General features: G+C 35.2%; 54 protein-coding genes and 1 pseudogene (2 of these 55 only partly in view). 19 read left to right on the top strand and 36 right to left on the bottom strand.

Features of this window, described 5'->3' with window-relative positions; genetic code table 11:
* Both serA and GQR59_RS04555 read left to right on the top strand, forming a co-directional pair.
* Positions 1-416, top strand: the final stretch of a protein-coding gene (gene serA / locus GQR59_RS04560) for a phosphoglycerate dehydrogenase (protein WP_160060886.1). The gene continues 814 nt to the left of window position 1, outside the view; the window shows 416 of its 1,230 coding nt (coding positions 815-1,230); its start codon lies off the left edge, out of view; the stop codon is at positions 414-416.
* Positions 417-772: 356 nt separating this feature from the next.
* Positions 773-2,851 (top strand): methyl-accepting chemotaxis protein, encoded by a 2,079-nt coding sequence (locus tag GQR59_RS04555; RefSeq protein WP_328600586.1) that lies wholly within the window; start codon positions 773-775, stop codon positions 2,849-2,851.
* A gap of 190 nt (positions 2,852-3,041) precedes the next feature.
* Here GQR59_RS04555 and GQR59_RS04550 read toward each other — a convergent pair whose 3' ends face one another.
* Complete coding sequence (locus GQR59_RS04550) at positions 3,042-3,920, bottom strand: LysR family transcriptional regulator (protein WP_160060885.1); 879 nt, start codon at positions 3,918-3,920, stop codon at positions 3,042-3,044.
* A 198-nt stretch (positions 3,921-4,118) separates the two neighbouring features.
* On the opposite strand from GQR59_RS04550, the gene GQR59_RS04545 reads away from it, so the two are divergent.
* Complete coding sequence (locus GQR59_RS04545) at positions 4,119-5,321, top strand: MFS transporter (protein WP_160060884.1); 1,203 nt, start codon at positions 4,119-4,121, stop codon at positions 5,319-5,321.
* 110 nt (positions 5,322-5,431) lie between these two features.
* Here the strand turns inward: GQR59_RS04545 and GQR59_RS04540 are convergent.
* A pseudogene (locus GQR59_RS04540) lies at positions 5,432-6,459 on the bottom strand (IS630 family transposase).
* Positions 6,460-6,793: 334 nt separating this feature from the next.
* Positions 6,794-7,222, bottom strand: coding sequence for an organic hydroperoxide resistance protein (locus GQR59_RS04535; RefSeq protein ID WP_160060883.1), 429 nt, complete (start codon positions 7,220-7,222; stop codon positions 6,794-6,796).
* A gap of 168 nt (positions 7,223-7,390) precedes the next feature.
* Between GQR59_RS04535 and GQR59_RS04530 the strand changes: the two genes are divergently transcribed.
* The gene (locus tag GQR59_RS04530) at positions 7,391-7,837 is read left to right on the top strand and encodes a MarR family winged helix-turn-helix transcriptional regulator (protein WP_160060882.1); all 447 of its coding nucleotides are present in this window, start codon (positions 7,391-7,393) and stop codon (positions 7,835-7,837) included.
* A gap of 61 nt (positions 7,838-7,898) precedes the next feature.
* Here the strand turns inward: GQR59_RS04530 and GQR59_RS04525 are convergent, their stop codons facing one another.
* From GQR59_RS04525 to GQR59_RS04505, 5 genes are all read right to left on the bottom strand, one after another.
* A complete protein-coding gene (locus GQR59_RS04525) occupies positions 7,899-8,234 on the bottom strand; it encodes an antibiotic biosynthesis monooxygenase family protein (protein WP_160060881.1) in 336 nt (111 codons plus the stop codon).
* A 44-nt stretch (positions 8,235-8,278) separates the two neighbouring features.
* Positions 8,279-8,572 carry a SelT/SelW/SelH family protein gene (locus GQR59_RS04520; RefSeq protein WP_201288015.1) on the bottom strand — a complete coding sequence of 98 codons (294 nt, stop codon included), beginning with the start codon at positions 8,570-8,572 and terminating at the stop codon, positions 8,279-8,281.
* Positions 8,573-8,645: 73 nt separating this feature from the next.
* Positions 8,646-9,110, bottom strand: a complete 465-nt coding sequence (locus GQR59_RS04515; RefSeq protein ID WP_160060880.1) for a GNAT family N-acetyltransferase — start codon at positions 9,108-9,110, stop codon at positions 8,646-8,648.
* A gap of 30 nt (positions 9,111-9,140) precedes the next feature.
* Positions 9,141-9,785: a DUF1294 domain-containing protein gene (locus tag GQR59_RS04510; RefSeq protein WP_160060879.1), complete on the bottom strand. Its 645-nt coding sequence runs from the start codon at positions 9,783-9,785 to the stop codon at positions 9,141-9,143.
* Between the two features lie 760 nt (positions 9,786-10,545).
* Positions 10,546-12,126, bottom strand: a complete 1,581-nt coding sequence (locus GQR59_RS04505; protein ID WP_160060878.1) for a putative bifunctional diguanylate cyclase/phosphodiesterase — start codon at positions 12,124-12,126, stop codon at positions 10,546-10,548.
* Positions 12,127-13,047: 921 nt separating this feature from the next.
* Between GQR59_RS04505 and GQR59_RS04500 the strand changes: the two genes are divergently transcribed.
* The 4 genes from GQR59_RS04500 (at position 13,048) to GQR59_RS04485 (ending at position 19,394) form a co-directional block, all read left to right on the top strand.
* A complete protein-coding gene (locus GQR59_RS04500) occupies positions 13,048-14,670 on the top strand; it encodes a methyl-accepting chemotaxis protein (protein WP_160060877.1) in 1,623 nt (540 codons plus the stop codon).
* A gap of 743 nt (positions 14,671-15,413) precedes the next feature.
* A complete protein-coding gene (locus GQR59_RS04495; protein ID WP_160060876.1) occupies positions 15,414-17,189 on the top strand; it encodes a CHASE domain-containing protein in 1,776 nt (591 codons plus the stop codon).
* A gap of 45 nt (positions 17,190-17,234) precedes the next feature.
* Positions 17,235-17,657 (top strand): response regulator, encoded by a 423-nt coding sequence (locus tag GQR59_RS04490; RefSeq protein ID WP_236546651.1) that lies wholly within the window; start codon positions 17,235-17,237, stop codon positions 17,655-17,657.
* Positions 17,658-17,702: 45 nt separating this feature from the next.
* Positions 17,703-19,394 carry a putative bifunctional diguanylate cyclase/phosphodiesterase gene (locus GQR59_RS04485; RefSeq protein WP_160060875.1) on the top strand — a complete coding sequence of 564 codons (1,692 nt, stop codon included), beginning with the start codon at positions 17,703-17,705 and terminating at the stop codon, positions 19,392-19,394.
* Positions 19,395-19,843: 449 nt separating this feature from the next.
* Here the strand turns inward: GQR59_RS04485 and GQR59_RS04480 are convergent, their stop codons facing one another.
* The 5 genes from GQR59_RS04480 to GQR59_RS04460 form a co-directional block, all read right to left on the bottom strand.
* Positions 19,844-20,791: a metal-dependent hydrolase gene (locus GQR59_RS04480; protein ID WP_160060874.1), complete on the bottom strand. Its 948-nt coding sequence runs from the start codon at positions 20,789-20,791 to the stop codon at positions 19,844-19,846.
* A gap of 348 nt (positions 20,792-21,139) precedes the next feature.
* Positions 21,140-21,823 (bottom strand): SDR family NAD(P)-dependent oxidoreductase, encoded by a 684-nt coding sequence (locus GQR59_RS04475; protein ID WP_160060873.1) that lies wholly within the window; start codon positions 21,821-21,823, stop codon positions 21,140-21,142.
* Between the two features lie 619 nt (positions 21,824-22,442).
* Complete coding sequence (locus GQR59_RS04470; RefSeq protein ID WP_160060872.1) at positions 22,443-22,868, bottom strand: hypothetical protein; 426 nt, start codon at positions 22,866-22,868, stop codon at positions 22,443-22,445.
* Positions 22,869-23,334: 466 nt separating this feature from the next.
* The gene (locus GQR59_RS04465) at positions 23,335-23,745 is read right to left on the bottom strand and encodes a GFA family protein (protein WP_160060871.1); all 411 of its coding nucleotides are present in this window, start codon (positions 23,743-23,745) and stop codon (positions 23,335-23,337) included.
* Between the two features lie 99 nt (positions 23,746-23,844).
* On the bottom strand, positions 23,845-25,245 hold the full coding sequence (locus tag GQR59_RS04460; RefSeq protein WP_160060870.1) for an SLC13 family permease: 1,401 nt from the start codon (positions 25,243-25,245) through the stop codon (positions 23,845-23,847).
* A gap of 165 nt (positions 25,246-25,410) precedes the next feature.
* Here GQR59_RS04460 and GQR59_RS04455 point away from each other — a divergent pair, with 165 nt between their 5' ends.
* Entirely contained in the window at positions 25,411-26,211 is an 801-nt protein-coding gene (locus GQR59_RS04455) for an AraC family transcriptional regulator (RefSeq protein ID WP_160060869.1), read from the top strand.
* Positions 26,212-26,477: 266 nt separating this feature from the next.
* On the opposite strand, the gene GQR59_RS04450 is transcribed toward GQR59_RS04455, so the two are convergent.
* The 4 genes from GQR59_RS04450 to GQR59_RS04435 all read right to left on the bottom strand — a co-directional run bounded on the left by GQR59_RS04450 (position 26,478) and on the right by GQR59_RS04435 (position 29,727).
* A complete protein-coding gene (locus tag GQR59_RS04450) occupies positions 26,478-26,819 on the bottom strand; it encodes a rhodanese-like domain-containing protein (protein WP_160060868.1) in 342 nt (113 codons plus the stop codon).
* 394 nt (positions 26,820-27,213) lie between these two features.
* A complete protein-coding gene (locus GQR59_RS04445; protein WP_160060867.1) occupies positions 27,214-27,621 on the bottom strand; it encodes an ATP-binding protein in 408 nt (135 codons plus the stop codon).
* Between the two features lie 285 nt (positions 27,622-27,906).
* A complete protein-coding gene (gene nfsA / locus GQR59_RS04440) occupies positions 27,907-28,629 on the bottom strand; it encodes an oxygen-insensitive NADPH nitroreductase (RefSeq protein WP_160060866.1) in 723 nt (240 codons plus the stop codon).
* A 555-nt stretch (positions 28,630-29,184) separates the two neighbouring features.
* On the bottom strand, positions 29,185-29,727 hold the full coding sequence (locus GQR59_RS04435; RefSeq protein WP_160060865.1) for a carboxymuconolactone decarboxylase family protein: 543 nt from the start codon (positions 29,725-29,727) through the stop codon (positions 29,185-29,187).
* 653 nt (positions 29,728-30,380) lie between these two features.
* On the opposite strand from GQR59_RS04435, the gene mrcB reads away from it, so the two are divergent.
* The 3 genes from mrcB to GQR59_RS04420 all read left to right on the top strand — a co-directional run bounded on the left by mrcB (position 30,381) and on the right by GQR59_RS04420 (position 35,322).
* Positions 30,381-32,651, top strand: coding sequence for a penicillin-binding protein 1B (gene mrcB / locus GQR59_RS04430; RefSeq protein ID WP_236546650.1), 2,271 nt, complete (start codon positions 30,381-30,383; stop codon positions 32,649-32,651).
* Between the two features lie 73 nt (positions 32,652-32,724).
* On the top strand, positions 32,725-33,147 hold the full coding sequence (locus GQR59_RS04425; protein WP_160060864.1) for a tetratricopeptide repeat protein: 423 nt from the start codon (positions 32,725-32,727) through the stop codon (positions 33,145-33,147).
* Between the two features lie 792 nt (positions 33,148-33,939).
* Positions 33,940-35,322, top strand: coding sequence for an NAD-dependent succinate-semialdehyde dehydrogenase (locus GQR59_RS04420; protein WP_160060863.1), 1,383 nt, complete (start codon positions 33,940-33,942; stop codon positions 35,320-35,322).
* A gap of 1,358 nt (positions 35,323-36,680) precedes the next feature.
* Here the strand turns inward: GQR59_RS04420 and GQR59_RS04415 are convergent.
* Positions 36,681-37,718 carry a type II asparaginase gene (locus GQR59_RS04415; protein WP_160060862.1) on the bottom strand — a complete coding sequence of 346 codons (1,038 nt, stop codon included), beginning with the start codon at positions 37,716-37,718 and terminating at the stop codon, positions 36,681-36,683.
* Between the two features lie 1,151 nt (positions 37,719-38,869).
* Between GQR59_RS04415 and GQR59_RS04410 the strand changes: the two genes are divergently transcribed.
* From GQR59_RS04410 to GQR59_RS04395, 4 genes are all read left to right on the top strand, one after another.
* Positions 38,870-39,559 carry a DUF2982 domain-containing protein gene (locus tag GQR59_RS04410; protein WP_160060861.1) on the top strand — a complete coding sequence of 230 codons (690 nt, stop codon included), beginning with the start codon at positions 38,870-38,872 and terminating at the stop codon, positions 39,557-39,559.
* A gap of 215 nt (positions 39,560-39,774) precedes the next feature.
* Positions 39,775-40,302, top strand: a complete 528-nt coding sequence (locus GQR59_RS04405) for a Crp/Fnr family transcriptional regulator (RefSeq protein WP_236546649.1) — start codon at positions 39,775-39,777, stop codon at positions 40,300-40,302.
* The gene (locus GQR59_RS18970) at positions 40,238-40,375 is read left to right on the top strand and encodes a helix-turn-helix domain-containing protein (protein WP_442966187.1); all 138 of its coding nucleotides are present in this window, start codon (positions 40,238-40,240) and stop codon (positions 40,373-40,375) included. Before GQR59_RS04405 ends, GQR59_RS18970 begins: the two co-directional genes overlap by 65 nt.
* 70 nt (positions 40,376-40,445) lie before the next feature.
* Positions 40,446-40,637, top strand: a complete 192-nt coding sequence (locus GQR59_RS04395; RefSeq protein ID WP_160060859.1) for a YgaP family membrane protein — start codon at positions 40,446-40,448, stop codon at positions 40,635-40,637.
* A gap of 375 nt (positions 40,638-41,012) precedes the next feature.
* Here the strand turns inward: GQR59_RS04395 and GQR59_RS04390 are convergent, their stop codons facing one another.
* The 6 genes from GQR59_RS04390 to GQR59_RS04370 all read right to left on the bottom strand — a co-directional run bounded on the left by GQR59_RS04390 (position 41,013) and on the right by GQR59_RS04370 (position 44,560).
* Positions 41,013-41,210 carry a tautomerase family protein gene (locus GQR59_RS04390; protein ID WP_160060858.1) on the bottom strand — a complete coding sequence of 66 codons (198 nt, stop codon included), beginning with the start codon at positions 41,208-41,210 and terminating at the stop codon, positions 41,013-41,015.
* A gap of 114 nt (positions 41,211-41,324) precedes the next feature.
* On the bottom strand, positions 41,325-41,897 hold the full coding sequence (locus GQR59_RS04385; RefSeq protein ID WP_160060857.1) for an NAD(P)H-dependent oxidoreductase: 573 nt from the start codon (positions 41,895-41,897) through the stop codon (positions 41,325-41,327).
* A 46-nt stretch (positions 41,898-41,943) separates the two neighbouring features.
* Positions 41,944-42,303 (bottom strand): MerR family transcriptional regulator, encoded by a 360-nt coding sequence (locus GQR59_RS04380; RefSeq protein WP_160060856.1) that lies wholly within the window; start codon positions 42,301-42,303, stop codon positions 41,944-41,946.
* 305 nt (positions 42,304-42,608) lie between these two features.
* Positions 42,609-43,220 (bottom strand): LysE family translocator, encoded by a 612-nt coding sequence (locus tag GQR59_RS04375; protein WP_160060855.1) that lies wholly within the window; start codon positions 43,218-43,220, stop codon positions 42,609-42,611.
* A 176-nt stretch (positions 43,221-43,396) separates the two neighbouring features.
* On the bottom strand, positions 43,397-43,528 hold the full coding sequence (locus GQR59_RS18810) for a hypothetical protein (protein WP_268892962.1): 132 nt from the start codon (positions 43,526-43,528) through the stop codon (positions 43,397-43,399).
* A gap of 120 nt (positions 43,529-43,648) precedes the next feature.
* Complete coding sequence (locus tag GQR59_RS04370; RefSeq protein ID WP_160060854.1) at positions 43,649-44,560, bottom strand: hypothetical protein; 912 nt, start codon at positions 44,558-44,560, stop codon at positions 43,649-43,651.
* Between the two features lie 707 nt (positions 44,561-45,267).
* Between GQR59_RS04370 and GQR59_RS04365 the strand changes: the two genes are divergently transcribed.
* Positions 45,268-45,636: a ribosome recycling factor family protein gene (locus tag GQR59_RS04365; RefSeq protein ID WP_236546648.1), complete on the top strand. Its 369-nt coding sequence runs from the start codon at positions 45,268-45,270 to the stop codon at positions 45,634-45,636.
* A 159-nt stretch (positions 45,637-45,795) separates the two neighbouring features.
* Here GQR59_RS04365 and GQR59_RS04360 read toward each other — a convergent pair whose 3' ends face one another.
* The 8 genes from GQR59_RS04360 to pnp form a co-directional block, all read right to left on the bottom strand.
* Complete coding sequence (locus tag GQR59_RS04360) at positions 45,796-46,230, bottom strand: nuclear transport factor 2 family protein (protein WP_160060852.1); 435 nt, start codon at positions 46,228-46,230, stop codon at positions 45,796-45,798.
* 266 nt (positions 46,231-46,496) lie between these two features.
* Positions 46,497-46,901, bottom strand: a complete 405-nt coding sequence (locus GQR59_RS04355) for a hypothetical protein (protein ID WP_236546647.1) — start codon at positions 46,899-46,901, stop codon at positions 46,497-46,499.
* A gap of 352 nt (positions 46,902-47,253) precedes the next feature.
* The gene (locus GQR59_RS04350; RefSeq protein WP_160060850.1) at positions 47,254-47,778 is read right to left on the bottom strand and encodes a PEP-CTERM sorting domain-containing protein; all 525 of its coding nucleotides are present in this window, start codon (positions 47,776-47,778) and stop codon (positions 47,254-47,256) included.
* Between the two features lie 256 nt (positions 47,779-48,034).
* The gene (locus GQR59_RS04345) at positions 48,035-48,424 is read right to left on the bottom strand and encodes a hypothetical protein (protein ID WP_160060849.1); all 390 of its coding nucleotides are present in this window, start codon (positions 48,422-48,424) and stop codon (positions 48,035-48,037) included.
* Complete coding sequence (yidD, locus tag GQR59_RS04340) at positions 48,424-48,672, bottom strand: membrane protein insertion efficiency factor YidD (protein WP_236546646.1); 249 nt, start codon at positions 48,670-48,672, stop codon at positions 48,424-48,426. The genes GQR59_RS04345 and yidD overlap by 1 nt, the downstream gene beginning before the upstream one ends.
* The gene (locus GQR59_RS04335; RefSeq protein WP_160060848.1) at positions 48,641-48,856 is read right to left on the bottom strand and encodes a DUF4177 domain-containing protein; all 216 of its coding nucleotides are present in this window, start codon (positions 48,854-48,856) and stop codon (positions 48,641-48,643) included. The genes yidD and GQR59_RS04335 overlap by 32 nt, the downstream gene beginning before the upstream one ends.
* A 1,139-nt stretch (positions 48,857-49,995) precedes the next feature.
* Entirely contained in the window at positions 49,996-50,796 is an 801-nt protein-coding gene (locus GQR59_RS04330; protein WP_160060847.1) for an SHOCT domain-containing protein, read from the bottom strand.
* Positions 50,797-51,455: 659 nt separating this feature from the next.
* Positions 51,456-53,564 (bottom strand): polyribonucleotide nucleotidyltransferase, encoded by a 2,109-nt coding sequence (pnp, locus tag GQR59_RS04325; protein ID WP_160060846.1) that lies wholly within the window; start codon positions 53,562-53,564, stop codon positions 51,456-51,458.
* Between the two features lie 264 nt (positions 53,565-53,828).
* Here pnp and GQR59_RS04320 point away from each other — a divergent pair, with 264 nt between their 5' ends.
* Positions 53,829-54,515 carry a glutathione S-transferase gene (locus GQR59_RS04320; protein ID WP_160060845.1) on the top strand — a complete coding sequence of 229 codons (687 nt, stop codon included), beginning with the start codon at positions 53,829-53,831 and terminating at the stop codon, positions 54,513-54,515.
* A 79-nt stretch (positions 54,516-54,594) separates the two neighbouring features.
* On the opposite strand, the gene GQR59_RS04315 is transcribed toward GQR59_RS04320, so the two are convergent.
* Positions 54,595-55,242: a TenA family protein gene (locus GQR59_RS04315; protein WP_160060844.1), complete on the bottom strand. Its 648-nt coding sequence runs from the start codon at positions 55,240-55,242 to the stop codon at positions 54,595-54,597.
* Between the two features lie 156 nt (positions 55,243-55,398).
* Here GQR59_RS04315 and GQR59_RS04310 point away from each other — a divergent pair, with 156 nt between their 5' ends.
* Positions 55,399-55,860, top strand: coding sequence for a VOC family protein (locus GQR59_RS04310; RefSeq protein WP_236546645.1), 462 nt, complete (start codon positions 55,399-55,401; stop codon positions 55,858-55,860).
* Positions 55,861-55,937: 77 nt separating this feature from the next.
* Here GQR59_RS04310 and GQR59_RS04305 read toward each other — a convergent pair whose 3' ends face one another.
* The 3 genes in view from GQR59_RS04305 to GQR59_RS04295 are tightly spaced (at most 12 nt apart) and all read right to left on the bottom strand, a layout consistent with a single transcriptional unit that may run on beyond the window.
* Positions 55,938-56,741, bottom strand: a complete 804-nt coding sequence (locus GQR59_RS04305) for an ABC transporter ATP-binding protein (RefSeq protein WP_160060843.1) — start codon at positions 56,739-56,741, stop codon at positions 55,938-55,940.
* A complete protein-coding gene (locus tag GQR59_RS04300) occupies positions 56,738-57,643 on the bottom strand; it encodes an ABC transporter permease (RefSeq protein WP_160060842.1) in 906 nt (301 codons plus the stop codon). Before GQR59_RS04300 ends, GQR59_RS04305 begins: the two co-directional genes overlap by 4 nt.
* A gap of 12 nt (positions 57,644-57,655) precedes the next feature.
* Positions 57,656-57,671, bottom strand: partial view of an ABC transporter substrate-binding protein gene (locus tag GQR59_RS04295; protein WP_160060841.1) — the end only. It continues 944 nt past the right edge of the window; only the last 16 of its 960 coding nucleotides appear in the window; its start codon lies beyond the right edge, outside the window; its stop codon occupies positions 57,656-57,658.

The following is a 57,671-nucleotide window of genomic DNA, read 5'->3' as shown; positions in this document are numbered from 1 at the left end:
CAAACAATGAAGAATTTGAATCTCCATTACGTGAATTTGATAATGTTATCCTTACTCCACATGTTGGTGGTAGTACACAAGAAGCACAAGAAAATATCGGTTATGAAGTTGCTGGTAAATTAGTTAAGTACTCTGATAACGGTTCAACACTGTCTTCTAAAAACTTTCCTGAAGTATCTTTACCACTTCATAAAAATGCAAGTCGTCTATTACACATTCACCGTAACCAACCGGGTATCTTAACTAAGATTAACTTGGCATTTGCTGATAACAATATCAATATTGCAGCACAATACTTACAAACTAATGAAAATATTGGTTACGTTGTTATTGATGTAAACAGTGAAGATGCAGATACTGCATTAGATAAGCTAAAAGAAATCGAAGGGACAATTCGAGCACGTTTATTAAACTAATCGTATTATTCGATATATCCAAAAATAACAAAGGGACTCATTGAGCCCTTTTGTTATTTTTATATCTCTATTTACTTTCCATGCAATATCTTAAATTTGGCATAAAAATATTAGCTAAGCTAATAAATATTAATTTTTTCAAAAGCATCATCTTAAAAACAGTACTTTATATTAAGAATATTCAGTTTACCCTTTAATAAATCTCTTCGTTTTAAACACCACACCTTATATTTAGATAATAATTAACGGTTTATTTGATGAATAACAATAAAATTGCAATAAATTCCTGAACAAATTGAACTTATTACCTATAATTGAATAGTTGTAAATAAAATAACTCATTATGGGAAATACTTGTGCCAATAAAATTTACTATCAAAACTAAACTCGTTACTACGTTATGTGTGCCATTGATCCTTATGGCTGCTTTTTTTCTCTACTCATTAATTGAAACAGAGAATTATGTACTTGAAAAGGAAAAAGAAAACGTTAGTTTACAATTAGGGAAAGTACTTGATCAGGAACTTAAAGGACAAGTAGACACTCTTTCTTTTGCTATTGCTGATTATTATGAACAATCTAAAATACAGAATATAGAAAAAAGCTTAACTAAAGAAATGTTAGAATTCAGAACAATGATTGAAGGCATTTATAAAAATAGTCACTCAGAAATTGAAGCAGAAATTAGTATTTATGCCTTTCTAAATCAATATCATTGGAATGATGGACGCTATCTATTTGCCTATAATGCCTCTTCTTATGTCAGTGTCGCCTACGGAAGTGACTTAAGTAATATAGGAAGTAGTGGTTTTAATAACGTCAGCCCTGATGGTAAATACTATGTACAAAATATCATTGCTGCAGCTAAGAAAGATGATATAGGATTCAGCCAATACACCTACTTAAATCCAAATACCAATATAATAGAAGATAAAATAACCGCTTCATTTTATTTCAAACCTTTAAACATAGTCATTGCCAGCGGTGAATATATTAGCACGCTTAGAATGAATAATATTAAAAATGCTTTGCATGCAGTAACCATCGCTAAATATGGTGAAAATGGGTATTTTTGGATTCAAGATAAAAATGGGAAAATCATTGCTCACCCTAAAAAAGAGATTGTTGGGACGGTAGTAGATAGTTCAAAATTGGTAGCAAACAGCATTAAAGGTCAAACAGAAACCAGTGTAAAAATAATCTTTGAAAATCCAGTTACTAAAGAATATGAAAATAAAATTGCTTATGCTCGAAATATATTCTCTGACTGGGGCTGGACAATCGTAACAGGTGCTTATGAGAGTGATATTATTGCTGTTCAAGAAAGCTTAACCAGCGTGACTGAAGATATTTTTGGGGAACAAGTTTATTCAATGGTCACTACTTCGGCAATATTAATTATTTTGTCATTTGTTATCGTTATTTGGATCATTAGCGCTATTGTTAAAAGTTTACTGACGTTAAAAGAGAGAATCGATACATTATCAACAGGTGAAGCTGATTTAACATCACGTATCGCCATAGTTTATGATGATGAGCTAGGTGATATCAGTCGTTCAGTGAATAACTTCATTATTTATTTACAATCTATGATGCTTGATATTTCACAAGCTTCAGTACATATCACAAAAAGTACTGAACAGCTTAATGATCAATCAATTAAAGTAAATAGTGCCTTGCTAACACACGCCAGTGAAACAGATCAGGTAGTGAGCGCTATTACAGAAATGAGTAGTACTTCTGAAACTGTGGCTCAAAATGCAGCAGATACCTCAATCAATACACAAAAAGCAAATGATGAAGCAATCTTATCTAAAGCCATTGTGACAGAAGCATCAAACAGTGTTATTGCACTCGTTGATGAGGTTGACTCCGCTTCAACCAGCATTAACACAATGAATGATAATACACAGGAAATTATCAAAGCATTGAGTGTGATTGGTGAAATAGCAGACCAAACTAACTTATTAGCGTTAAATGCCGCAATAGAAGCTGCACGAGCAGGTGAACAAGGCCGAGGTTTTGCAGTCGTTGCAGATGAAGTTCGTTCGTTAGCAGCACGTACTCAAACAAGCACAGCTGAAATAAACAAAATACTATCTACATTAAGTAACGATGCTGAAAATGCAGTAACAGCAATGGACGTGACAAGATCAAGTTGTCAGCGTACTGCCGAAAACACAGCTCGAGTGACAGATAGCTTAGATAATATGACTAATTTTATTATTCATATTAATGATCTGAACACACAAATAGCAACGGCATCAGAAGAACAAAGTGCAGTGACAGAAGAAGTTAATCGCAACATGACTAATATCAGTGAGATGGTAAAAGAACTAACAAGAAGTGGTCAAGAGACACTTGATAGTACTGAAAATCTAGCATCAGCAAACTCACAATTAGATTCGTTAGTTAAGAAATTCAAACTAGAATAATCTTAATAAGAGTTGTTTAAATAAGAATAGTCGACATAAAAATAAAGAGGTTAATCTATGTTTAGGTTAGCCTCTTTTTATTGGAATACTTGAAACTTTATCCTAGCTAGTTTTATCTATTATTAACACTGCTGCTATATATAAGCATATTTAATTATCAACATGTTTACTTGATCAATACAAACATAGCCTAATTATTTTTAACTTCTTCAAGAACAAAATCTCGAAATACTTGATTAGCACGAGACATATAACTATCTCTGCGCCAAGCTAAACTAAGATCGATACAAAAAGGTTCAACAAAAGGACGTGTAACAATTTCATCGTCGTCTTGAATACTAACTTTCCACATAGGTGAAATAGCATAACCTTTACGAATAATAGATTTAATTAATGGCAATAAATTACTGGTGAAGGCAATCTTTGGACTTTCTTTTTCTTTTTGGCTAATTTTTTCAATCAATGAATGATGGTAATAACCTTTTCCAAACAATATTAGTTCATATTTTAAAAAATCGGCATATTCGATCTGCTCAAACTCAGCAAGAGGATGGTCAGCTGCCATACAAACAACCATCTCTTCTCGGATTAATTTTCCACTATCAAATTCAGGTGGTAAATCATGATCTGCAACGACCCCTAGCTCTAAGTCACCATCCAATAACTTCTTTCTAATACGTCGAGTACCTGTATCTATAATATTCATCCCCAACGCTGGATGTTGATGTTTAAAAGCCATAATTAAAGGGGGAAAGAAGTATGAACCAAGCATAGGAGGAACACCAATCTCAACCTCTCCTTGATCAAGCCCTTCGATAGCCTGCATGGACAGCTTTGCATCCTTAGCTTGTTGCAGTATCTGCTTAGCATGCAGTAAAAACTGATGTCCCGCTTCGGTCAAACTTACCCCTCTTTCACGACGGTGTAGTAGCGGCATATTTAATTCACTTTCAAGCTTTTTAATACTGGCACTGATCGCTGGTTGTGCTAAAAACAAATGCCGAGCGGCTGCAGAGATACTGCCTGTTTCAACAATTGTCACAAAATGTTGTAGTTGTCTAAATTCCATTTACGTCCCCAAAATTCACTGATACCACTATATAAATTCACTGATACCAATATATAAATTCACTGATACCAATATATAAATTCACTGCAAACCAACCCATAAATTATATTTATATATAGCATAAAAACAACATAATATATTTATTGATGATAGGCGGTTATCATCGCCATATCCAGTACCTTTTAAACATCAGAAGAAATGAAAAAATTAACACATTACAACCGTTTAGTACTTTCAGTTTGCCTTTGCTCAGTGGTCACTTTCTCTAACATCTATTGGTTACAACCACTATTACCAACGCTTCAACATGAATTTAATATCAGCTTATTAGCCGCTAATCTGACGATGTCAGCCCCTTTACTAGGTATGGGATTAGGATTGTTAATTTTTGCTAGTCTGTCTGACTCAATAGGTAGACGCCCTATTCTCTTAAAAGGCATGATTGCAGGTTTGTGTGTCTCTTTGTTATTGCCATTAGTTGAGAATTATTCTTTATTCTTATCATTACGCTTTATACAGGGTGCTTTATTATCTGTATGCCCTGCTGTAGCTATTCCTTTATTGGGCGAAGAGTTGAGAAAGAGTTGGTTACCTGCTGCTGTAGGCTTTTATATTGCCTCAAATACCATAGGTGGCATCAGTAGCAGATTAGTTGGTGGTGCTTCTGTTGACCTATTAGGAAGTTGGCAAGCAACTGGATATGCTATTGCAGCATTTACTGCCATTTTATTTATGGCAGTCTACTTTATTATCCCTAAACAACGTCACTTCACAGCACAACAATTTAAACTAAAACCAAGTTTAAATATGTTTTCTAAGCATTTACAACGTCCTCAATTATTATTGTTATATATTGTTATTGGATTAGCATTCGGATGCTTTGTAAACTTATTTAGTTACTTAATGAGTGTGCTCGAAGAAGCGCCATACCAATTACCAAGTGCACTGCGTAGTTTAGTTTTCATCACCTTTTTAGGGGGGACCATGAGTGCTTCATTAGCAGGTAAATTCTCTAAAAAGCATGGTCAATTAGCAGGAGTTGCGACAGGTGTATGTATTATGTTGTTAGCTAATTTCCTATTAAGCAATCACAACCTATCAGTAATGATCATTGGCATGATCATGATGGCCTTTGGTTTCTTCTTTTGTCACGCCCAAGCCAGTACCTTGGTTAGCCGTACAGCCAAAAAAGGCAAAGGCAGCGCTCAAGCACTATATAGTTTATTTTATTATACAGGGGCAAGTTTAGGTGTTTTCTTCATTGCTCCATTCTATGAACGTTGGGGGTGGCAAGGTGTACTCACAAGTACCAGTATCGCATTAATTATTTGTCTAGCATTATTGGCTCTGTACCAAGTTAAATATACCGTACAGCAAAAACAAGTATCTTCTTCTATTTAACCTGAAGCCCAAATAAATTATACCAATCTGGATAAATAAATGGTCTATTTAGGCGTTAGGGAAAATGGATGATAGCAAGGCGTTGATTGCAGTAATACCATTCCGCCTAATTAGTTGATCAGATTCATCCAATCCCTAGTGCACATTTTTATTACTCTTTGACTATCACTTACAAAGTCATTCCATGCATAACAAACCGCATCCACAATTGATTCATAACCATTAAAACAACGATTAGCTAAATGATGTTGACGCAACCAGCTCCACACTTGTTCTATCGGATTTAGTTCTGGAGAGTACGGAGGAAGCTTAATTACGCTAACATTATTAAAGTCTGTCGCAAGATCTTCTGTATGCCAACCAGCCCCATCCATAATAATGACTGCATGCCGATCTTCGGCGGTACTCATGGATATTTGTTTCAGGTGAGCATACATAATGTCTTTATTTACATAAGGCATTACCATCGCTTGTGATTGCCCATTAGTGACACAAACGGAGCCAAATAAATATGCATATTCAAACTGTTGCTGTTTCACAGCTAATGGTCTGCTACCTGTTTTAGCCCATAGCTTTGTTGTTGTATTTTGTTGTCCAAAACGTGCTTCATCTTGTAACCAGATATCGACTCTATCTAATGAGATATGGCCAGGGATCTTAAGGATCATTTTTATTTGGAATTTTTTTAAAATCTTCTTGAACTTCAAGGGACTGTTTTGGGTGCTTAGAGCGAGAGGTTATCCATGAAAAACCTAAACGGTGAAGTAATTTGTAGACACTTGAAAGGTGGTATTGATGGCCAAAATTATCAAGCAATAAACAACTGGATATCAGTGCCTACTAATCGGCCACCCTTATCATTTTTTGTATATTCATTAATATATTGAATTAGTTGAAGTGATTGGATTTCAGATAATCGTAAGGGACGTCCAGTTGTCTTTTTATCAATTAATCCAACCAATCCATTTTGATGATATTGAGATATCCATTTATTAACACTAGTACGGCTCACTTTAAGAAATTTAGCTATATCGGTACGAGAGCTGCCTTCTTGAAAGTGCGCTAGAGCAGAATAACGCAGTCTCATACGAACACTTTTATGTGTTTTGGCCAATTCAGAAAAATCATGTTTTTTCATACGTCACCAAGAGAATATAATCAGTTAATAATTAAATACATTAGATCACATAATTAGGCGGAATGGTATAACTAGTTATTCTCATTACAAAATCAACCACGAAGCTAGGATTCATTTTAACAAGCATAAATGACTAGATAATTACTTAGATTGGTATTAGCTTATATTCACTGAATTCTTATCTTTATTTCAAATAAAAAAGGCCTGTAATAGAGATCTATTACAGGCCTTAAATTTTGTAACTTTAGTTATTTTAAATGCGAGTAATACTTAGTATTTAACAAACATATTAAAAATAACCTAGTAATTAGAAACTAGTAATTAGAACTAGCAACTAAAGAATAATAAGTTCTTTAGCAATATTGCCACGTGTTGCATTTGAGTATGGGCAAACTAAATCAGCTTTTTCTACTAACGCTTCTGCTTCCGCTTTATCCATATCACCTAGTGAGATAGAAAGCTTAACTGCGATCCCAAAACCACCTTCGATAGGACCAATAGAAACTTCAGAGTTAATGAACAAATCGCTTGGAAGTGCTATTTTCTCAACACCTGCAACATGTTTAAGTGCACCAATGAAACATGCCGCATAACCAGCACCAAATAATTGCTCAGGGTTTGTGCCTTGTCCATCATCACCACCTAAGTTTTTAGGTGTAGAGAGTTTAACATCTAAACGACCATCATCAGATTTAGCGATACCTTCACGGCCACCCGTTGCTGTTGCTTTAGCTGTGTAAGCGACTTCTTGTAATACATTCATAGTGAACTCCAAAATTTGTATTGAATAACGAATTTATTTTGCATGCAAAATAATAATAACGAAGATAAATAACAATTGCAAATACTTTGCATGCAAATTAAATTTATAGTTATAATAGTTACTATAATAATAAATTTAATAGAAAATAAAAAATTGAAGGAAATTGCCATGTCATTTGAACAGCTAAAACTAAAGCATCAGCTGTGTCATCGTTTATATATGGCATCAAATAGTATTGCCCGTGCCTATCGAGAACCATTAACAGAAATTAATTTAACTTACCCACAATATGTGGTGATGATGGCATTGTGGGATCAAGATAAAATAACCATTGCCGAGCTTATTGAAACAACCGCAATTGATGGTAGTGCAATGACTCAAATATTAAAGAAAATGGCTGACAAGTCACTATTAGCAGTCATTAAAGATGAAAAAGATCAACGAAAACGCCTTATTCAATTAACAAGAACAGGTCAAGATCTGAAATTACAAGCAGTAGATATACCCGGTAAAATACGTTGTAAATTTAATAGTATCGATTCAAATCAAGCCTTACAATTAATGCAATCCTTAGATTTAGTCATTCATGATTTAAACAAAAAAGAAGATGAGTAAATGAGTCACTCATTAAATAAACATGCTAAATGGTATTTCCAATAAAAAATGTTAGCTATCATTAATGAGACTCATCAATTAATTGACCGTAATCCCGCTCTACCTTTGAAATACGTATTTTAAAAGTATCATACCAAGATTGTCGTCCCATTTTTTGGGCCTCTATATGCTCAGTATTAGCTTTCCATTGTTTTATTGAATCTAAATTAGCCCAATAAGAAACCGTTATACCGATACATTCTCTCGCTGACTCAATACCTAAAAATCCTGTTTGTTGCTGAGCAAGTTCTACCATTCTATCGGCGGCTTCATGGTAACCATCATCTCCTTCTGTACGGGTAGAAGTAAAAATAACTGCATAATAAGGTGGTTTAGGTGTATTAGCGATAACTGACATAATAGATCCAATAAATTCTATAACTTGATTGTTGAGCTCAGCTTTTATTGAGTGAGGCTTTTAGCTGTTTTACGATCGATACACCCAAGATCTTTATCTGGTGCAATAATATTTCTAACTAATTGCTTTAACTCTGTAATTTCTGGAAAGCCACCCATTTCCTTACGCGACCAAATAAGCGTGCCATTTGCAAAAATTTCGAATATTCCACCTTCACCTGGTAATAATGAAACTTCATCTAACTCATCTTCAAAAGTACTTAATAACTCTTGGGCCATCCACGATGATCGCATTAACCAACGGCATTTTTTGCAATATTTAATATCTATTTTATTCATAATATGAATCTCTCTAAGCGTTTCTTTTACGCATTAATAGTAGTCAAAATTGGGAGCAAGAATTGCTATTAGGCTACACCTTAACTAAATCTAATGACATAAATTTACTATTGGAATCTTCTTCATAATCAGAAAAAGGAGCACAAAAACTAAATCCATGTTTTAAATACAAGCTATGGGCAGGTAAAAAATAATCCATTGATCCTGTTTCAAGGCTTAATCGACTGAATCCAGATAGTTTTGCTTGCTCAATAATATGAATTAACAACTTAGAAGCAACCCCCTGTTTTTTGTAAAGGCTTGAGGTTCTCATCGACTTTATTTCAGCATGTTGTTGATCAAGTTTTTTGAAAGCACCACATCCAGCCAATACTTGCTCATCCCAAATGCTCCAAAAATAAACAGAAGGATCTTTTAACGCCTCTAAATTGAGTGCATGTACACTTTCAGGCGGAGAAGTTGCTTTCATATCATCAAGATGCTCTTGAAGAAGAGAGAAGATCTCCTTACCTGATAAATCATCTAATTTAATCTTCAATACAGTTATTCCTGCTTAATTGAACTCGTACTAAAAGTTTAACAACGGTAGTACAACAATATGTAAAAAATGAGACCCACTTTCAGTGTGTAGCCAAAAGAACCCCATTAAATTCAAAAATACAGTTGTTCTAAACCCTATTTGAAATTCTTTCTTTATCGACTTATGGCGTAATCGTTGTTGGGCCCAAAAAGCACCAGGCCAGCCCCCCGCTAAAGCAAAAAGATGTAATGTGCTTTCTTTCGTTCTCCAGTTTCCACTTTGAGCAGAAGACTTATCAATAGCATAAGCAATATAAGTGATAATACTCATTACAGCGTAAAGGCCAATAAAAATACTAGGCAGTTTCCCCATTGTTACAGAGGCCAATAGTGCAAAACAAAAAATAATAGTGAACAGATGGCGAACAACATTGTAACTACTCGCTTTGTTATAGTTCTCTTTACGTTTATTTGCTTCTCTCGCCTCACTGGAAAATTGAACCTTAACCGCTTTGAACCGATTGTTAGCTTCTTTTACTAATTCATAAATAATCACATCGCCATTAATCGGCCTTTTCGAACCATACTTAAATGATTTAATATGCACAAAAGCCCGCTGTCCACCACCATTAGGCTCAACAAAACCAAAACCTTTATCATCATTCCAATTTAATATTTTACCTTGTAACTTCATATTTCCTCTAATACCAATGGAATTAAATAAGTGATCAGAGATTGCGCAGGAAAAATTAACACTAATAAGGCGTGAGTTGTAGGAGATAGTTGTTCTCACTTCAAAACTCACAACGCAGTTAGGGGTGATTTTAACCAGCAAGAATGATCACCTTATTAATTCTTTTGGTATAAATAGCTGATGACTAAAAACTTACCAACTTAAATCTCTAACAAACAATAACTTAAGGTAAAAAGTCAAATGCATTTATTTGAATTTTTAATTTATTTAATGAAATATATGGTTTAAATATTTCATAGAAAAAGTACTTAACCTCAAGGGTAACGTGACACCTTTTAGACAATACTTTCAAAAACCATCATAGTTTATATTTATATGACATTAAATAGATTGTGATGTAAATTGTTATAAATTTACTCAATGAAACAGTTAATTAGATAGATAATATCAATAAAGTTAAGTGCTCAATCAATCCAATAATCAATAATCAATAATCAATAATCAATATCAATAATCAATAATCAATAATCAATAATCAATACAATATATTGGTTTTGCAATGGAATGCATTTTAAAGTATTTTTTTAGTAGGCATTTGTTAGTAGAAATTGATTTAGTAGGAATAATGATAAAAGTATTATAATGGAAGATGGAATAGGTAAATAAGTTAATTACTCAATAAAAATAGTGATCAAAAGTATTATTTAAATTGACCATCATGATCAGTAAGCCATTAATAAAATTAAATATTTTTTCGTTTTTAACTTGCTTTGTAGTTTAAATATTTACGCTTAATTTCCTCTATCGAAATCGGTTTGCTGTAATAAAATCCTTGTAAATAATCACAGTCTAAATTTATTAACTCTTGTTCAGTTTCTCTGTTTTCTATTCCTTCAGCAATAACCTCACACTCTAATTGTTTAGCCAGAAAGATGATTGATTTTACAATCGCATAATCGGCCTTTTGACTTAGCATGCCATCAACAAAAGAACGATCAATTTTAATTTGTTTAATAGAAAGTTCTCTTAATAAAGAGAGTGAAGAAAATCCGGTACCAAAATCATCAATACTAAATTGAAACCCCATTGCATTTAATGCCATGATCATCTCTTTAGATCCCTGAATATTGGTCATCATAGCGCTTTCTGTTATTTCAAAAACAATCACATCGCTGATTGAGGTATCTTCTTTAAACAATGCTGCCACATAATCATAAAACTCATGACTTTTTAAATCTTGTGCAGACAAATTGATATGTAACGCACCTGTAAAGCCTGCAGCTTGTAAAACTTTTAAATTTTTAATCGCTTCAATCACAACCCATTTAGTCACAGATAGAATCAAACTACTTCGCTCCGCTATCATGATAAAATCATCCGGAGAAAGAAAACTGCCATCTGGCTGAGGCCAACGAATCAAGACTTCTAAACCATGCTGTTGATTCGTCTTAGTGCAGATCAATGGCTGATAAAATAATAAAAACTCATCCTGCTCAATCGCCCCTTTTATTTTATTTGTCATTAATAAAATTTCGCCTTCTTTCTGGCTTAATTCTGCATCATAAAAAACTAAATTTTTATTAGTTCTTTTAGCTTCATACATTGCTAAGTCTGCATGTTTGACTAACTCATACATGTCTAGACTATCTTGAGGATAATGACTGACTCCAATACTCAAATTCACATTAATCAGTTGCTTATCTATTTTTAGAGGGGCTTGTACCGACTTCGTGATGAGATTAATACACCGTTGTAACCCCTTTTTACTTTGATAAGTAGAAAGTATGGCAAACTCATCACCAGCAAGCCGGAACAGCGAACCATGATCACTAAGATTAAATTTTAATGCATGTGCAGTGGCAATTAATAATTGATCTCCACAATAATGACCAAAAGAATCGTTAACTTGTTTAAAGTCGTTTAAATCAATAAATAACACTGAACAAGGAGTTGATTGGCTAATAATATGAGAAAGAGATTTAAAGAACATCTTTCGATTAGGTAAACCGGTTAAAATATCATGTTCCGCTTGATAGCGCTGTACTTCCACAGCTTCTTCAGTACTTAATAAACTGCTATAGCTGAGCTTAATAACTAGGTAAACAAATCCACCACCACCGAATAGAATACAAGCAACCGTTGAAACCAGGATTGGGTCTAATTGAAAATAAAGAAAATAATAAAGAATTCCTAAATAACCAATAATAAATAGAATAATAAAGTAAAAAAGCAGGTACCAAGCTGAGCTATCACTCTTTTGGCAAATTTTTAACGTAGTCATTAAACTGGCCAGTAATAGCACAGTACCAACAATAATAATCGCAATAAAAAACTCGTTCACATAGTCCCCTTAAGGTATTACAGCTTAAACTTAAAAAAGGGTAGAGATTCTTTTATCAACACTAAAATATAATTTACTTTGAAACTTTTATTTAAATAATCAAAGTTAATGCAAAAATAAAGAGGCGACAGGTAAAATACTCTTTCAAAAATAAATTATCAATATACACCCTACTATTGGTTATAAATAAAAAATGTGATGTAGACAAGATTGAGGAAAAACGTTAACAAGTAATGGCGATGTAACGAATACATTTATAATAAAGTATTAGTTATAAATGAAAAAAGTGTTAATTCTGCTCCATTAAAATACAAGTGGCAGCATAAAAGGTAGGAATATATTTTTCTTCACCTCGTCATTAAAAAAGGTAAAAATAAATAACTGCAACATTAAAACTAAAAAAACTAAAATATCAATCACTTAGAATATATTAAGTTTATCTATGGTATATATCTGTTCCCCGTCACAATGTGCAAAATTCAGCAAGTAATAAAGTGAATAGACTCTAGCCAGCAAAAGAAATATCTAACGAGTTAAATCGACACTTCTAACAACAAATATATTTTTTCACTGCTTACCCTCTAGATCGTTAGGTTGAAAACTAACTCTATCTATGTTGCAACCTTTGATAAAAACTACCTATTGCCATCATATTGTACGTTGATTTGAAGTTTAAGTTAACGACTGAACAAAGTACCTTGAACAGTAATGGGTATAAAAAGCCCTCTAAAAGATAGAATAACAGTTATTACAGAGTCTAATTATTTAGTAAGCCTTTGGTTATTCATAATATTTATATAAATACTAGTTGTCCCTCACTTACAAAATAACTCATATTAAGTATTATCTTCACTTTTAAATGGTAAGCTAAGTGCCATACTTGTTTTTTATTACAGTTAACTCACATCAAAAGGATGCTTTATGCTTAATAACATATCACTAAGAAAACGCTTAGCAGGCGCTTTTTCCATTCTTATTATCATTTTAATTATTATGAGTATTTTTGCAGTCAAACAAATGTATTCTCTATCAAACTTTACCCAACTACTTTATAAACATCCATTTTCTGTCAGTGTTGCAATCGTTAAGATTGAGGGTGCAGTAACTAGTATGCATCGCTCAATGAAAGATGTTGCGTTAGCCAGTTCAATAGATCAAATTAATAAAGCAGCAGCTAACGTTGATGTAATTGAGAAACAAACATTTAAATATTTCGATGTATTAAATGAACGTTTTTTAGGTAATAAATCTGAAATAAAAATCATTCGAGAAAATTTTATTAATTGGAGGCCGATTCGTAACGAAGTAATTGCCTTAATGAAAGAAGGTAAACGCATTGAAGCTGTTAAAATAACGAAAGAAAAAGGCGCAAATCATATCCAAGATTTAAACCAGCGGCTTTTAAAACTTGAAAACTTTGCAGCCAACAAAGCGAGTGAGTTTACTAAAAACTCATTAGCACAAGGTGAGTCAGCAGTTTTAAACCTTATCATACTGGTATCTATCGGTATTATTTTAGCCATCTTATTAAGTTGGAGAATTACACTTTCTATTTTACGTCCTATTGGTGGCGAACCGAAAGATATCGAAGTATTAACTCATCAAATTGCTGAAGGTGATTTAAGTATAAAATTTCAAAATACAGGTAAAGAAACAGGGATTTATTTAGCCATGCGATTAATGGTTGAAAAACTGAAAGTGATGATGAAACAAATATCCGATTCCGCCGTTTCTCAAACAGCTGCTTCAGAAGGGCTCGCATTAATCTCAGTTCAAACTAAAAACAATATTGCAGAACAAAATCATGCAACAGAACAAGTTGCAACAGCAATTAATCAAATGCATGCAACTTCTGAGGAAGTTGCGAGGAATACAAGTGTCGCCGCAGATGCAACTGAAGCTGCTCGTTTACTTGTTGATCAAGGAACACTAAAAGCAGAACAATCTTCTAATGATGTACAAGGTTTAGCCAAAGATCTAGACAAAACGACTATTATCATTACCGAACTTGCAGAAAGTACAGAAGATATTGCAGGCATCCTTGCTGTTATTAAAGGTATTTCAGATCAAACCAACCTACTTGCATTAAACGCAGCTATCGAAGCAGCTCGAGCAGGAGAATTTGGTAGAGGGTTCTCCGTAGTAGCTGATGAAGTCAGAGCGTTAGCTTCAAATACTCAAAAGTCGACTGCTGAAATTGAAGCTAAAATAAGCAAAGTGCAAGAAAGTGCCAAAGCCTCAGTAGAATCTATGAAAATTGGACGTGAACAGGCCGATACTATCGTAACGCAGACCGTAGATGTTCAACAGGCACTAGCGGATATCAAAAATGCGGTATATCAAATTATTGATATGAACTCACAAATCGCTAGTGCAGCTGAAGAACAAAGCTCTGTTGCTGCCGAAGTTGGAAAGCAAGTTATTGAAATAAAAGAATTGTCCCATAACACAGGAGTTGGAGCGGAGGAAGTTAGAATAGCAACTGAAGAACTAGCTCAATTTGCAACACAACTTAACGAGCACGTTACACTATTCAAAATGTAAGATTTAAGCTTCAAATTTATAATATTAATTACTTTTTAGTCTCGATGAAGACTAAAAAGTAATCTTCGCTCTACAACCCAACAATAGGGCCTCTAATCAAGCCAGTCTTAACAGTACAGTCAAAATTTTTTGAAAAGAAAACCGCACCATTACAACTAAAATAGAAGTTAATAATTAAAAAGTAACAAATACCCACTACTTTCGATGGAAGTTTCTTATATTTATATTGTTTATGCCTTCGATAGATTGTATCAAGATAAAAAAGCTTAACGATCATATAAATTTAATTAATTAGGTCTAACAAAGTAAATTTTAATGAAAAGCCAACCGAAACCACAAAAAGATCAACTTAAACAAATAATTAATCAAAAAATAGTGTTAAATAGCTCATTATAGGTGGTTATTTTTAATACCTTAAGCTAACATTATTTATAATGCTCTATACATAGCAACAGAGAGTAAGATTTTTATTCTCATTAATAGTATATAAAAAGTAAAATAAAATATAAAAAATAAAATAACTTATACTCAAGTAACGATAAAGAACAATGATAAAGAACAATGATAAAGAACAATGATAAAAACGTTGATATTTTAGATTATTATGCTGTCTTTCTATTAAAAAACACAATATAAAAACCACCAGCAACCTCTTTTATTTCATCAAATTAACTAGCATCACGCACTAAACGCTTTATGCCTTATATCAATAGCGATTAACAAAATCACTCTAGGGACCCCTTATGGATGATGGGTTACAAAATAACGAAAAAAGAGAAAAATTAGTCCGTGCAGGGAAAATGCATTCAATCCATTGGCTAATCGTATTGCTTTCTGTGGTATTAACTTTCAGTGCTTGGTACTACTCTCAATTCCAACAATCACAAAAGCTTGAAATTCAATTTGAGCGCGAAGCTGAAAAAGTAGTTAACTTAGTCAAACAACGAATGACACTTTATGAAAATGTCCTGTGGGGAGGCGTTGCTTATATTGATGCTGTCGATTCAGATATCACTTCTCAACAATGGTCAACCTACTCAAAGAGTTTACAAATAGATATCAACTACCCAGGTATTAACGGCTTTGGCATTATTCATAACGTGCAACCTGACGAGTTCGATAACTATTTACAAAAACAATATCAACAAAGACCTGATTATAAAGTGCACCCAACTCATACCAATCCTGAATATTGGCCAATCACCTTTGTTGAACCTCTTGCTTCAAACAAACAAGCCATTGGCCTTGATATTGCTTTTGAAAGCAATCGCTACTCATCAATTAAAAAAGCAAGAGACTCAGGAGAGGCATTGTTAACAGCGCCCATTATTCTGGTACAAGATGATAAACAAACGCCTGGCTTCCTTTTTTACACTCCATTTTATAAAGATGGGCTCAAACCTGACAGCATAGAGGAACGCCGTAGATTAATTAAAGGTGTTACTTATGCCCCTTTTATTATGGAAAAATTAATGAAAGGTACTCTGGCTGAAACAAATAGATATGTAAGCATTAAAATATGGGATGGAACAGATTTACTGTTTGACGATCATTTAAATGATGAAGCCATAAAGGTAGATGAGAGCCCGCTTCTTTCCAAAAAAGTGGAAACTACATTATACGGACGTACTTGGACATTCTCAATTCAATCAAATATAAGTTTTAGACAAGATACAACGTTAAATCAGTCTTCAATCATCCTCATTGGCGGTTTAATAATTGATGCATTTTTACTCGTGTTATTTTTGCTTTTATCAAAAGCAAATAGACAAGCATTAAAATATGCTGATCAAATGACAATTGAATTAAAAAATAAAACCAAACACTTAGAAAAATCGAATATTGATTTAGAGAAATCTAATAATGATTTAGAACAGTTCTCCTACGTCGCATCACACGATCTCAAATCACCACTGAATGCCATCGAACAATTAGGTAGTTGGATAGAAGAAGATTGCCAAGATATATTACCCGAGGAATCTAAAGAACATTTAGCCTTATTACGCCAACGAAGCAAGCGCATGCTCAAATTATTAGATGACCTATTAGATTACTCCCGTTTAAATCTAACGACGGTTGCTAATGATAAAGTCAATTTAGAAGAGAAAGCAAAAGACATCCTTTCATTGCTGGAAAGTAACGATAACTTTAGTTGTACTGCTCCAAATATTGACATAAATATTCCACAACTACCCTTTGAAATAGTGTTAAGAAATTTAATTTCTAATTCGATAAAACATCACGATAAACCAACGGGTCAAATCACTATCCACTATGCAATAAAAAACAACTTTCATGAAGTATCGCTAGAAGATGATGGCCCGGGGATCCCTGAAGCATTTCATGATAAAGCCATGGAAATGTTTCAAACATTACAATCACGGGACAAAGTAGAAGGAAGTGGCATGGGACTTGCTATGATTAAACGAATCGTTGTTCATTATCATGGAAGTGTCAATATTATATCAGATGGGAAACGTGGCACGAAAATAAATATCTTATGGCCACTGAATTCATAGCAAAAAGAAAAACTGGAAAATCGTAACCAATAAAGGCTGATTAATGTGAAAAATGCAAATGAAATTACTTTGTTACTCGTAGAGGATGACGATATTGATGCAATGACAATCAAGCGTAGCTTCAAAAAACAAAATATTACTAACCCTTTAGTGCGCGTTTACGATGGTCTTGAAGCATTAACCTTATTAAAAGAAAACAAAGTTACACAACCATTAGTCATTATTCTCGATTTACAAATGCCAAGAATGGGCGGCATAGAATTTTTAAAAGTATTACGGGCAGATCCGAAACTATCAGACTTAGTGGTTTTCGTATTGACCACATCAAAAGCAAAGACAGATATCACGTCAAGTTACGGTAAACATATTGCAGGGTATTTTGTCAAAGGAGAGACCGGAGATAGATTCTCAGGTCTTGTTAACATGCTAGAAAACTATTTTGAAATAGTACACTTAAATGAAGAATAAAATGATCAGTACTTCAACGTTAAGATTTAAGGATATGAGCACTATATGAACATACTCATTGTTGATGACGATAAAATCGATAGAGAAATGATCGTAAGAGCATTAACCCGCAGTAATATTTTATGCAACATTACACAAGTTGATATGGTGGATCGGGCACTTGAAGTATTAGCGCACACAGCATTTGACGTCGTATTACTCGATTATAACTTACCTCAACGTAACGGTATCGAACTCTTAATTGAGTTAAAGGACATGCCAGCTAAAGAGAATACTGTTGTTATCATGACAAGCACCTCGAAAGAAGATGACTTAGCCACTAGTAGTATTAACGCAGGGGCACAAGACTTCTTGGTTAAAACAGAGATCAACGCCTTTAGACTACAAAGAGCAATAGCCAACGCACAAGTACGTGCTTCTTTAGAGCAAGAACTACTTCGTAGCCATCAACGTACTAAAGAGCTTGCAGAACGAGATAACCTAACCGGTTTAGCTAATCGTTATTATTTTGACGAGTCTTTATGCCATGAAATAAAAAAACAACAAAGAGACAAAAGTAAACTTGCTCTATTACTGATCGATTTAGACTATTTTAAATTTGTGAATGATAACTATGGCCATGATATAGGTGATCAGTTATTGATTGCGGTCACCAAACGCATTACCAGTTGTTTACGTGGTAGCGAGCTATTTGCGCGTTTAGGCGGAGATGAGTTTGCCATCACACTGACTAATTTAGAATCTGCTTTCGGAGCAAGCACCGTTGCCAAACGCATCATAGAATCATTACAAAAACCTTTTGAAATTGGACATCATGTCATCACTTCCGGAGCGAGTATTGGTATTTCACTATGCCCAAGTGATAGTACTGATGTTAAAGAACTATTTAAATACGCAGATATTGCAATGTATCGATCTAAAAGTGATGGTCGTAACCAGTTTTGTTTTTTTGAAGCTAAAATGCAAGAAACGTTTTTAGAAAATTTCTTAATCGAAAATCAATTGCGAAGTGCGCTAACAAATGATGAATTTTACTTACTCTATCAACCTGTTATTAGTACATTAAACGGAAAAATAACAGGTGTTGAAGCATTAATACGTTTTGAAATTGAAGATATTACTCAACGGCCTGATATATTTATTCCTATTGCAGAAAAATCTAGATTAATTATAGAAATTGGACGTTGGGTTATAGCAGAAGCAATTAAACAGTTGAGTTATTGGCAGAAAATACAAGGTTCAACATTGACCATGTCGATCAACTTATCCTCAATCCAATTAAGCGACGAAGGGTTAATTGAGTCTATAGAATCAACCTTAATAAAACACGGGGTTAATGCCTCGCACATTGAATTTGAGTTAACTGAAACGGCTTTATTGGTCGAACAAGAAAATACAACGAAGATGATTCAAAGTATTAGTGATTTAGGATGTAAAATTTCACTAGATGATTTTGGAACAGGATTCTCCTCTATTTCGCATTTACATCGATTTCCAATTAACACCGTTAAAGTTGATAAAAGCTTAATGCCGAGTGCCTTGCCCAAAGAAAATACCAAACCTTTTTTAGCTGGATTAGTAGTAATGATTCAGTCATTGGAATTAGATATTATTGCCGAAGGTATTGAAACCGAAATCGATCTCAACCTATGTATTGAGTTAGGTGTTAATAAAATGCAAGGTTATTACTTTGATAAACCACTCACAGTACATGAACTAGAAAGTCGTTATTTATAAAAAGACTTAGCAAATTTAACTTAATGAATAGAAATACTGGGAGGGTAATATAATTTCCCCTCTTTATTATCGTCAATTTAGCTAAGAACGTAGTTAACGAATGCATGATATTATCTTTTATAAATCGTTAAAGTCATCCTTTCAATATTGATGACTCTCAAATTTATTTTTATGATATTACTGCTATTTCCTGCCTACTTTATCGCAGCTTTATTATACCGATTACATTAAATATGTTATCTAAATTTTGCGCTGGAAAAACAGTTCAATTCAAGGCGTAAATTGATCCTTTCGAAGATTAACTTCGTTAATCGTCTATCGGAGAATTAACCAAAAGATGTTAATTCTTTAATGGCTGTTCCCTTTACGAAATTTATAACGAGGAAGTGGGCTGTTTTAACAAGTAAAATAGATAAGCTATTTATTGTGATTGGTATTAACAGGAATATTCATAAACGTATCGGTGATATCACTTTCCACCCCTCACTTTCTTTTTCTGCTAATGCAAATTTAAAAGCATAATCTAACTGCCCTGTTTTCATTCTCAGGTCTGTTGCGACCAATTGCCCTTCTACCTCTTCTAAGCGAATGAATCCATGAGTAAACCAATCTAAAGACTTTAATGCAGGCGGATAAACATTAAGCTGGCCATAACCTAAATCTTGTTTTATCGATAACGCAGAATCACTTGCAAGTATATTGACCTTCACATTGTAATAAACCCCATTATCGATCACGATAGCGCCCCACCAATTAAAATTCGGATAAAGCGGGGAAATGAATATTTTATCCTTCGCTATATTATTTTCTTGCAAGACGATCTCTACTCTTTTTTGTACCTGATTTTGCAAAAACAACCCCAACAACAAATAACCACTACTCAGTATTAAGCCGATATGGTTAATGCGTCTCGCTTTACCTTTCTTTTCATTATCGCCATTTCGCCATAGGTATACGCAGCCAATTAACAAAGGCAATGTATACAAAGGGTCAACCGCAAAAATTGAAGCAATTGAAATAGGGTGACTGGCTAACGGCCAAAATAACTGAGTACCGTAACTAGTAAATGCATCAAGCATCGGGTGAGTCACTAAGGGTAAACAACACAACCAAAATAAACGTTGATTAGAAATAATCACTTTTGTAAATTTTCTTTTAAAGCTGAGTTTTAAAAAGGCAAAGCAGATGAATGCGAAGGGAAACAAAACAAATAAAGAATGAGAAAAACTACGATGCTCAGTAAAACGAGTAACGGCATCGGTTGCAGGTAATAAAACATCTAAATCAGGTAACGTGGCAAGTACTGCCCCAATAACGAGTGTACTTCGTCCCAGTTGTTTATGCCCAATAGCCGCAGCAATACTACTACCTAATACAATTTGACTGACTGAATCCATCAATATCCTTTAACCACATATATAAATATAAAAGTGAATATAAAAAAAAGGTTAACTCTACTTTTATTCAAAGTGTCTATTAAACACTCAGAATAGGACGAATACTTATTGTCTATTATTTGCTATTGATTCGAGGTAATAAAATAAATGTATCTACCTTTCTAAAACAACCAAAAAAGACAAGCAACTCACGGCAATTAACCGCTTAGAAGACCGTCTATTACTGATAAAAATTTCAATATAACGATGACCTCTCCTCTTTTGCTTTACACACAAAAAAAGCAAACCGAAGTTTGCTTTATAAAATGCGCTAACTAACTTTAATTCATACTACGATTAAACTTTCTATCAAAAGCTTCCATCAAATGGACGTAAATCACATTCATGTGTCCATGTCGATTTAGGTTGTTGGCAAAGCCCCAAATATACGTCAGCAATATCTTCTGGCTTCATCATTTTGCTAGGGTCGAGACTATGCAATGAACGGCTATTATCCGTATCAATAATGCCATCCAATATGCTATGAACAACATGTACACCTTGTGATTGAAATTCACGTGCTAGTGATTGTGTTAATCCCCTCAACGCAAACTTAGCTGAAGAGAAAGCAGAAAACTTAGCACTACCGCGTAAACTAGCCGTTGCCCCCGAAACAATAAACGTACCACCACCATTATCAACCATTGGTTGCATCAGTGATTTAGCTAATACGAAAGCAGATAAAGCCATACTACGCCAACAAGTTTCAAAATCATCGGCAGTCGTCTCAGCTAAAGGCTTAATAACTAACTGTGCAGTATTATGAATAACCACTTTAGGCGCGCCATATTCTTTTATTAGCGATGCGATTACCGTATTCGTTGCTTTCTCATTGGTTAAATCAACAACACGAATATCAAAATCTGTTGTTGAGGGTAACGAACGATTTAAGCCAACCACCTTATAACCACCACGCTCAAAGTGACTTAATAATGTATTACCTAAACCGGGGCCTGCGCCAGCAACAATTGCAAGAGGGAGAGATTGAGTCATACAAAACCTTATAGATAAATTATGATTTGTTCACTTTAACTATCTACTAAAAGATAGTCCAATAAATATTATTACTATGCATAAATAAAGGTTAGAAAAGACAGCGTTAATATTGAAAAAATAAAGATAAGCAGATAAAGCTGCTTTATAGGAGAACATTGAATAAGACGAATTAAGGTATTAATACCAATCACACTAATTAGCTAATTTATTTTACTTGTTAAAATAAATTATTTCTTCGTTATAAGTTTCGTAAAGGAAATAACCATTAAAGAGTTAACATTTTTTGGTTAATTATCCGACAGATGATTAATGACATTAATTTTCGAAAGACTCAACTTATACCTTAAATTAAGCCATTTTTTCTGCGCAAAATTTAGATCACCTTATTTAAGGTAATCGGTATAACACTTAACTTATAGACATGCGTAAAAATTAATAGTGGAAACTGAAATTGGTGAGGTTGAAAAGATTGAATGCTATTAAATAACGAGAGAGAAGAACTGTCTATCTTTTAACAAGCTAAGTAGCATGACGAAAAGATAAATGTTAATTATCAAATGAAGCTTAAGTATTTAATTAACTTTACCTAAACTTCAAATTAACTAAGTATTTTCTATTAATACTGGTATTTTTGCTCTATTTTTCTTTTCTCTAAAAGGTATTTAGTGCTATCAATTTGCTTACTAACTAATAAGTCTTCCAAAGCAACTAACTCTTTGTTTTTTTCTTTTCTTAAATAACTCTTAGTTGTATCGTAGTTGATTGACTTAGAGCCACTATAACCACTTACAGGATCCCATAAGACAGAAATAGGCCAAAATAATAAATTTACTACTCCATAGCCAGGCTCTCTAGCATAAAAAGAACCAAACCCTGGTAAAATACCTAATACAGCACCTACCATTGGTGTTTTTTCTTCGATTAAAACACCTTCGTTTTCAAAAGCTTTATATTCCCTTTCTTGCATCGAATTTAACCCGCCTGCACATCCAGATGTTATTAAAACAGCAAGAGCCAATACGGCAAATTTTACAAACTTCATTACATATTCCTTTAAATTTACATCATCGAAGATTAACGACTAGTTCTTTATATTATTTAGATGAATAACTCATACTCTTTAAGTCTTAATGTTTTAAAATACATCAAAGATTACTGCATAAAAACCATTGAGCATTAATTTTAAAATTAATATACAAAAACCTTTATGCACAACGAGTTAACAGAAAAAAAAGCCAATATTTATTTAATAAAACAACAAAAAATAAAGCATTACTTAATTTGCGCACACCATACATCAAAAAATCACACCAATCAAAAAAATATCACATAATAGGTATAAGAATAAAAGAAATTTACTTATTTCAAGGAAGATCAATAAAAGCAGAGAATATGACGAAGAATGCAATTATTAACTAATAATCGCTATAGATAATAAAGACCGACTAAAAGAAGGTCTTTAAATCGAGAATAAGATCTTGAGTTTGAACAGAAAAAATAACCACAACTTACTCAGGAAAGCCTGGCACTTTATTAACGACACTTAAACCACTTTTGTGCCATTCAGTTTGTTCAGCACAGAATATTTGAGCATCTAACGTTTTAACAGACTCTTCATTTAAGCTGCCTGCAGGGACAATTAAAGATTCCCCACCTTGCGTTATAAAAGGTAATCCAGAACCACAGTTTTCACAGAATGCTTGCGTAAAGGTACGCTCTGGGTGGTCGTAGCGTTTTATTTTTTCTATTCCGCTAATCCAGTTAATATTATTTGCTGATGTGAATAAATTAGCGGCATGCGCACTGCCGGTTAATTTTCTGCATTGTTCGCAATGACAAAAGAAAAAATCACTAAAGTTATCTTCAACAGTAAAAGTAACGTCGCCACAGCAACAACCACCAGTAATAATTTTAGCCATAATAACCTCCATGTAGAATAAATATTGGTAAACATACCATCATCTCGACGTAATAAAAATTAATATCCCCGATACCGTTCAAGGGGCTTTATTCAGTCGTTAATTTATCCAACCAAGTGCCAACCACCATAAATAATCTAATGGCATTAAGAACAAAATAGTGATGATCGCCAGCGGCAACGTGACCTTCAATAAACTACCTAACGATTCTTTTGAAAGTTGCATCGCAAGAATAAGCGGCGCCACCTGATAAGGAAATATAACAGTAGAAAAACCAATAACCTGTGTCATTAAAACTGCGGGTAATGAAAAACCAGTTAATTGAGAAAAGTCTGTAGCCATCGGTGAAAGTACCGTAGGCACACCCGGTATAGTCGTGACTAGCCCAGTAAAAGTAGAGATAAGAGAAAGCGACATAAAGTTTAAAAAAGTATTATCCGATGATGTGGGTAACAAATGACTAAATACTTGTCCCATATACTCACCTATGCCAGATGTATTCACTAACGCCCCCAAACCAAGTGCTGCCGCTACAAAAATGATCGTGCCAAAATCAACCGAGCTATTAAATGCTTTAGGTTCAAGCACTCCCCATTTCGGCAATAATAAAATAATAGCGGTGGTTAACCCAATCCAAGCGGAGTTAATCCCATGTATTGAATCCGTCACCCAAAATAATAAAGTAATCACGAGAAGCAAAGTGACTTTTCTTTGTTGCTTATTATCGAATGTAGGTATTGAACCTGAATAAGCCTCTTTAATATTAGTAGGGGAAACAACTTTATCTGGAAAAATAAACAGCACTAAACCTACCAGTAACATTGATTTAATCACACCAAGGATTGGAAAATGCAAAAGTAGATATTCAATGTAACTAAAGTGAATATTAAACAACGTTTCACTCGCCCCCGCTAAAATCATATTAGGAATATTAGCGGGTAACACCGCAAAGCTAGGCATATTACAAGCAATTGCTAACGCTACCGCAATCCCTCGACGGCCATTACTGCCCGATGTGAAACCTACATGTTCAGCTAAAGCCATACCTACAGGAATCAAAACAATCGCCCGTCCCACTGAAGAAGGCATAATAAAGCCAAGCAACATAGCCGTTAACACCAAACCAAAGATCAAACGAAAATAACTCAAGGTTAAATGTGGTGCAATGATGGATGCTAATCGTTTATCTAAGCCAGATGATGAAATCGCTCCCCCTATCACAAACCCTGCAACAATTAACCACACCGCGGTAGAAGCAAATCCTGAAAATAAAATAGCGGGCTCAACCAAATGAAAAATCGTTGATAAAGCAAAAAAGATCAGCCCAGCTAGAAAGGGAGGAATAACAGAGGTGCTCCAACAAGCTAAGGTCATCAACACAACAGCAGCGCTATAAGAAAAAGATAGTGATTGGTTTTCAATAGGAGATAAAACAAGCATCAATGCAATACCTAACACACCAATAAAGGACAATAACCGAACACTGTATTTGGTTTGCATAAAACAAGCCCTTCCGAAATAACGTTAATATGAATTATATTTATAACAACAAATGATGCAGTTGCTTATAGTCACCAATATAGTCATTGATATATTGACTGGTATATTAGCTGGTGCATTGACTGTTATAGTAACCGACATTTAGTGTCGTCTTAAGTAGCAAATATGACAAAACATACCCATAAAACGCCAAATATAGCACCCAGTGATAATGCATTTATTATTGACCATACTCGTCCTGTACTGACGCATAGTAGGAATATGCAAGCGGAAACAGGTGTTACCGCTCACTCTCATGCGAGAGGACAACTACTATGGGCTGCAACGGGTATTTTAAGTGTGACTAGCAATGAGACTATATGGGTTGTCCCTCCCACTCATGCAGTTTGGATTCCAAGTTATATTCCTCATCAAGTAAACAGTGAAACAGATACTCAATTACGCAATATCTACATTGACCCTTCGTACCCTGTTAGACAAAATGAAAAATCTATTTTGATGCTCACAATGAGCCCCCTTTTACGAGAAGTTATCTTAAAGTTAACCGACTATAAAATACCTTTAACGGCTCAAAAAATTAAACACTTAGGCTTGGTTGCTATTGATGAGTTGGGAGTGCTTGAGTCATTTCATAACAATATTCATTCAGGGCAAGATCCCCGCTTACAACGGTTAATTAATTACATTGTACAACACCCAAACCAGGCCATTTCATTACCCGATTTATCGAAAATAGCAGGCGCGAGCGTCCGTACAATAGAACGCCTTTTTAAAGCAGAAACGGGGATGACATTTCGTCAATGGCGTAGTCAATTTAAATTAATGAACTCACTTGCATTACTAACGCAGGGGAAAACATCAACCTTCGTAGCTCATGAATTAGGCTATAAAAATGTCAGCAGTTTTATAGCCACGTTCAGAGCACAATTTGGGTACACACCACAGGAATATATAACGCAGATCTAAAGCGTATTTTAAAAAGAGAGTAATAAAAAGATAGTTTTCTAATACAACAACATAAACTGACATTAATTTATTCAGCCTCAATTCTGGTTAATGGAAGCGAAGTTATATTTAAAATCATAAAGTTATAATTTTTGACTAGTCAGTTCCATTAGTTTTACCTCGTTCAAAGCGAATTATTGAAGCAATAACGGGTTATTGAGAAATAATTTAACGCAGAAATCCGCGGTAATAACAGTGTTGCATCGCTTGCTTATCCAGAACTGAGGTTATTTAACAACCTCACTGCTAAACCTTAATTCACGTGCACGCTCAATACTACCGACATTGATGACGTTATTGTATCCTGCTTTATGTAAAGCAGATAAGGCGTTTTCAGCCCTAATGCCACTACGACAATACAAACGAATATCGGCATTTTTATCAGGAAACAATTCGCTGACTTCATCCACTATATCTGAATGTGATATACGTTTATCACCTTCAATATTATCAATCTTATTTTCAATATAACTTCTCACATCAATCCAAATGGGTTCAGCGAATAAGCTTGCATTGAATAGCATGCCCAGTGTGAAAATAAGTGTATATTTAATCGATTTATTAACCATAACCGCACTCCTTTTGAATAGTTGTTTTGAATAGCTATTTTAAAAATTTAATTTAAATAACATCAACGTTTCGTTAGCCGTTATAACTTCCGTTACAAGATGCAACACTATATTAATGACATTTGTAAAAATATTGAAAATACCGATCTTCTTTCTTTTCATATGGTAGATTATACCGATTACATTAAATAAGTGATCTAAATTTTGCGCAGAAAAAATGACTTAGTTTAAGGCGTAAATTGAGCTAAATGGTTGTTCCCTTTACGAAATTTACAACGAAGAAATAAGTTATTTTAACAAGTAAAATAGATCAGTTAATTAGTGTGATTGGTATTAGACCTTGAAGTGCATCACGACTTCACAGTGATAACTTCCATAAGTTTAAACTTAAACGTTACGGCTGCCATTGCTGTTTCATTCTTTTAACGGTTTCGTCAGGCACTTCATGAATATTAGTAAATTTCCCCTTACACACAATCACCTCTAGCTTAGCGTTATACTGCTTGGCTAATTGTTGATAGGCTTTCATTTCCCAATGCTTAATAAACGTATTCGATACTATTACATTTTGTTGTTGCTGCAATAACGTTTCACAGGCTTGCTGACACCATGCATGTGCTTGTTTAATAAGTGCAGGTTGAAAAAAATACACACCAGCGTCATCAATAAAATACATGTCCGCTTCTAAATGCACTATTGTTTTATCTGTCGAATTAGCCGCTTCTTCCACGCGCTTTTTAGCCAATGTACTTTTACCACTACCGGGTAAACCACGTATTAAGGTAAGCGTTAATGTAGACATGGTTTAGTGCTTAAGCTTGTATTCAACACATTGATTCCTAATAAATTTAATGGGCTACTATCAGTTGTAAATATTAACTTAGCCTAGCAAACAATAACCTAGGTATGTTTGAAAAATAGTTAACTATATACTTGCCTGATTATACTGAAATTCGTTGTTTATACGTAACAAAGGCATCCATGCCTTACTTGATTGCAATAATCATTGAAGCTCATCATTTCAGTGAGTCATTGCTACAAGCAACTACCCTTAAAGATAACTAATGTGTAAAAATCACCCTAAAATCTAACGTTTTGTTAAGCCTTTTTTATTCAAGTACGGCAGAATGTGCGGACGAGATTCTTTCGATAATTGTCCCGTTACCTGTTCAGACCACGTACTTTGTTTTTGATTGCTTGAGCGGCTTGCATAATAGTTATGTATCACTTCATCATAACTTTTAATATCTTCCATCTTCAGTGGCTGATATTGATTTTCATGCATAATTACATGAGCAGGCAAACGCGGTTTAACTTCAGGATCTTGGGCTGGGTAACCTAAACACATACCAAATAATACCGATGTATTTTGTGGTAATTCAAGCAGCTCATCAACCAACTGTATCTTGTTACGTAGCCCACCAATATACACGCCACCTAACCCTAATGACTCAGCAGCTAACAGGCAGTTTTGCGCCATAATGCCACAATCAACCGCACCTATCAGTGTTAGTTCGGTAAAATCAGCCTGTACCTCAGGGTTAATTGCTGCATGACGTTGATAGTCAATACAGAACACCAAAAACTCAGTCGCATTTTCAACATAAGCTTGATTACCTGCATACTCTGCTAACAACTTACGTTTACTTTTATCCGTTACTCGAATAATAGAAACGACTTGTAACATGCTCGATGAAGAAGCCGCTAATCCAGCTTGGATAATGGTATCAAGTTGGCTTTTTTCTATCGGTTGATCCGTATATTGGCGAATCGATCGGTGGTTTAACATGGTCTCAATGGTTTTGTTCATAAAATCGATAATCCTGTGTTGTAAGGTATAAGGCTACCCTAATAAGATTGATGAGGATGGAGATGTGACTATGCCAAACCAAGGCAGACTTGGCAAATAGACGACTTAATATTAACTCAATGACCAACAAAGTCGAGAGGTCACTTTTGTGCTTCTTGTAAAGCACCTTCTCAAATATTAATGCCATAAGTGACCATTTTATAAAGTGATATATACCCGTTACCATTCAATATGCAACATTCAGCAAGCAGTGAAGTGAACAGATTCTAGACAGAAAGAGGAAGATCTAACGGATTAAATCGACACTTTTGAACAACGAAGGTGCTTGCTTCACAGCTTGCGCTCTGTGTCATTAGCTGAAAACCAACTCTGCGTTACAACCTTCGATAAGCACTAGTCATTACCATCATGTTGCGCCTTGATTTGGAGTCCAAGCAAACCACTGAACAAAGCAACTTAAACAGTAACGGGTATAGCATTAATGGATACAACACTTTTATAAAAGACAAAAGGCAGCCGAAGCTACCTTTTTAAATCATTCTTTAAAATCGCAACTTATTTCATGAATTTTTTAAATGGTGCATCAACTGGCGTATCTGCAAGGTGATTTGTGTAGTTGCTCATTACTTTTTGAGATAAACCAACAATAATTTCAAGTAGCTGTTGCTTGCCGTAACCTGCAGCAAAAAACGTCTCAATTTGCTCATCGCTAATAACACCACGTTCACGCGTCATTAAAAGTGTCGTTTCACGTAATACTTCTAACTTAGGGTTTGCCAATGGTGTTTTATTCACAAGGGCATCAACAACACCTTGGTCCACTTTCATTGAAGCTGCAATTGCACTATGTGCCGGTACACAGTAGTGACATTCATGCTCAACGTTAATTGACTGCCATACAACAGTTAACTCTTCAGCGTTAAACGATGTTTTTTGGAAAAGGTCATGCAGTACTTGGTAGCCCTTTAGTAATGTTGGTGCTTCAGCCATTACTGCGTGTAAGTTAGGTACCATACCAAATGCGGCTACTGAATCAGCCATTAGCGGCTTTGATGCTTCAGGTGCATTTTCTGCTGTGTATAACGTAAAATCTGTCATGTTTAACTCCAATAAATAATGTGTTTTAAGTAACTCGGTGCATATACTATTTCAATTTGAGCGAACGTTCAACCTTAATTTGAACAAACGTTCAAATTAAGGTTGAGAATCACTGAAATAATAAGATAAAAACTAAATGTAAGATGATTATCAGACTTGCCAGTCAATTCTCTGGTAATAATTTTCATTGAAACTTAGCACTAGACTGTAAGAAACCACCTTGATGCAAACAAGTAGTATTTACTTTGCACTTGGCTAGAAGAAAGGCGATGTAGATAATCATTAAAAGATGCAACCGAACCAACAAAGATTGCAGTCCCTGTACTATTTCTATGAGAGTAAAAGCAAACGATGAATGTGCCGAAAAGAACGTTAATTTATATGCGTTAAGTTTAAATACAATTTAAATTTAACTACAACAGCGCAATGAGCCCCACTGATGTTCGAGCACTGAACAGAGAAAAGCATATTTTTAAAAGGAACTTTGATGATAAATATTAGTCAAGGTTATTGGGTGGTCAGAACTGGCTTAATCAAGTTTTCTGCGTAAAAGTGTTATCCCCTTTTATGCCCCCATAATTTACTGTTTCTATAAGAAGATGATGACCATATTATTATTTTCTTTTTATTTCTCGTCCTCATAAGGCCTTACTGTGCTTCATAAATACACGACTATTCATACATACATAAGTAAACGATGGGCTGCATTATTAATATTAATAATGATCGCTGCCGGTACGCTCATTTACTTAGATTCTCTTGTTAACTCAACGTTTAAAGATAAACAGTGGTCAGTTGCATCAACGGTTTACGCTCGGCCTTTAGAAATATATGAAGGATTACCACTCACGTTGACTGATTTACGTGAAGAAATGACCCTACTTGGATATCATTTTGTACGTAACGTTAATAACCCCGGCGAGGCATTAGTCGAACAAAATAAAGTGACTATTTTCATCCCTCAATTTCAGTTCAGTGATGAACTAGCACCGGCACAAAAAATAAAAATCACCTTAACTAATGGCTACGTATCAGCATTAGAAAGTAAAAATAATAAAGCCTTAGTTCGTTTACAACCACTTGTTATTGGAGGAATTTATCCTTCACACAACGAGGATAGAATATTAATTCAACTTGTCGATGCCCCCGTTTCTTTACAAGAAATATTGGTTGCCGTTGAAGATAAGGGTTTTTATGATCATTATGGTATTTCGCTTCGTGGCATTGGGCGAGCAGTCATAGCAAATATTAAAAAAGGTGGATTCTCACAGGGTGCGTCAACCCTGACACAACAATTGATTAAAAATTATTACCTCACGCCAGAACAAACATTAATTCGTAAAGCGCAGGAAGCGCTAATGGCTATATTATTGGAGTTACATGCAAGCAAAGCTCAGATTTTAGAAGGATACATGAATGAAGTATACCTTGGGCAAGATGGCCCGCGCGCTATTCATGGCTTTGGTTTAGCCAGTCAGTATTATTTCAAAAAAAATCTGATGGATTTATCCGTTTCGCAACAAGCACTGTTAGTTGCACTTGTGCGCGGAGCCAGTTATTACAATCCATGGCGTAACCCTAAACGTGCATTAAAACGTAGAAATTTAGTGTTAGATATTGCAGTGAGAGAAAATCGTCTTGATGTAGATGTGGCTGAATTGGCTAAGAAAACTCCCCTAGGGATTGGTGATCGTAGCACCAGTACGACTAAACGTTACCCAGCTTATTTAGATCTTGTGCGTAAGCAATTACAGAACGATTACAAAGCGGAAGACTTAAGTTCGAATGGCTTGTCTATTTTCACCCATTTTAATCCCTTAATTCAAGAAACAGCTGAGTCTAGCTTGGTGAAAATGATTGCCAAACAAAAAAAATCTGATGCCAGTGCTAAGCTGCAAGGAGCAGTCATAGTTACGCAACCCAATACAGGCGCCGTTACCGCTATTGTTGGCGGTAGCGATACTCAATATGCAGGATTTAACCGCGCCATTGATGCTCGTCGACAAATCGGCTCATTAATGAAACCCGCCGTCTATTTAACCGCGTTGGAACAAAGTGAACAATATACATTAGCGACTCCAATAAGCGATTCAGCTTACGAGCAAACATTAGATAACGGTGATAGTTGGTCCCCTAAAAATTACGACTTAAAAGAACATGGTGATGTACTTTTATATAAAGCATTAGCGCACTCATACAATCAGGCAACAGCGCGTTTAGGCAATGAGCTAGGCTTAGATAAAATATTATCAACCATAAAACGACTTGGCGTTGATAGTGATATTCCAGCGGTCCCGGCTATTACATTAGGGGCCGCAGAATTAAGCCCACTTGACGTTGCTCAAATGTATCAAACTATTTCTTCTGGTGGCTTTTACACCCCGTTATTGGCGATCAGCTCCGTTGTCGATGCACACGGTGAAGTATTAACTAGTTACCCTATCGATATTCAAAAACGCTTTAACTCAAGCTCCATTTATACCTTACGCCACGCGTTACAAGCGGTGACGCACGAAGGATCCGCTAAAGCTTTACAATGGTTATTACCTGATTTTGCAGTGGCAGGAAAAACCGGGACAACCAATGATTTGCGAGACAGTTGGTTTGCAGGTTTTTCTGATGACATGCAAGCGGTTGTCTGGCTTGGCCGTGACGATAATAAAAGCACCGGATTGACGGGTTCAAGTGGTGCACTGCGTGTCTGGGCAGACATTTTCAAGGCACGTGCTCAACAGCCTTTACAGAACTTTCCACCAAAAAACGTCACGCTAAGTTGGGTCGATGGTGAATCAGGTGTAGGTAGCGAAGATCGCTGTGATAATGCAATACAATTACCTTTCGTCAGTGGCACTGAGCCAGAAGAAGAAATACGTTGTAGTACAACCGATAAAGTCATGGATTGGTTCCGTAACTTATCCAACTAAGTAACTTATCTAAGTAACTTATCTAACTAAGTAATTTATCTAAGTAATTTATCCAACTAAAGAGTTCGAAATAATGAAGTATTATAAAATTGTTACTGTTGTTTGTTTATCTAGTTTTTTATGGGCTTGTAGTACGAAACCAGTTACTACAACACCTGCTACCGCACCAGTAACAGACCCGACAACCCCAGGTTCAACCAGTAATCCAACGGGCGGTATTGATAATACAGTTAAAGGAAAATCAGCATTAAACTCATTATTAAACCTTGCTGAGCAGCAAGAAAGTAATGGGAATTTACGAGGTGCGAGAGGGACGCTAGGACGTGCAATTAGGATCTCTCCACGTAACCCTGAAATCTATTTACGCCTAGCAGAGTTAAGCTACCGCGAGGGTAAAAATGCGCAAGCACAATCATTCGCTGAAAAAGCGCTTAGCTTAAATCCGAATAAAGCATTAACCGGTCAAGCTGAATCATTGTTAGAAAACTTGTATTAGATAACCTTTTATTAGAGGCCTTACCCCCTGAATAATAGAATAATAGAATAATAGAATAATAGAATAATAGGTTCCCCTAATCAGGTAATGAATTTGTTGAGGGTTTTGCGCCCCATTAATCAAAGAAGTAATGGAACACCAAATTCTTTTCCATTGTTTTGCTCTTTTTTACAAGCTTTTTGATTTTTGGATACTTTTTGACTTTTGGATACTTTTTGACTTTTGGATATAGAGGTATTGTCGATTTAAATTGGTTTTTAACGGGTCTTCAGTCATTGAAATATCTTGGTATTTATTCTCAGAGTTTTCGCTCTGTCGTCGCCCCCTTTTATTATCTGAATAATAATTTCTCACCCACAACATACAAAAAGAATAAAAGAGTACGCCAAGCTTAATCGCCTTGTAAAACGACACTAACGCATCACTCATACGCTACACTAATATGTAATAAAACAAGCGCAAACTAAACGCCCGCCCTACTCATAACATAATACTACCGTATGCTTCCCAGCCTTACTTTGCTTGAAGACACTCAATAATCTCAAAAATGAAGGGGAAAATATCGAGTCCTCTAGTAACAATACAATTATTGAATGTTCAATTATTCTTTTTTCAATATGTAAATTTAACATTCTATATTGAAAATTTTTCATCATTACCTAACCGTCTATCATCCCCCTTTACTTTAAAAACAAAAAACAACATAAAATTCAAAAGCTTAAAGAAAATTCAAGAAATGGCATTATCTTTGCTCCAATCTAATGACTAATGCAATAAAGAGGTAACAGTTTAATGAGTAATTCAATAGTAACAATCAATCCTTTTACTGAGAAAAAGCTAAAAGAATATACATTGATGACACATAAAGAAGCTAAACATGCAGTAGTCAATTCAAATCAATGTTTCGATGAATGGAAACTTGTCCCAATTTCAGAACGCGCAAAACTTGCCAAAGCACTCGCAAAGGTAATTGAAAAAAATAGCGATGAATTAGTCCAGTTAATGGTTGATGAGATGGGTAAAGTACAATCCCAAGGCGAACAAGAAGTAGCCCTTTGCGCTAATATTTGTAACTACACCGCAGATATTGCAGAAAAAGAACTAGCAAATGAAAACCGTGATTATGACGGTGGCAAAGCAATAATAACGTATCAGCCAATAGGTGTAATATTAGGTATTCAACCTTGGAACTTTCCACTGTATCAAGTAATAAGATACAGCGTCAGTAATTTAGTGGCTGGTAATACGACGGTAATGAAGCACGCTTCAAATGTGTTCGGTATGGCAAAGAAAATACAATCATTATTCGAACAGGCAGGCTTTCCAAAATATGCTTACCAATCATTATTAATTGATGGCAAAACTGCCAGCAAACTAATTAGTCATGAAGGTATTAAAGGCGTTACTTTTACAGGCAGTGATGCAATAGGTAAAAAAGTAGCAGAAAATGCGGCTAAACGCAGTAAAAAGACAGTATTGGAACTGGGCAGTAATGATGCTTATATTGTTTTAGATGACGCAGACATCCCAATAGCGATTGAAACATGTATCAAAGGTCGTGTTGTTAATAATGGTCAAACCTGTGTTGCTGCAAAACGCTTTATCATCACCGAAAAAAATTATGATCAATTTAAAGATGGATTTAAAAAAGCGATGATGCAGCTGAAAATGGGTGATCCGAACGCAAAAGACACTGACCTAGGCCCGATGGCAAGAAAAGACCTACAAGAAAAACTACACGAACAGGTCACTGAATCCATTGCAGCAGGTGCAACTGTTGTTTGTGGCTGTGAAATGCCTGATAGAAAAGGTTACTTTTACCCAGCCTCTATTTTAGAAAATGTGACGCCCAATATGCCTGCTTACGATGATGAGTTGTTTGGCCCAGTCGCAGCACTTATCAAAGCAAAAGATAATGATGATGCCATGCGTATTGCAAACGATTCACGCTATGGTTTAGGTGGCGGCATTTTCTCTAAGGATGAAGCTAGCGCAACAGAACTGGCGATGAAACACTTTGATACTGGGATGGTTAATATTAATGGTTTTGCTTTATCTCAACCAAACTTACCGTTTGGAGGAGTTAAAAGTAGTGGTTATGGACGTGAACATGGCGGTTTTGGTTTAAAAGAATTCATGAATATAAAATCAGTGATGGTTGCTCAGGCGAAGTAATCGTTAAATTGTAATAGTAATCGCTAAATTGTAAATTCGTGCTCAACACGCGTTGAGCACTTTTTAACAAGTTGAGTACTGACTTTTTAACAAGTTGAGTACTGAGTAAATCAATCTTCTAGGACACTCCCGCCTTTCTAGCCCATGCTCAATTACCATTAATTTAAACATCTATCCAATCTACACTTTCAGTTACAGCCAAGATAAAAATGCGCAGGCACAGTCATTATCTAAAAAGCACTCTGCTTAAATGCAATAAAGTATTAATGGACAGGCTAAGTTATTATTAGAAAGTTGTTGTTAGAAGTTGTTGTTAAGAAGCTTGTATTATAAAACCGTTTATTAGAGACCTTACCAACGAAATGTAGATTACCTTTATTCGGTGATGTGCCTATTGATAAGTACTAAAGAGTACTGAAGAATATTGAGAAGTATTGAAAAGTATTGAAAAGTATTACAGCGCATTGATCAATAAACTTTATGTGATGCCACGCTCTCTCATATTTGTTAATCATGTTGATTAACGCTCGACACTTTAAAAGGTCATCGGAAAATTGATGACCTTTCATTTAATATTTATTTAGCTAAAAATCCAACTTTTGATTTTTTTGCTATTTTTACTGTTCTTTTTTCTTTTGCTGTCAAAAGCGGTTTTTTCTTACCGTCTTTTTTGCTGTCTTGGCCTTTACTCACGATGCTTTCCTTTATTAAGATAAACAACTAATAACCCGGTGACGAACGTTCCAAGGTGACATTAAGCAACCTGGTAACAGCGAGATTATCTGCCTAAGCATTAACAATAGATAGCGATATTTATCATAAAATTAAAAATAATTTAGTGGGGATTTAATGCATAAATTCAGGTGATAAAAACGAGGTTAGGGGAAGGTGTTATGCTTTTGCAATCCATCAGTTAAGTGATATTATTAAGGAGATCTTACCATTCAACTTTAGTTTGTAATTAGTCTGTAATGACTGATGTATTTTGATATTTATCGTCAGTGTTTTAAGCTTTAAATACCTCACAAATCATTTTAAAAAAAACTAACTAATTTAGATTTTTAAGATCAATGTTTCGGTATCCAATACTTTACTTTGAATTTAACGTAAAGAACATTGAACAATACTAAGCTTTATTCTTATTTGGTCTTAGAAAAAACAGATGAAGATACTGGTTAATTATATCCCCTGTTAAGGATGATAAATCTATCAGCTTGATAGCGGTATTTGATTAAAATGTCTTTTATATTCGTTAGTTTCGACGTATGTAAGAAACAATCGCCAGAACTAACAAACGATTGCTTTATTCATTAATTATCAATTATTTATTGTTTTTTCAGTTAGTAAATTTAGACCCTTTAATTTAATTTACTAGTTCCATAGAATTTTTCAATGTCGCTTAATTGCTTAGTTTTTGTTAAAGCTAACATCAACATAATACGAGATTTTTGAGGATTTAAAGTACCAGATCCGATCGCGTAATCTTTATGTGTTACAAATCCACCACCAGTTCTTGTAGATAACACGACTGGAAAACCATTTTTATTTAACTCTATAACTTTATCTTTCACTGCCGTAGGTATTGATCCATTACCGCTACCGGCAATAACTATGCCTTCAGCTCCTGCATCAATAAGTGCATTTATTTGATCAACTTTCATATCTTGATAACCATATATAATGTCAACGCGTGGCAACTCATCAACCTTTGAGACATCAAAATTGGGCTTACCTGTTGCTTTTGATGCATCAAAATAGAAACGAGCAACCCCATCTGCAAATGTACCTAAATACCCTTGATCCCTTGCTTTAAATGTATCCAAAGAGATCGCGTTAGTTTTGGTTGTATAATATGCGGATCCAATATAGTCATTTAATAAAATCATAGCCCCTCTACCTACAGAATCCTCATTAGCAGCAAGTTTAACCGCATTTAATAAATTCATTGGGCCATCTGCACTAATTGCAGTAGCAGGTCTCATAGCCCCTACAACAATTATTGGTTTATCAGTCTGGTTAACTAAATCCATAAAAAAGGCAGTTTCTTCTGTGGTATCCGTACCATGAGTAATAATAATGCCAGATATATCTTTTTTCAGTAATTCATTCGCTTTTTTAGCCATTTGTAACAATATTTCTGATGTTATATTAGCACTAGCTGTGTTTACTATCTGAATACCATCAACATTTGCAACATCTACAATAGAAGGAACGGCCTCAATTAAAGTTGAAATAGCAATCTCACCTGATTTATATCCAGTAACATCTGTTGTAGTTTTAGCTTCACCTGCAATTGTTCCACCTGTACCAAAAATAGTAACTTTAGGTAAAGTATTTGCGAGAGCAGAGAAAGATAAAACTGATGATATTGCAACAGCAATGATTAATTTACGCATAATGTTACCTCTATATATTAAGACTTACACAAAATGTGTTAAGTATCTAATATTTAGCATTAAACATGCCACATTAAGAAATCAGTAAAATAGGGTTGAATACTTAATGATAACAAATATTAAAAACTCCTTTAGTGCGTTTTAGATAAAAGTTGCACCAAAAAAGCTCCTATTAAAGATATTAAAGCCGTATAAATATCTAGATAAAAAATAATTAAAAAGACAAAATATAAGACAAGCCACCACGTATATTTGCACAAACAAAGAAAAAAGAACCGAAAGTAAATCGTCTAATTCGTTTTGTAATCTGACTGAATAAATAACTACCTTCTTAACGCATTGCTCATACGCCACGTCCATGTGGCGAACTTTATAGCAACGGCACCCTTGCCTTAGCTTACTAAAGGTAATCATTAACTCAACGGGTGGAGTAAAACAACCATATTTAGCATCGACTTTAACGTTAACTAAATGATATTTATAAGATCAATGTTTGGTTCTCCACTACCCTATATGGTAGCCGCATTGAGTATCGACTTAGCCCATTAACCAAGTAATATTTATAAGTTGATATTTTTATATCCACAACTTATTTGATTATAAAATAACAAGGGCTGTCACCTACAAAATACAATGGTAGACCCTGATGGTTCCCCGTGATGACGTTAAGCAACCTAGTAACAGCGATTAGCATAAATTCAGGTGATAAAAACGAGAGGAAAAAGGATGAGCAGCAAAGCATTAGCACACAACATAGCCTAAGTTTATTCCAGAATAGCCTAAATTTATTCCTGATAAGCAACACTTAACAGTTCAAAAGGTATGACTCAACTATCCGCTTTGTTTATGATAGTTTATGATGGCTTTTTATATTTATTATTTAATTTGTAAAAGTTCGTATTTCCTCTCAAAATATATTTATCGTGGCTAATACCAAAAGAATTAATAAGGTGATCATTCTTGCTGGTTAAAATCCCCCCTAACTGCGTTGTGAATTTTGAAGTGAGAACAACTATCTCCTACAACTCACGCCTGATTAGTGTTAATTTTTCCTGCGCAATCTCTGATCACTTATTTAATTCCATTGGTATAATGCAAAGTATTTGTTCAACCGACAACGTTTTCAAGGAAGGTTCATAAGGAAGGTTAAATTGGATAATACAACCGATAGAGTGATTACCATTCACCCCAATTCAAAACGTCATACACACACATTTATATGGCTTGGATGCATAGCATTATTTATTTTTTGGCTTATAAGCTTATTCCTTTGGCAAACTTTTAAAATTCAATTAATTTTCCTTATCTCAGCGACACTAGTGGTTATCTTAATAGGGATACTGAAATGTCTAGAGCCGGGAACCAGCTTTTTTATCACTCCAAAAATGATTATATATTGTCATCGCAATGGCCAATGGACACTACCATGGCAAGATATTATACGTTTTGGTGAACTTAAAGCGTATGTCCAAGGAGAGCATATACAATTGCCTTATGTCGGCATCAAGCTCAATAATTTAGAGCATATAGCTAGCAACATATCACCAAGATTAGCGAACAAGTTAATTCACGAACAACAAGAATTGCTCATTTTAGCGATCGCTAACAAAGAGGTTGATTTTGATGGTGATCATAGTGTAATTAATTTTGAACCCTATACGTTAAATGACATTATATACAAAGGCCCAATCGCAGCATGGTTACATCGTAGTGAACAACTCGCCAAGGCATATGGTTATCACCTCTATTTACCCGAGAGCAGTCTGGATCGAAATTTAAACCACTTTTTAACATTATTAAAAAAATGCCATCAATACACCATTGTAAATGGGCCTTATTAGGCTAATGCCAGCCAGTTAATAACAACTGGCATTTTTTATCGAGAGCCTTTATTAGTGCGAGTTTCTCCTGCAAAAAATTAATCCATTAACACGGCATTAGCACTGTAATACATCAAAAATAACCATTGAAGCTGAATGAGTAAGGGTTAAAATGATTGAATGGAAAGTATATTGTCATTCTTACTCACTATAATTTATCCAATGAGGGCGCTGCATTGACTGCATCAATACTCGACTTTTTAGACAAAAAAATACCGTCAAAAAAGGTTTCCATTAAAGAAAATACCGTGGTGTGCCGTTTGGGAGATCATTGCGATAATTTAGTGGTATTAACGAAAGGCGAAGTCAAAGTGATGCGTATCGCTGATGACGGCAGGCATATTACACTTTATAGCATTCATGCAGGTGAAAGTTGTGTGTTAACCACCTCTTGTTTATTTAATGAAAAAGCCTTCCCTGCCATCGCGATAACCCAAGCAGATTCAGAAGGCTATGTTATTTCTCAAACACAATTGAAACTGTGGCTAACAACAGAGCCTTTATGGCAATCCTTTATTTTTAAGATGTTGACTGAACGCATGGGCGATCTTATTTTAAAAGTAGACCAACTCGCCTTTGATTCATTAGAAACAAGACTGATACATTGGTTATCAGCACAGCCAAGCGCCCTGTTTAAAAATCACCCATCAACAAATTGCGCAAGAACTTGCCTCATCGAGAGAAGTCATCAGCCGCCTGCTTAAAAAGCTTGAAGATAAACAGCTAATTGAACTGCGTCGAGGTGAGATAATATTAAAAAAATTGAATGCTATGTAACAATGGTTACATACCCACCGCAATGTAAACGTAATAATGGCCTTAACAGCAATCAACAGGAGTCATTATTATGAACAAAAATATTGGAAATATGGATCGTCTTATAAGAATAATACTAGGCTTAGCACTTATTATTTGGGGAGTGATCACCATGAATTACCTTGGCGCGATTGGACTTATTCTTGTTGCTACAGCCCTAGCCAAAAGATGCCCAGCTTATAAAGTGATAGGCGTTAAAACCAATAAAGACGAAGAGCAATAGTTATAAAAATAGCGACATGTAAAAAATACGATTAGTTTACTATCTTATTAATTGTAAAGGTCAGATCTTGTTTTGTTACTTTAACAATCAACACAAGATCTGCGATTTCGAATGGCCGCTATATTGAGCGTTGAGCGGCATATTATCATTATCCAACAATCGTGTTTTTATCCTTCACCCACATATAAGTTTAATTCGCTGCAACACAGATGCTCACGCATAATTCACTCTGAATCGTTTTTAATATGGATGACGAGTAGCTCAACGCGAGATTAAACATGATCGCATTCGATATAGACTTTGACCATTAACTAATTGGTTTCGCTATAACTTCAACATTTGGGTGCCCACAACTTCTTTTTGATATCCAACACTTTAACTCAAACTTTGCTTTATTTTCTTTATTGATTTACCACCGACAGCAAGGTTATCATCAGGTTGCTCTCGGATTGAAACTAAAAACAATTCTTTGGGAATACCTGTCAACTCAACAGAAACGTCCGTTAACCTTTCTATTAATCGCTCTTTAACCTCTGGTGATAACTGAGCAGATTCAAATGCAATAAATGGCAAAACTTACTCCTTAATATTAATTTTACAACCCTGATTCTGAATTGAAAACAATATAAATATAACGTCTATATTAAGTAGACTAAACTTATTGACGACCAAAAAACTAGCTAATAGCTAAATATTACTCGCTAATTTTTGTACTTTTATCATCCATTTTTCACGTGTAATTTCATTCGAATGTAGTACTGGCCCGAAATACGTAGAAGAGATATTTTTAATACCCGTGAATCCTAAAATAGCGTTTTTTAGTTGTTTGTATATTAGATTTCCTTGCATATATTTATACCAAAATGGAGGCGTATCTAAAGTGAAAATCAATTCCGAAGTGCGTCCTGTTAACAGTTTTTTTAACCCTTTTTTTCCATCTATATATTTAAATGCAAAGCCCGGTAAAAAAGTTCTATCGATAGCACCTTTAAATTTTGCTGGTATATTTCCCCACCATATAGGACTCACAATGACAACATGATCACACCATTGAATCATCTGTTGAAAGCTTAACAAATCAGGCTCTAAAGGAAGTACTTCCTCATAACCTTCTGATAGGTCGAGTTCAAAATTCATATCCGATATTTCTATGCGCTTTAGCTCATGTTTAAGTCCTGCAACATTTGCATAGTGTTCAGCTATAGACTTACACATGCTATGGGATTTTGGATTAGCATTAATAACAAGAATTTTTTTCATAATTTACAGCGTATTAAGTAACAATGAATACAGTGTAAACTTTCACCTATGGGTTAGAGTCAAGCTCTTTTAAGCAGGTTATTATTGAACGTTGAGTTTTTTTGATATTCTTCTTTTGGATTTCTAATTTCTGTATTTCATCTTCTATCATGCTATATTTTTGGTTAAGAAAATCATGTACTAAGTTCCAATCAAATTCTTCTTGTTGCCCCAAAATAGTGACTATTTCAGAAAGGATGAGCCCCAAGCTTTGAGCGTCTTTAATTATCTTAATAAGCTCAATATTTTTATGAGTATAAGTTCGATACTTTCCTTCTCTAGATATTTTCAATAAACCCATCGATTCATATAATCGTATCGCCCTTTGCGTGGCTCCTGATAATTTAGACGCTTCTCCAATGAACATAAAAATAATCCTTATTTCGTTTAACTATTAGCTCACTAAAGTCTGACATTGATTCAGAAAAACTCAAGGGGAGGAGCAAAGTAACCATATTTAGTATCGACTTTAACGTTAACTAAATGATATTTATAAGATCAATGTTTGGGTGCCCACAACCTTAAGCTTTACAAACTTGAAAAACTGTTTTACCTAAATCGATCGCGAGAATGCCATAGTTATTCATATAAGACTCCTTTAATGGCTACAAATCAGATCACTTAAATCTTAGTAGATAAGGTTAGGGAGTCCATACATCTTGTTTGTTATACCTATTTATTCGCAGTAGCTAGTCCAGCACCAAAAAGCATGTAAAAGGTACCGCTAGCTTTGCTTAATATTCGGCTTCCTTTTGGCGTTGATAACTTAGTTCTTGCTGATTTAGCAAAGAATGCATAGCTAAAGTGAATGATTACGACTAACACGCTAAATGTTATAGCCAATAAGATAAACTGGAATATATAGGCTTCATTGGGATTTATAAATTGCGGAAAAAGTGCCATAAAAAAGAAAATAGGCTTTGGGTTCAATAATGTAATTAAAAAGCCTTCTGTGAATTTTTTCTTGTGACTTTTAACGCTGTTGTTATTACTTACATTAAAGTTCGAAGAAGACCTCCACATTTTGATTCCCAAATAGATAAGGTAAGCTGAACCAATATATTTTAAAATAGTAAAAGCTAAAGCAGAGGTAGAAAGGATTGCTGCAAGGCTAGTAGCAGATATTACTGCTATACAGAGCATCGCTATCGCCACACCAAATACTCCAGAAATAGCCCCTAGAAATCCATCTTTGATTGCATTAGTTATAGTCAAAACGACGCCAGGCCCTGGGCTTGCAATAGTTGCCGAAGCAATAGCTATAAATAAAATGTAATTTTCCATTGATATCACCTTTAGGTATAACGAGGCTGTAGAATTTCTCATTTTCAGCCTGTTTATTTTAAATAAAAATGACAGTAGCTTACATTTACTTGATATTAAATAGATTATTTTGTTTTTATTAACTAATTGATTAAATTGAGTCATAAATGGGATTAGAGGGTTAAATTATGTGGGATTTATTCAGTTAAGAGCTTAGCCCTTGCGTTAATAATGTTTGGGTGTCCCGTACTTTTTTGTAATTCATTTTTCACAATAGCTAAATCAGCATCAGGAACAATAATATGACCTTGCAAGGTAACTTTAGACACTGCAATCTCCCTTAACGTATAACGCCGCACTAAGCGGACTAAAATAAGTGGGTTAAAATGTGTAGCGAAGCGAAACGTAACCCACTGTTTTAGTTCCGTTTAAGTGCCTTGTTAGCAGTATCACTTCTGGATTTCCGCCAGTTCTTGTTCATTGAAATCGATTTCGCTTACTCGGAGAAGTCCGCTAGCAATCGCAGGTTCAAATGATTCCAGAATTCTATTGAAACCACCACTTCTAGATGACTCCTCCTCAGGGACATTCATTAAAACCAACTCAAGATAGGCATCAACGTTTTTGGTTGCTTTGTAATGAGATATTTTACTGAGCATCACATAGAGGCGATCCCGATACATAAATGGCATTCCTCTATTTGGCCTGAAATCTACAAAGACTTCATTTTCACCTTCACGATAGTAGGCATCATAAATTGGCTGAATATTACTCACAGGATCAACTCCGTGAAACTGCGTTGTTAATTTCGCCTCTGTTATTACGTTAGACTGATGAAGTTTTTTCTTATCTAAATATTTTGCTAATGATAATTTTTCAGCCTCTCTCCAGTTGTAGCTAATTCTTGTTGGAGCAGAATCTTCGGATTTTAAGGGGGCTTGCTCAGAACTATTGCTCTCCTCCTCTACTTCTTCTTCTGATGCTTTAGTCACCGTTGGAGCTGGAGCATGAAAGTCGCCATAAACATTTGTATGACTTTGATTCTGGGTATTATTACTTGTAATAGATACTAACTGGGATAGGAGAGCAGTGTTCTTTTTCTCTAGATTTTGTACTTCAACCTCTTTCTTTTTTGCCTCCCGTGAAATTGACACGAGCTTACCCAGAGAGAAGTTATCAAACGATTCGGCCAAAACGAGAACCAGTAATAGAAATAATAGAAATATAATACCGTTATTGATCTCACCTTTTGGCTCAACCCCAACATAATTAAACAATACCATTGCGGCTAACAAGAAACAGAATATTGAAATTAATACTCTGACAAATGTAGATGCTTCTTTTTCTTCGGATTTACTCATATCTTCCCTTGTACTGCTAACAGCTTATTAACTTACAAAATGTCACTTTTAAGGTGAAAAAACTACATAAGCTAATGATAAAAAACAATCTCAATCTTACGTTAATTTATTGCTATAACAAGTAATTACAGACAAAACATAAAACTAATATCATGGGAAAAGACGACAAATTGCAATAATTACGGTGAAAATACTGCAACATGACCACACTGTATATAAACACACAAATTTAAAAGGTAGGAGAGAAAGAAAGTTGTGGATACCCACTTATTGAAATTATAAGTATCAATAAGTTACGATAAAAAATTACACAATGCGGTTACGTCCATTCTCCCTATTTTCGTTTTTCTGAATTAATAACAGTCTTTAGCAAGGTAAGGTAGCAAATGATACGACAGTATCGTGTTTTATGAGCAAACGTTGCTAGTTCAGAGCGCCGCAGGGACGTGGCATATAAACGGTGCATTAGAAGGCTGTTATTAATTTAAGTTAAAAAACGAGTTAGGCAATTTTCTTTGCTCTTGTAGGTATAGGTTTCTTTTAGCTATACAAAAAAAAGTAACCCATCGCGAGAGCTAAATACCAACAATAGCAATAAACTGACAGACACAACGAGCGCAGACGAACTATTTAACAAACGGTTGGTATTCTCTTATGAATGAAGGTTATGATTACTTTTAACTATCAAAAAATGATTGAGATACTTTTTGCCCAACAACACTACAACCAACCTCTCCATTAAGTTAAACAACTTTCTGCATCGAATTGATTGCAAGGCAACGGTAATAGCGTTGGTTAATCAGCATGGTTGTAGTTTAAAGCGCATTCGTCGTTCTAAAAATTGGTTGTTAACAGGCAAACAAAGCCAACTTGTTGAAGTGAGTGAACAGTTACAGGTAGGAAAGACAATGTGGATTACTGAAGCGATTGGCAAAGCATTACCAAAGCCAAGCTTTGACTTAACAGCGATCGTCCTAGCAAACGCTGACATGACCATTAATCGGTTAATAACAGAAACAGGCTGTACGTTAATTGAAGCTCGAATTGCTATCGATAAAGCAGAAGGTTTGGCCTAATAAAAAAGAAAGTATTCACTTCCTTCATGCATAAAAAAAGCAAGCCGAAGCTTGCTATAAAGTGTTACAAGAGATTCTCTTTTTATTAGCAGTAACTATGAATAGTAACTATGAACAGTAACTAAAAAGTCAGAATCTCAAAAAAGGTTACAGTAATCGTTACTGAAGTACGTAAGATTTACCGATTATTTTCCATTCGTTGTTAATTTTAGTCAGTGTTAATGCATCATAAAAACGGTTCGTAGAGCGGAAAAGTACCACTGCTAAACGATCATCTACAATATCAAGACTTAAGATTTCACCGTCGCGATCTCCGCCGACTGGGTTTTCATTGGCAGCCCATTTATTTAATACGCTGTTCATGTCTTTCCAAGATTTAATGATCTCTTTGCCATTATCATCTTTTACTACACCGACCATCGTCGCGTGATCTGCTGCGAAGGCACGGAATAAACGTGTTTGGCTCGCTTCGCCCTGTCCTTGAAAGTAGTCATTTACAGCCGCTTCAATAGCGACTTTGTCTGTTGCTTTGTCAGCCTGTACATTGAATGAAAAAAAGGTAATACCAACGATGATTAAAAATGATTTCAACATAATATGTTCTCTACTTTGTATTTTTTATGGGTTCAGGATTTAATAAGTAATAAGGGTGTTTACTTGTTTGATAATATAGCGGTTTCTATGAGCAATAAGGAATGGGATAGTCCTGACTTTGAACCCAATCGTCCAAAGATTGCTTCTATTTTTAATATGCTTGTTTAAGAAGAAAAAGATACTAATGATCAGTAACATTAAGCAGTGAGCTTAAAAACGATGAGGTACCTAACAAGCAGCAGCTTTAAATAGGCAAACGGATAACACTAGAAAGATTCAAACGGAGGGTGACCGAGCGTTGCGGATTCACATATGCTGTAATCAAATGCTTCAGGTTCGTTTGGCATACTATCAACTTGAAAACTTCCCCATATAGCAACTGCAACAAACAATAATGCACCAAAGGTGTAACCTAATGATTTCAATTTTGCACGCCAACCTGTAACGATTTTGGTTGGCTTATAGACTTTGAATCCTTTCGGGGGAAACTGCTTATCTCTTAACCCTTTAATTCCAACAGGCACAGAAGAAATAGCAAATAACACACCACAAAATAACGGCATCCCAACAAATAAAGAATACCAAAGCACCATGATGCCTGAGTAACCGAAAGGAGTATGGCAATAGGCAGTCTCTGCATACCAACCGATATAAGGGAACACCCATTTCAAGTGAGTAATAACAATCAAACCACCGAATAATGTATATAAGATGACGCGTTGTATTTTCTCTTTTTTTGTAAACTCTTCTGCAAATTCGATAACTAAATCCTTTTAGTAACATCTATGAATATAAAATTCACATTAAAAATGATTCGTTTAACAACTTAATTATTTGGTACTTTTAATTCTCTTGTCTCTTTGCTTATTTAAATATGGGCACGCTAATGCCCATTGCTTCATCAATAAAGTCCATATGCTAAGTAGCTGTAAATCGAGTCTCGATGACTCATATTATACAGACAGAAACAAAAAAGCTTCGATGAATACCAAGGCTTTCAGGAAGGTCTTTAGTTAAATAATATTAGACTTGTTTTTTCCCTCTTGAAAAAGCAAAGCCTATAACAGCCATTGAAAATATTAAAATAGACGATGGAGCAGGTACACTAGCGGTTGTTAAATTCCAATTATTAGCATTAAAATTTTCAAATGTATCATCACCTAAACCAGCCCCGACACCGACGGTAGCAGTGCCCAAAAAGAAGCCACTATCAAACGAAAAGCCACAATTACCAGCAATGAAACCATTAGGACAAACAAATATGTCCATTGCATCACCAGAAAAGCTCACTAAAGGCTGTAAATCGCCAGAAGGAAAATCTGATACAGACGCAAAGTCGCTAAGCTCAATTGAAGAAAACTCAAAAAGATCATACTGAACAATATTAAACGAATTAATAAATACAGTATCCGAATCTGTTTGTATGGTTCCATCAAAAGAACCAGAAAGAACAGAACCATCGGTGTATGTATAATCAAAATTCATTAACGCTGCGTTAACTGAGCCAACAAACAATAAACTTATTAATAAAGAAATTATCTTTTTCATTTTTACTCCCTGTAAATGATTAAAACCAATACTCAGAAGAGGCATAATTCAAGCCAAAATGTAACGTATTAATATATAAACATTAATAATTTTCCAAAAATATTACTGTAAAAATAACCGACTAAATTAGTCAAAAATAATTTATCTTTGCGCATAAAAAAGTAGGCCGAAGCTTGCTTTTCTATTTATATAGATAGACATAGTACTTTATCAAAAGTGCTTTACCTCTAGTGATAACTCTACTTAACTACCTTCGCTAGCTTTTTCGTACCTCATTAAAAATATGACAGGACAAATTATAATTATACTGTCTTGCTATTTTTTGCGAGAAAAACAGTTGCGGTAATTCATATACAGCGAGCAAGATAATAATGTATATCGAACTTGCATGACCTAAGAAAAAACCAATAATACTCACCGTCAGGAGCGTCAGTTCTATTGCAAACAGCGCATATTTTCTTAAATAGAAATGATGGACGCCGCCAAGAAATAGCCAATTAAGCGCAGCATAGGTATCTGGGTCTTTCAGTTTTTTAGATTGAAGTTCGTAGAAGGCTTTCTTTTGTTCTTTTGATAGTCCGTTTAATTGTTGTCTAAACAATTCTTCATTTTTTTCTAGTGTTTGCAACGGTTCAAATATCGACATTAAGGCACCTCATCATGTATTTTCTCTACTAAATCAGGTTGATTACATCGTTTAATTCTAGACAAACCTAATCGCCACCCTTTGAATGCTCCGTACTTCTGAATACATTGTTTTGTATATTCAGAGCATGTTGGCTCAAAGTTACATTCGATATTTAATAACTTTTTTGATCCACCGCTAGATTGATAAAGGTGGATCAATTTCAGTGATATGTATTTAACGGCCAAGTGTAATAATAACAGCTTCACGTTTCCAAAATAATAAGAAACGTTTTTGTTCAACTATTTGGAAAACGACTTGCCAACCATCTTGTACATACTTATTTAAGTCTGCTTCCATTCTCTGTACTGGTAAACCACTAGCGCCTAAAAAGATAGTACCGCAACCACCTTCAACAATGTGAACGACTTTGTATTCTGTAAATGCTGTCATATTTGTAATTACTTATTTTTGATTAAAAAAATATATTAGCTCACCGCCGTCAATGCATCAAGATAAATGTCAAGTATTCAGCACATAACTGCATGTTATACCGAACAATTTAAGTTAAAGCGCTAAAACAAAATCGATAGTATATAGTCAGTAACATTTAGGTTTACCGCTTATATTTACAGCTTAGCTGTATCGGGTAGTTGATTGGCAGTTAATAAGGTAATAACGTTCTTATTGTTAACATTTCCAACTTAACAATAGCTTTTCAATAACGGCAGATAAATCCTATACATTCTCGTCATTAACCACACAGATAGCGGTATAAAGCCGTGTATTAAGGAAGTTTAATTTAAAAGTTCGGATATATTGATTAGATAACAAAACACCTGAGTGCCACTCTATTTGCGCATTATAGTTAAAGGCTTACCTTGTTAACCCACTCCTTTTCCACTAAATACTCCAAACAACACAGCAAGTAAAACAAGTAGGCTAAAGCCCACGCCCCAAAGTCAAAAACAACCATTGAATAAAAATAAATTCATCCAACCACTACGGACTAAAGATTTATCTTATTAACCCACTGCTCTTCCACTAACACTCCAAACACCACAGCAAGCAAAACAAGTAGGCTGAAGCCCACGCCCCAAAGTCAAAAACAATCATTTAATAAAAAATAAATTTCCCCGCTACTTCGGGATAAGGCGAAGTTAAACTCAACATAACTAAAACCTTTCCGCGGTTGAGCTTCTCTAAATAATCAGTGAGTTTCAGCAACGGCAAACACGACGTTTGCTGTAAGTTTCTTTAGTACATGGATTTGCATATGAATAGATGCGTTAAAAAAGCTTATTTAAAAACAGAGGTATTAGTTGGATAAGAAAGCGATTCAATGCCAGTCTCTTTGAGATCTTTTCAGGTATAGATTCTCTGCTGGCAAAGAGAAAGTAAAGTCACCGACAGAACAAAAACACTGTTAATAAAAATCCACCAGCTACAATGAGCGGAAACGAACCAACTTCTGAGCATCTGAGCATCTGAGCATCTGAGCAAATATGCATTCCCACGCAGAGCATGGGAACGAGTTATATTAATTCAAAATTTACAAATTTAAAAAATATAAACTTAATGTAATACCCCTCTTATAGTGTCTTTAAAATTTCAGTTCTTTTTTTAGAAAATTCTTGTTCACTTATCAACCTGTTCTCTTTAAGACTTTTAAGTGTTTTTAACCTCTCAGATATGCTTTTTTCAGGGGTATTATTACTATTTCCAGAGATACGGTTACTATTTTCAGAAAGATTGTTATTAATATATTTATCTGTAATTTTTGGGAGCGCTGTATCACTAATTATATTATTAGGTAAATTCACAACAGAAAGTATATCTTGCGCCTTCAATAATGCATCTTCTATAGCTCGTCTGCCCGCAATACCATGCTCCATAAGTTTTTCACTTGTACTTGCGCCCCCACTTCCAATTACTCTAGGTTCGCTTACAACTTCTCCATTCACTTTTTTTATTGTATTTGTAAGATCAACTGTAAAGTTAGTTGGCGGCCATGTAAAAAATCCTGTACTTCCAGATGTAGTAATAATTTTAGGAACAATTATAAAGTCGATATTACTTCTAAACTTAACATCATTCTCATCAATAGAATTAAGCTTAATTACAGATTCGAATACATTAGAAAGCATTACTCTATAACCATCTTCAATATCACGATATGGATAATATCTAACATTATCGCCACCACCACCTAGTGTTGTAACTTCTAAGTTTTTATCTTTAGGAGATATATAATAACCAACCTTATAATCACGATTAATATCTGATGGTAAACTAGTAGATATTTTATTTTCGTCTGGTTTTATAACAATGGGATGGGCACAACCTGTGAGTAATACAGAAATGACGATAAGTAGCGAACAATTAATTTTCAATTTTTAAATTCCTATCCATAGGTAAAGTATTCATTAAACTGAATAATACATTAATTTGTTGAAATTGATTAAAAAATCATTAAAAATTTAAAAAATAGTTCACTTATGATTTTTAATGCCGATCAATGGATAAAAGATGTCCTTACACAAAAATAAAAATTCATTAAAAATAAAATGAAGCCAATATCTAGCAGCTCATAACAGAATAAGTAACTTTCCTTCACGCATAAAAATGCAAGCCGAAGCTTGCTTAATAATATCTAGATAGAGCTTAGAAAAAATGACTCAACTGCTGGAGCTACTTCAACTTTATCTGCTGCTTCTTTCATCGAAAGACGTACGCGACCTTGGCGACTTACTTTTAAGGCTTAAGCTTCTAGTACTTTAACTTCTTGACCTTCTTTATTTCACAAGATAAATAATAGGCTAATACTGAGTAACCGAAACGCAGTTTCGCAGTGCGAAGAAGGAACTGATACTTTTTGAATACGCTCTTCGCCCTTGTTTTAAATAATAAGCTTGAGGTATAACTGTGAGATATGAACTAAGCCGTCTTTGTTCTTTTAATGTTTTACAGGTACAAAAAAAGGAAGCCGAAGCTTCCTTTATAAGTTAATGCATTAGAAAGTATCCTTAAATAAAAGACACTTTAAAAAAGATTATTCAGCTGCTGGAGCTGCTTCAACTTTATCTGCTGCTTCTTTCATAGAAAGACGTACGCGACCTTGGCGATCTACTTCTAGTACTTTAACTTTAACTTCTTGACCTTCTTTCAGGTAATCAGATACTTTTTGAACACGTTCTTCACAGATTTGTGAGATGTGAACTAGACCGTCTTTACCAGGAAGAATGTTAACAAATGCGCCGAAATCAGCTAGACGTACCACTTTACCGTGGTAGATAGTACCTACTTCAACTTCAGCTGTAAGTGCTTTAATGCGGTTGATTGCATCTTCAGCTTGCTCACCAGATGTTGCAGCAATTTTAACTGTACCGTCATCTTCGATTTCAATTGTAGTACCTGTTTCTTCACATAGAGCACGGATAACTGCGCCGCCTTTACCAATAACATCACGGATTTTATCAGTATTGATTTTTAGTGTGTGAATACGTGGAGCGAACTGAGAAATGTCATCACGACCTTCAGAGATTGCTTCATCCATAACAGTAAGAATATGTAAACGTGCTGCTTTTGCTTGGTTTAAAGCAATTTGCATGATTTCACGTGTGATACCTTCGATTTTGATATCCATTTGTAAAGCAGTGATACCGTTAGTTGTACCCGCTACTTTAAAGTCCATATCGCCAAGATGATCTTCATCACCTAAGATATCAGAAAGAACAACGAACTCTTCGCCTTCTTTCACTAGACCCATCGCGATACCTGCAACAGATGCTTTAAGTGGAACACCAGCATCCATTAATGCTAGAGATGAACCACAAACAGAAGCCATTGAAGATGAACCGTTAGATTCAGTGATTTCTGATACAACACGTACTGTGTATGGGAATTCTTCAACAGAAGGCATTACCGCTAATACACCACGTTTAGCTAGACGACCATGACCAATTTCACGACGTTTAGGTGAACCAACAAAACCAGTTTCGCCTACACAGTATGGAGGGAAGTTGTAATGTAATAAGAAGTGATCTTTCTTCTCACCCATTAGGCTGTCGATAATTTGAGCATCACGTTGTGTACCAAGCGTTGCTGTAACTAATGCTTGAGTTTCACCACGTGTAAATAATGCTGAACCGTGAGTACGCGGTAAAACACCAGTACGTACGTCAAGAGCACGAATGCTTTCAGGATCACGTCCATCGATACGTGGCTCACCTTTGATGATGCGAGTACGTACAACCGTTTTCTCTAAATCATGTAGGTATTCGCCTACTTGCTTAGCCACTAATGCTTCATCTTCAGCTAATAATTTAGCTTTAACTTCAGTTGTGATAGCTTTGATTGCGTCGTAACGCTCGCCTTTATCACTGATTTGGTAAGCTTGTTCAAAACGCGCTTGTGCTTCAGTAGCAATCGCAGCATCTAATGCTTCGTTACGTACTGGAGCAGTCCAATCCCATTTAGGACGTGCAACTTCAGAAGCGAATTCTTTGATAGCTTCAATAACAACTTGTTGCTCATCGTGACCGAATACCACAGCGCCTAACATGACGTCTTCGCTTAAGATAGCCGCTTCAGATTCAACCATTAATACTGCGTTGTCTGTACCAGATACAACAAGGTTAAGATCACTTGTTTCTAATTCTGTTTTAGTTGGGTTAAGTAGGTATTGACCTTCTTTATAACCAACACGAGCACAACCGATAGGACCGTTAAAAGGCATACCAGAGATAGACAGTGCCGCAGATGTTGCGATCATTGCAACAACATCTGGGTTAACTTCTGGGTTGATTGAAACAACAGTTGCAATCACTTGTACTTCGTTTTTAAAGCCAGCAGGGAAAAGTGGACGAATTGGACGGTCAATAAGACGACAAATTAACGTTTCTTCTTCTGATGGGCGGCCTTCACGTTTGAAGAAACCACCTGGAATTTTACCTGCCGCGTATGTTTTTTCTTGGTAGTTAACAGTCAGAGGGAAGAAATCACGCTCTTGATCATCAGCATTTTTACCAACAACAGAAACGAATACACACGTATCGTCCATGCTACACATTACAGCCGCAGTTGCTTGACGTGCAATTACGCCAGTTTCTAGTGTTACCGTATGTTCGCCATACTGGAAACTTTTTACAATAGGAGTCATTTTTTTTCCTTTAATAGTATTATTTTCATTTTGCTTTTTATCGCGCCGACAGTATACGCCAAGCAAACGATTTTTAAAATTTTTTAGATGAATATTTTAAGATAAACAAGCCTGTAGAATCAAAAGTAAACAGACTCTGAATAAATGTATTAAAAAGTGTACAAATAAATGAATCTACTACCTGACTCATTTTTCAACACTAGCTCAGAGAGTACAGTACAGGTAATATATGACCAATTTACGTCTGTTTAATTGAGCTTATTAATGACCACACAATTCTCCAATATACCGATACTTTATTCACTGCAACATTGCCCCTATGCGATGCGTGCTCGTATTGCTATTTTTAAATCTCAACAACCAGTATTGATACGCGCGATTAAATTAAATAATAAACCAGCAGAGATGCTCGCGTTATCAACGAAAGGCACCGTGCCGATGTTGGTTTCTCAAGTAGATGGAATCACGACTGAGGTCGTTGAAGAAAGTCTCGATATTATGCTGAAGGTACTAAAAGATAACGATCCAAGTTATTTATTATCCTTTCAAGGTAACGAATCCCTTACAGAAGTAATTGCTATTATTGATGAATTTGAAAAACACTTTTTTGTAGCAGTTGAAGCCTATAAATGTGCCAAACGTTATCAAGAAACCGATATTGTAGAACGCCGACAAGTTTGTGAAGTGTACTTACAAAAATTAGAAGCTCGCTTATCTCAACACGCTTTTTTAACCTCTCAATACGAAGGCTTGTTAGATATTGCCTTGATGCCTTTTGTTCGCCAGTTTTCGAAAGTAGAACGTCAATGGTATCAACAATCGCCCTACCCTAAACTCCGCGCTTGGTTAAATACTTATTTACAAAGTTCGATGTTTACTAAAATAATGGCAAAGCATGAGTTATGGGTAGATTGTCATACGGATATTATTTTTGGTGATATTAAGAAGTAAAAGCTCATTATTAATAGTTGGATAATGAGCTTAATGTAAAGTGTAAAACCAACACATTAAAATTATATATTGATGACTGTTATTGATAACAAGCATCAAAGAACTGTTTTTCTAATAACACAGCTTGCTGAAAGTAATGTTGCATCGTTTCTTGTTGCTCGGCATCAGCATGATTAAATACAGTATCGAGTTGAGTACGTAAATGCTCTATTACTGATTCAAAGTACTCGCCAGAATGTAAGGTGATCCACTCACCAAAATAAAATGGTAGCCCTTCAACAGAGTCTACAAAAGGTCTTGCCCAACTTAAGTAAACCCACTCTGCAACACATAATACTGCAATCATATTCCCGTATTCACCACTGTTCGCCGCTTTCAACATTAATGCTTGGAAATCATTGGTGGGTTTTAATAAAGCGGGGTTGACTCTTTCTGACTGAGCAACATCCAATATCTCAAAGGAACGTTGAAAATAGGTATTTTCAGGACCAGCAATAATACCTAAAAAATGTGCCAATGGTAAACGGTCAGGTAAAGTGGGCGCATGGTGAATTGCTGAAGCAGCTAGACGTACAAAGTTATCAATAAAAGTATAATCTTGAGCCAAATACACTCGCATTTTTTCTAATGGTAAGCTTCCATCTGCTAGTTCAATACAAAAAGGATGGTTGGTCGCTTTTAACCAATCATCAATACAAGTTTGTTTTAATTGTTCACTTGGTCGCATTAGTTTTCCTATTGTTATTTGTAATGAGTAAAACATCCCATAATACTTTTTAAATCAATGACTATCATACTTTTTTAAATGTAAATATTCAGGGAACCACTCTTCACAGTCAGATAACCTTTACGTTATATCAGCTATTCTCGAAATGGATATTGAATGTTTATCAAAGACATGTTTCTATCGGTATCACCATGTGGTTTTACTTTAAGACAATCATTAATCATTGAGGAAACGAAAATGTATAATAATCCTGTCAGTTGGTTTGAAATTTATGTAGATGATTTAGCAAGAGCTCAGAAATTTTATGAATCAGTATTTGAGGTTAGTTTATCTGAAATTGGTGATCCAGACGACAGTAGTATAAAGATGCTCGCTTTTCCTTCTGATAAAACAAAGCCAGGTGTGACAGGTGCTTTAGTCAAAATGAAACGAGTATTAGCTGGCGGAGGCGGCACAATAATTTATTTCTCTTGTGATGACTGTGCGATTGAAGAGGCTAAAGTGAAGGCTGTTGGTGGCTCAATTCAAAAACCTAAAATGGCTATTAGAGAATTTGGATTTATCAGCTTAGTGCTTGATTCAGAAGGTAATATGATTGGGTTACATTCGAAAAAATAATCTTTAATTAGTGCAGTAACTTATTACAAAAAAAGAGCCTTAAGGCTCTTTTTATAACAGCATATGAAATGAGTAAACTAAGCCCCTAACAACAACTTATCATCATCTAATTCTTCGCCATCAGTTCGTGCTTGTGCAAATAGATTTAATAAGTCTTTCACTTCATAACCAGCGCGTTCTTCGCCAGACAAATCAAAGATAATCTTACCTTCATGCAACATGATAGTACGAGAACCATGGTCTAAAGCTTGGCGCATAGAGTGCGTTACCATCATTACGGTTAATTCTTTTTCAGCAATAATTTGCGAAGTAATGTCCAGAATTAATGCCGCTGTTTTAGGATCAAGCGCAGCCGTATGTTCATCTAACAATAGAATTGAGCTTGGCTGTAATGCTGACATCAACAAACTCACTGATTGACGTTGACCACCTGACAACAATCCCATTTCACTTTCAAGACGGTTTTCAAGACCTAAGTTTAAACGGCTTAGTTGCTCACGAAATACGTTACGCATTTTGCTATTAAGCGCTGAAGACAAGCGCCCTCTTTGACCACGACCATAAGCTAGTGCCATATTTTCTTCAACGGTCAAATCGCCACAGGTTCCTGCTAATGGATCTTGAAATACACGAGCAATATCTGCCGTGCGGCCCGTTGCCGGTAACTTAGTCACATCTCGGTCACCAAAAAGAATTTGCCCTTTAGTACTCTTGATATCACCTGCGATAGTGTTCAACAGTGTTGATTTACCAGCACCGTTTGAACCAATAACTGTCACAAATTCGCCTTGCGGTATGGTTAAGTCGATACCGCGCAGTGCGAGCTTTTCAGTCGGTAAACCACGGTTAAAGGTAACGTGTAAATCTTTACAACTAATCATGCTTCATTCCTCGCTGCTTGTTTTGCTTTCCATTCATTACGTAACTTAGGAAAGATCAATGCCAAGGCAACCAGAACTGCCGTGATCAAGTTTAAATCTGATGCGCTAAAGCCTAAGAAGTCAGCATTAAGGGCCATCGAAACAGCGAGTCGATACAATACTGAACCGACAATACAGCTTAATACAATCACATACATTGAACGGCTAGCAAACAATGATTGACCAATAATAACCGCCGCTAAACCAACCACGATGGTACCGATACCCATGGTCGAATCAGCAAAGCCATTAGTTTGAGCAAACAAAGCGCCTGCCAGTCCAACTAAACCGTTAGAAAGTGCTAAACCAGCGTAGACTTTCTGTTTAACGACAATACCATTTGCTTGGGCCATTCGCTTATTAGAGCCCACAGCACGCATTGCTAATCCGTATTGTGTTTTTAAGAACCAAGCCACTAACAATCCACCTATCACAGCGCACACAGCAACAAAGATGACGCGCATGTACATATCTGGCAAGCCAAATAAGCCTTCAAAAGGCGTTAAAATAGTGGGTTCCATAATTAACGCGACATTCGGTTTACCCATCACACGTAGATTAATGGTATATAACGCGGTCATGGTTAAAATACTGGCTAATAAATGCAATATATCAAAACGTAAGTTTAACCAAGCGGTAACTAAGCCCGCACATGCAGCGGCAATGGTACCTGCGAGTGTTGCTAAAAAAACATTAACGCCCATTACAATCAGAGTTGCCGTAACAGCTGCGCCAAGTGTAAAGCTACCGTCAACGGTCAGATCTGGAAAATCCAAGATACGAAAAGTAAGGTATACCCCAATGGCAACTAAGCCATAAATGAGACCAATTTCTAACGTACCTAAAAATGAAAAAAGAGACATATTTATCGATTCTTATTTAATAACTTTA

This window comes from Psychromonas sp. L1A2, from assembly GCF_009828855.1.
Taxonomy (GTDB): Bacteria; Pseudomonadota; Gammaproteobacteria; order Enterobacterales; family Psychromonadaceae; genus Psychromonas.
Note: the sequence above shows the minus strand (reverse complement) of the source record. Positions and strands in the feature narration are given on the sequence as shown.

Excerpts from the sequence above, each read along its gene's own strand:
- GQR59_RS04550 (WP_160060885.1), bottom strand. The coding sequence starts at position 3,920 with ATGGAATTTAGACAACTACAACATTTTGTGACAATTGTTGAAACAGGC.
- GQR59_RS04545 (WP_160060884.1), top strand. The coding sequence starts at position 4,119 with ATGAAAAAATTAACACATTACAACCGTTTAGTACTTTCAGTTTGCCTT.
- GQR59_RS04535 (WP_160060883.1), bottom strand. The coding sequence starts at position 7,222 with ATGAATGTATTACAAGAAGTCGCTTACACAGCTAAAGCAACAGCAACG.
- GQR59_RS04530 (WP_160060882.1), top strand. The coding sequence starts at position 7,391 with ATGTCATTTGAACAGCTAAAACTAAAGCATCAGCTGTGTCATCGTTTA.
- GQR59_RS04525 (WP_160060881.1), bottom strand. The coding sequence starts at position 8,234 with ATGTCAGTTATCGCTAATACACCTAAACCACCTTATTATGCAGTTATT.
- GQR59_RS04520 (WP_201288015.1), bottom strand. The coding sequence starts at position 8,572 with ATGAATAAAATAGATATTAAATATTGCAAAAAATGCCGTTGGTTAATG.
- GQR59_RS04510 (WP_160060879.1), bottom strand. The coding sequence starts at position 9,785 with ATGAAGTTACAAGGTAAAATATTAAATTGGAATGATGATAAAGGTTTT.
- GQR59_RS04500 (WP_160060877.1), top strand. The coding sequence starts at position 13,048 with ATGCTTAATAACATATCACTAAGAAAACGCTTAGCAGGCGCTTTTTCC.
- GQR59_RS04495 (WP_160060876.1), top strand. The coding sequence starts at position 15,414 with ATGGATGATGGGTTACAAAATAACGAAAAAAGAGAAAAATTAGTCCGT.
- GQR59_RS04485 (WP_160060875.1), top strand. The coding sequence starts at position 17,703 with ATGAACATACTCATTGTTGATGACGATAAAATCGATAGAGAAATGATC.
- GQR59_RS04480 (WP_160060874.1), bottom strand. The coding sequence starts at position 20,791 with ATGGATTCAGTCAGTCAAATTGTATTAGGTAGTAGTATTGCTGCGGCT.
- GQR59_RS04475 (WP_160060873.1), bottom strand. The coding sequence starts at position 21,823 with ATGACTCAATCTCTCCCTCTTGCAATTGTTGCTGGCGCAGGCCCCGGT.
- GQR59_RS04470 (WP_160060872.1), bottom strand. The coding sequence starts at position 22,868 with ATGAAGTTTGTAAAATTTGCCGTATTGGCTCTTGCTGTTTTAATAACA.
- GQR59_RS04465 (WP_160060871.1), bottom strand. The coding sequence starts at position 23,745 with ATGGCTAAAATTATTACTGGTGGTTGTTGCTGTGGCGACGTTACTTTT.
- GQR59_RS04460 (WP_160060870.1), bottom strand. The coding sequence starts at position 25,245 with ATGCAAACCAAATACAGTGTTCGGTTATTGTCCTTTATTGGTGTGTTA.
- GQR59_RS04455 (WP_160060869.1), top strand. The coding sequence starts at position 25,411 with ATGACAAAACATACCCATAAAACGCCAAATATAGCACCCAGTGATAAT.
- GQR59_RS04450 (WP_160060868.1), bottom strand. The coding sequence starts at position 26,819 with ATGGTTAATAAATCGATTAAATATACACTTATTTTCACACTGGGCATG.
- GQR59_RS04445 (WP_160060867.1), bottom strand. The coding sequence starts at position 27,621 with ATGTCTACATTAACGCTTACCTTAATACGTGGTTTACCCGGTAGTGGT.
- nfsA (WP_160060866.1), bottom strand. The coding sequence starts at position 28,629 with ATGAACAAAACCATTGAGACCATGTTAAACCACCGATCGATTCGCCAA.
- GQR59_RS04435 (WP_160060865.1), bottom strand. The coding sequence starts at position 29,727 with ATGACAGATTTTACGTTATACACAGCAGAAAATGCACCTGAAGCATCA.
- GQR59_RS04425 (WP_160060864.1), top strand. The coding sequence starts at position 32,725 with ATGAAGTATTATAAAATTGTTACTGTTGTTTGTTTATCTAGTTTTTTA.
- GQR59_RS04420 (WP_160060863.1), top strand. The coding sequence starts at position 33,940 with ATGAGTAATTCAATAGTAACAATCAATCCTTTTACTGAGAAAAAGCTA.
- GQR59_RS04415 (WP_160060862.1), bottom strand. The coding sequence starts at position 37,718 with ATGCGTAAATTAATCATTGCTGTTGCAATATCATCAGTTTTATCTTTC.
- GQR59_RS04395 (WP_160060859.1), top strand. The coding sequence starts at position 40,446 with ATGAACAAAAATATTGGAAATATGGATCGTCTTATAAGAATAATACTA.
- GQR59_RS04385 (WP_160060857.1), bottom strand. The coding sequence starts at position 41,897 with ATGAAAAAAATTCTTGTTATTAATGCTAATCCAAAATCCCATAGCATG.
- GQR59_RS04380 (WP_160060856.1), bottom strand. The coding sequence starts at position 42,303 with ATGTTCATTGGAGAAGCGTCTAAATTATCAGGAGCCACGCAAAGGGCG.
- GQR59_RS04375 (WP_160060855.1), bottom strand. The coding sequence starts at position 43,220 with ATGGAAAATTACATTTTATTTATAGCTATTGCTTCGGCAACTATTGCA.
- GQR59_RS04370 (WP_160060854.1), bottom strand. The coding sequence starts at position 44,560 with ATGAGTAAATCCGAAGAAAAAGAAGCATCTACATTTGTCAGAGTATTA.
- GQR59_RS04360 (WP_160060852.1), bottom strand. The coding sequence starts at position 46,230 with ATGTTGAAATCATTTTTAATCATCGTTGGTATTACCTTTTTTTCATTC.
- GQR59_RS04350 (WP_160060850.1), bottom strand. The coding sequence starts at position 47,778 with ATGAAAAAGATAATTTCTTTATTAATAAGTTTATTGTTTGTTGGCTCA.
- GQR59_RS04345 (WP_160060849.1), bottom strand. The coding sequence starts at position 48,424 with ATGTCGATATTTGAACCGTTGCAAACACTAGAAAAAAATGAAGAATTG.
- GQR59_RS04335 (WP_160060848.1), bottom strand. The coding sequence starts at position 48,856 with ATGACAGCATTTACAGAATACAAAGTCGTTCACATTGTTGAAGGTGGT.
- pnp (WP_160060846.1), bottom strand. The coding sequence starts at position 53,564 with ATGACTCCTATTGTAAAAAGTTTCCAGTATGGCGAACATACGGTAACA.
- GQR59_RS04320 (WP_160060845.1), top strand. The coding sequence starts at position 53,829 with ATGACCACACAATTCTCCAATATACCGATACTTTATTCACTGCAACAT.
- GQR59_RS04315 (WP_160060844.1), bottom strand. The coding sequence starts at position 55,242 with ATGCGACCAAGTGAACAATTAAAACAAACTTGTATTGATGATTGGTTA.
- GQR59_RS04310 (WP_236546645.1), top strand. The coding sequence starts at position 55,399 with ATGTTTATCAAAGACATGTTTCTATCGGTATCACCATGTGGTTTTACT.
- GQR59_RS04305 (WP_160060843.1), bottom strand. The coding sequence starts at position 56,741 with ATGATTAGTTGTAAAGATTTACACGTTACCTTTAACCGTGGTTTACCG.
- GQR59_RS04300 (WP_160060842.1), bottom strand. The coding sequence starts at position 57,643 with ATGTCTCTTTTTTCATTTTTAGGTACGTTAGAAATTGGTCTCATTTAT.